The organism is Prevotella herbatica (genome assembly GCF_017347605.1).
GTDB lineage: Bacteria > Bacteroidota > Bacteroidia > Bacteroidales > Bacteroidaceae > Prevotella > Prevotella herbatica.
The window spans coordinates 461,372-519,042 of record NZ_AP024484.1; the positions used below are offsets into that span (position 1 = coordinate 461,372).

A 57,671-nucleotide genomic window follows, 5' to 3' on the forward strand; every position below is an offset into this window, starting at 1 on the left:
GGCAAGACCTGCCATAATAGCCTTGTTGTAGATGGCACGGAGCATGCGCATATAGGTAGAAATGGTGTTGAAGGAATGGGAAGTACGGATAAGGTATTTCTCATAGAGTTTCAGGGCTTGGGTAGTGATGTCCCCGAAGCGGATGGTGTCACGTCCGAGATACTCACTGAAAGAGTGAGCGGCACAACCATAAAGGTGGGCAGTGGAAAAGCTCCCGCAGCTTTTTTGTTTGTTAATACATGTCTGTGTAAAAGAAGAGAATGTTACTTTCATAAAATAATAATGATTTAAAAAGTGAATTACAAATATACAAATCAAAAACTAATAAAAAGAAAGTACAATCTTATTTTAAATTTAATAACACACGAATCATTGTTATTTAAGTACGGATTATATTATGTCGGTCAAAATAATAGACAAAGGCGTTTCCTCGCTGATTTCCTTTTCTGTATATATTTGCAGTATCTGCTAAAGCAAATGCATATTCCCGCAGAGATTATATTGTTTCCATGAATATTCTTTCTTTGCATGTGAACGGCCTATTCTCCCGCAGATTACGCAGATTCACGCAGACAAAAGACAGATTCGACATAGTGGAGACAATGCAGTCCATGCTGTTTGCTGTTTGTCTGCGTAAATCTGCGGGAGAATCGGCCGTTTACATTGAAGCAATAAATCTACGGGAGTATATGTAGTTTATGTTGATGTGTTTAGTCTGCAGAAATCTGCGAGAGACCAGACAATTATAAAAACAATACAGGCACTTGCTAATGAAGCAAGTGCCTGTATTATTATATAGATATTCCTTTACGCTATTAAGCTCCGTGGAATAGATATTCTTTCTGAATATCCTGAGCTAATAACGTGAAGAGTTTTTCAGTCAATGCATCAGCAACGTCTAACGCATGCAAAAGAATGCTATCAGAGAACTGCTGTAACATGTCTTGTGCCTTCATAGGCTCGTCCTTGTACAACTTTAAATACTCTGCTTCCATTTCCTTCTGACGCTGATCATTCTCTGCCTCAAGCTTTGAATATACCTCGTGGATGACTGGAGCGTAAGCATTATAGTTTACCATTCCTAATGTCATCACCTTGCGGAACTTCCAATAGGCTGAATGACTATCAGAATTGCTGTTGCCAAGGCTATACTGACGTGGATATGACTTCACACCCTGATACAACGGCAAGAACACACCTAAATCTGCCATTCCTAAAGCTACATAAGAAAGACAACCTATAGCTTGTGGAAGTTCATTGCGTACCTGCAAGATGTGTGTCTGGGTGGTACGAAATATAGCAACAGGGCGATAAGGCTCCTTACCGTTATTATGCAAATAAGGATCATGCTCAGTACCATTATAATGGAATCGGAACGCTGTGCGCAAATCTGATAGGCTGATTGGCTTATCAGCCACAGCATAAACAGGGAAATCATTGCGTGTTACATCATTCTTTATTGAAGGTGAGAACATCTTCTGCAATCCCCATACACGTGGATAGTTATATGTTGTGTCTAACTTCTCATCACGTGAATAAGCTTCATGGAAATCAAACTTGCCTTTAGCTGGATCATACAATCCATTTTTCTCGGCAAACTCAATCAAATCGGATGATGCCATAAAGTTATCTTTGTCGTTAGGATCGTAATCACGATAACGACTTTGATTGCCGGTAACGAAATAACGGTCTGCCGGCATGCGGCAAGCAAGCCAACGATGACCGCAGGCATTCTCAAGATACCAAGTTTCCTTGTCGTCTATGAAGCCGATAGCGAAACCTTCTGCCGAACCGTATTCCTCTATCAGTTTAGAAAGACGTTCAACGCCTTCACGAGCTGTATGGATATAAGGCAAAACAATGTTGTATGTGCAGTTTTCAGCGAGTCCGTTTTCTACATAAGGATCGAAAGACAACGCACGGTCACTACTAAAGATGGTCTCTGTGCTGCTCATTCCAACACCAGCTGTGTTGTAGCCAGCACTTCCCCACTCTCCAGGGAACTGATAATCAGGCAAGGCTGTATAGCCCAAAGCCTTAGAAGGCAACGGACAGCGGAACTTGCTATCTTTAGCAATAAATTCAGAAGGTCCAAAAAGAGTGTCTTCATGGACTTCGAAATTGATTGCCATCATAGCATCAAAATCACTAGAACGCGCTAATATGCGTGATCCATCGGCTGTCATTCTGTTTCCTACTATGATAGTAGTACATTCAGAAGGCAATTTCTTGATTTCTTTCATATCATTATAATTTTAATACTCTATCTGGTTAGCAACCATTTTCTGGGTATCCCAAGGAGCAGGTGCACCACCAAGATATTTATGGAACCACTCAAGATGAGCATTGTAATATACAGGCATTGAATAAAGATTACTTGGCCAATGTCCGTCATTCTTAAATACGATTAAGCGAGAAGGAATGCCCAACGTCTGAAGAGTGTTGAAATATTGTAGACTCTGTGTGTATGGCACACGATAGTCTTTCTCTCCAGTGATAATCAATGTAGGTGTCTTGAAATTAGAAACATACTCTGATGGAGAGAACTTCTTATATTGATCTGAGTTCCAAGGCTGCCCCTTTAAATCAAAGTTAGGGAACCAAAGTTCCTCTGTTGCACCCCACATAGAACGCAGGTCATAAAGTCCCATCATTGAAGCAAGACACTTGAAAGGATGCTTGTTTGCCTGCAACCAGTTCATGAAGTAACCACCATAAGACCATCCCATGGCGCCCATACGGGTAGAGTCAACATATTCTAATTTAGCAAGAGCGTCTGTAACCTTCATAACGTCTACATAAGGAGCGCCACCGAAGTCTCCGCTTATGGCACGGCAGAAAGCCTGTCCACGACCTGTTGATCCATGAGGATTAGGATATGCAACAACATAGCCTGAACCTGGATATACCTGCCAGTCGCCACGGAAGCTATCCATCCACTGCATCTGTGGACCACCATGAACATTGACTATCAAAGGATATTTCTTTCCAGCTTCAAAACCATGAGGCTTCACGATAAACACTTCTACATCATCACCATTGGCACCCTTTACCCACATTGTTTCAGATGGACGGATGTCAACTTCCTGCTCTAATTCTTTATTAAGGAATGTAAGCTGACGCTCCTTAGTTCCATTAGCAACAGAAGTGTACAAAGAATTTGGCTTACCAGTTCTAGAATATGTATAATAGAAATTGCCCTTTGCATCGAAATCAAAGTCGCCAATAGCACGATTGCCTATTACCTTATTGATTTTATGGCTCTTCACATTGACTTTGAACAAAGGTTCATAGCCAGTTTCCTCACCCAAGAAAAAGATATTCTTGCTGTCAGGGCTCCATTTAAAATCATCAACCCAGTTATCAAAACTCTCTGTGAGAACAGTCTTTTCACCAGTCTGACGGTTAATCAAAGCAAGCAGGAATCTATCTGATTCATATCCAGGAATGCGCTGCATGCGATAAGCAATATATTTGCCATCAGGAGAATAGACTGGAGTTCCGTCCCATGCCTCATTCTCAGCGGTAAGGCATTTAACTTCACCACCCTTTACAGGAACAGTCCAAAGATTGCAGTTGGTATTTGCTTCCTGATGCTGAGTGCGATTGCTTACAAAGCAGATTTCCTTGCTATCAGGAGAGAAATTGAAGCCAACACCTCCACCTGGCATGAAAACAGGAGATACCCATTCACCAGGAGTAACATCAGTATAAGTCTTATCTTTCAAGTCATAAACAATGATGTGCTGATATTTACCATCGGCATATTCAGTCCAATGTCTGTAAAGCAACTTATCAGCAATATGAGCCTGAACAGGTCCGTTATCAAGTTTCTTCTGTAGTTCGACATTCTTCTTGCCGTCAGCTCCAGCCTCAGGGAACACATTAGCTGTGAAAGCTACATAACGATTATCAGGAGAAAGCACAGGAGCATTGATTCCGAGTTCATAATCTGTAAGTTTTTCGGCCTTACCAGTTGCGTCACTGCAATAAAGCTGAGGAGTCCCACTTATAGACGAAATAAAATAAACAAGCTTTCCGTCTTTGCTCCACATAGCATCACCACTCTTACCGTCTGTGGTAAGGTCTCGTGTTGAGAAATCCTTTAAATTCATCAATGCGATATTCTGATATGATTTGTGATTCTTCAAATCAGAACGGCTATGGACATAAGCAAGGGTGTTACCTTGAGGGGACACAGCCACTCCATACACACTCTGCACACGATAGAGGTCTGAGATCTTAAAAGCTCTTTTTTGTGCCTGTAGATTCATCAAAGACATCATTAAAAGTAAAACTAAACTGATTTTTTTCATTTGATTATTTTATTTATGTTCTCCAATATGCTTCTCCATCCAAATAATATCATACCAACGATCAAACTTCTTGCCGCACTTATGGAAATGTGCCGCAATAGTATAGCCCAATCGCTTATGAAATTTCAAGCTAGCATGTGTAAGATATTCATCTTCTTTAGATGTATAAGTAACACATGCATTCATATTTAATATACCCTGCTTGCGCAAAGCCTCGCATAAAGCATCGTGCAATATTCTACCAAGACCATTTCCACGATAACTTCTGTCTAAATATAACGAAGTTTCAACTGCCCACTGATAAGCAGCACGTTCCTTGAATGGTCCGGCATAAGCATAACCTATCAACTTACCATTTTCTTCAGCGACCAAATATGGATATCTACTCAAAGTTTTTATAATGCGATTACGAAATTCTTCGAGGGTTGGGACATCATATTCAAATGTTATTGCCGTATCTTTTACGTACGGGCCATAGATTTTCAATAATTCTTCAGCGTCATCAACTGTTGCCAAACGTATAGTCATTTTTTCTACCCAATTTAAATATTTAATACGCAAAATTACTTATTTCTGACGAAACTAAAGACGATAAAATTGAAAAAATGCAGAATTAATTCCTCAAAATAATATTTTTATGTAACTTTGGCACTCAAACAGAAAACAACATTATGGATATTTCAATCTACACACTTACATCACAGCTTCACGACGAAAAGGCTGTAGACGCAGCTACTGCTGAATTTTTAGGCAGCCTAAACATTAAGTTTGATTTCATTGGTAGTGACTTCACTAATTATGGTGATCACGCATTAAACCTTATATATGTGCGCACTGGTGGAACAGAAGGCATTTTTAAAAAGTTGCTTCCGCAAATACAAGCTCAATCAAAACAACCTATATATCTGCTGACATCAGGAAAGAGTAATTCTCTTGCTGCCTCAATGGAGATATTGTCTTATCTAAGACTTAATAATATACAAGGTGAGATTCTGCACGGCGAAACAGAATATATAGCTGAAAGAATAAATATTCTTGAGAAAGTGGGACTGGCAAGAAAACAACTCGACGGATGCAGACTAGGAGTAGTTGGAGAACCTTCAGACTGGCTTATATCAAGTAATGCTGATTACGAGACTGTGAAGGCAAAAACTGGGATTGAAATTATAAACATTCCTATTCAGGAATTACTCGACACGATAAAGTCTATCCCAACGCCTAATACAGAAGAACTGCTTGCGATGTCTCCTAATGAAAACATAAGTAAGGCTTTGCCAATGGCAGAACAGATATACTTGGCATTGAAAACTATCATAAAAAAATATGCTCTAAGCGGATTCACACTGCGCTGTTTTGACTTGCTTACAGCAGTGAAGAACACCGGTTGTCTGGCTCTAGCCAAATTCAATAGCGAAGGCATCATCGCTACATGCGAGGGAGACGTTCCGGCAATGCTGTCAATGGCAATAACAAATTCGCTTGCGTCTGTCTCTGGTTTTCAAGCAAACCCAGCACACATAAACCCAACAAGCGGAGAAATGCTTTTCGCACACTGCACAATACCTTTTAATATGATAGAGCGTTATGAATTTGACACTCACTTTGAATCAGGAATTGGTGTAGGTATCAGAGGATATATGAAAAATGGTCCTGTGACAATATTCAAGGTTTCAGGCAATCTTAACAGACACTTCGCTGAAGAGGGAGAACTAGTATGCAGTCAGGCGAAGCCAAACCTATGCCGTACACAACAAGTGATACAACTTGACAAGGCTGATAAGGCGAACTACTTCCTGACAAACCCAATAGGTAATCATCATATAATCGTTCCTGGCAAGATGAAAAGTCTATTTGATGAATTAATGAATACTTATGAGCAATAATAGCATTTTGTAACTTTATATGATAAAATAATATATAAACTAAAAGTATTTACACGTTTTTTTAGTAAATTTGCATCGTCATCAAACTAATTAATGACAAACAATTAATTAAACAAAGGAAAGATATACTACTGATGAAGAAAGATCTGAAACTTTCAACCCTCTGCGTTAAGGCAGGATGGGAACCTAAAAACGGAGAACCAATCGCGGTCCCAGTGTACCAAAGTACAACATTTAAATATGACAACTCTGAAGAAATGGCTATGCTCTTTGACTTAAAGAAAGACGGCTATTTCTATAGTAGACTACAAAACCCAACTAATGACGCAGTAGCAAAAAAGATTGCTGCATTGGAAGGCGGAGTTGGAGCCGTGCTCACATCAAGCGGACAAGCAGCTAACTTCTATGCACTGTTTAATATCTGTGAAGCTGGCGACCATGTTGTAGCTTCAAATGAGATATACGGCGGTACGTTCAACCTGTTTGGAGTGACTCTAAAGAAATTGGGTATAGAATGTACATTCGTCAATCCTGAAGACAGCGAAGAGAACATCATGAAGGCTTTCCGTCCAAACACCAAAGCGATGTTTGGAGAAACTATATCAAACCCTGGATGCAACGTACTAGACATTGAAAAATTCGCAAAGATAGCTCACAGCAACGGTGTGCCATTGATTGTAGACAATACATTTGCGACACCTATAAATTGCCGACCTTTTGAATGGGGATGCGACATTGTAACTCATTCCACAACAAAATACATGGATGGTCATGCTGCAACAATAGGCGGAGTGGTTGTAGACAGCGGTAACTTTGACTGGGATGCAAACGCAAAGAAGTTCCCTGGACTATGCACGCCTGACGAGTCATATCACGGACTTACATATACAAAGACTTTCGGCAACATGGCATACACCACAAAACTTGTGGCACAAATCATGCGTGACCTTGGAAGTATTCAGTCACCACATAATGCTTTCCTTATAAATCTAGGATTGGAGAGTCTGCATCTACGCATGGCTCAACATTGCAAGAATGCACAGCGCATAGCTGAATTCCTGTCTAATGATTCAAGAGTTGCATGGGTGCATTACTGCGGACTTGAAAATGACCGCAACCATGAACTAGCAAAGAAATATCTGCCAAACGGTTCATGTGGTGTAATAGCTTTCGGACTGAAAGGCGACAGAGAGACTGCAATCAAATGGATGGACTCACTGGAATTGATTAACATCGTCACACACGTTGCCGACTGTCGCAGTTGCGTGCTTCATCCAGCAAGTCACACACACCGCCAGCTATCAGATGAGCAGTTGCGTGAAGCAGGTATAGCTCCAGACCTTATCCGACTTTCTGTTGGAATAGAAGACAGCGACGATATACTTGATGACATCAAACAGGCATTGGATAAAATCTAACGACAATGTTAGGGGACATCAAACATGTGAATGAAAAAAATGAATAATTTCCTATTAGATATGAAAATATTTAATATTTAATTGTTACCTTTGCAGCGTTAAATCAAACATAATAACAAATATATGGACGATTATCACGCGGAAACATTTAATTTATAGGCGTGAGGATTTAGTTGAAGCTAATCCCCATACCTAGGATTCAATTTTACGGAGATTAGCTGCAATGAGAACATATTGGAACATTAGCGAGAATTTGAGCGCCCTCAAAGAGTGGCAGCCCAATTGTTGGATACAGGTTACATGCCCAACAGACGAAGATCAGGAATATCTTGAAGATACTTTCAAAATACCAGATTACTTTCTATCAGACATTAGCGATACCGACGAGCGTGCACGTTATGAATATGATGACGGATGGATGCTTATCATCCTTCGTATACCATACGTAAAAGAAGTTCGTTCACGTACGCCTTACACTACTGTACCACTTGGTATAATACATAAGCGCGATGTCACAATAACAGTTTGCTATTACGAAACGAATATGATGATAGACTTCGTGAGCTATCAGCAGAAAAGACGCGAGGGATTCACAGACTACGTGGATCTGATATTCCGCCTATTCCTTTCTAGTGCTGTTTGGTATCTGAAACGACTTAAACAGATAAACACACTGATTGAAAAAGCAAAGCATAATCTTGATCAGGGAGTGAACAACGAAAGTCTAATTGGACTAAGCCGTCTACAAGACTCACTTACATATTTCATCACATCAATACGTGGCAACGAAAATCTTCTGCAAAAACTGAAGTTTAAACTTCAAGTGGACGAATTGGATGCTGACCTTATTGAGGACGTAAGTATTGAGATGACACAGGCTCGCGAAACAACAAACATATATTCAGATATTCTGGAATCAACGATGGAGACGTATTCAAGTATTATTAATAATAACATGAATACGGTGATGCGTACGCTTACCTCTGTGAGTATTATTATGATGTTCCCTACCCTTATAGCAAGTATATTTGGTATGAATTTGCTTAACGGAATGGAAACAAATAAGTTTGGATTCATCATAGCAATCGTTATCTCTGTATTGGTATCAGGTATGTCATGGTGGATTTTGCGTTACAAACGCCTACTATAACAACTGAAAAGTAAAAAAAATCAATTTAAATTAGGATTTTACATTTTTTTTATTTAAGTTTGCAAGCTAATAATGATTGCACAACGCAATGAAAATCAGTATCATAAACTAAACCGGTGAAATGATGAACTCTCAAGAGAATACCCCTAAAGAGGGAATGTTAGATGATGAAATGCAGAAGACTACAAGTTCTGCTGAAGTAGAGAATAAAAAAGAAACTCCTGCCGAGCCAAAAACATATAAGAGCAAGGCTGAGATTCTAGAACGTCTCAAAGAAATTGTCGGAAATGAAGAGAACCCAACAAAAGAGGAACTCGATAATCTAAAAACCACTTTCTACAAAATTCATATTACAGAGCGTGACACAAAGCAAAAAGCATATCTGGAAGCCGGTGGCGACCCAGAGAAATATGTTATGGTACCAGATGAAGATGAAGAAATATTCAAGGCTCAAATGAGCGTGATAAAAGAGCGTCGTGCAAAGTTATTCCTTGAGCAAGAATCTGAAAAACAAAATAATCTACAGAAAAAGATAGATATCATAGAGCGCATAAAGGCTATGGCAACTTCTCCTGACGAGGCTAACAAAAGCTATCAGGAATTTAAGGAGTTGCAAATGAAATGGAAAGACATTAGAATTGTTCCTGCAGACAAAGCCAACGAATTATGGAGAAACTATCAACTTTATGTAGAGCAATATTATGACCTACTGAACTTAAATCGCGAAGCACGCGAATATGACTTTAAGAAGAATCTTGAAACAAAACGTCACTTATGCGATGCTGCTGAAAAGCTTGCTGAAGAACAAGATGTTATAAGTGCGTTCCACCAACTACAAGAACTTCATCAACAATACCGCGAAACAGGTCCTGTTACGAAGGAACTGCGCGAGGAAACATGGAACAGATTCAAGACTGCATCAACCGTGATAAACAAGAAGCACCAAAAGCACTTCGAAGATTTGCGCGCAAAAGAAGATGAAAACCTTGAAAAGAAAACCAAACTATGTGAGCAACTTGAAGAAATCGTAAAAGCCGAGAACAATGGTGAAGGCGATTGGGACAAACATACTAAAGAAATCATAGGTCTTCAAGCTGAATGGAAGAAAATAGGATTTGCACCACAGAAGATGAACGTGAAGATCTTTGAGAGATTCCGTGCATCATGTGACGAATTCTTCGGTAACAAGGCTGAACACTTCAAGGAAATCAAACAGCATTTTAATGAGAATGCTGAAAAGAAGCAAAAACTGATTGAAGAGGCAGAATCACTTAATGATAGTACTGATTGGAAAGCTACTACAGACAAGTTTATCGCACTACAGAAAGATTGGAAGACCATAGGTCCTGTTCCAAAGAAGCTAGGTGATGAACTGTGGGCTAAATTCCTGTCTGCCTGCAACAAGTTCTTTGAAGCACGTAATGCAGCGAATGCTGGTACTCGCAATGAGGAACATAGCAACTTAAGCAAAAAGAAAGAGATTATATCAGAACTTAAAACTCTAGCAGAAGAAGCTTCAGATAACGTACAGGATAAAGTCCAAAAACTTGTTGAAGAATACAACAATATTGGACATGTACCATATAAAGACAAAGATAAACTTTATAAAGAATATCATGATATTCTGGATAAGTTATACAAAGACCTTCATATATCTATTGCTAAAAAGCGCATAGACAACTTCAGAAACAACTTGAAGAATGTTGCTAGAAACGGTGAAGATGCAATAGACAACGAACGTGGTAGACTTATGAGACGCTATGAAAGTCTGAAGCAAGAAATTATTACATACGAGAACAACCTCGGCTTCCTTAGTGTAAGCAGCAAGAAAGGTAATAGCCTTATTGATGAAATGAATCACAAGGTTCAGAAACTTAAGGATGATGTGGAACTTATTAAGCAGAAAATCAAGGCTATTGATGCTGAGAACTTTAATAGATAAGAACCCAAACAAAAAGTGAATAATAACCGCATGGTTAACAAAATATAAAATACGATGATTTCATGACTAATAATTTGGAGGTTTCGCAAAAAGCCTATATCTTTGCAGCATGTTTTTCATGGTATTAGATTATTAAGGTTAAGAGATTGGTTGTCGTGAGACAATCAATTTTTTTTTGTACATACCGCAACAATCAATGAAACTATATTTTCTTTAAAACACTCATTACTATGGACCGTTAGACCCTTGTATATGCAAAATACAATTAAGTACAGATTTCCATAAGATACTATCACACCAATTTATGCAGTTGCAATTATTCGGATTACAGACTTTTAGTAATTGCCTTAAAATACCATAGGAAACCATACGTTCATAAATTATATCGACGTAGAGTGCAACCCAAGATGTTTAAGAACAGTTCAGCGACATGAATAAGAAAACAGTTGAATCCTGCCTTATCTTTTATAATTAATTTTGCCATATATTTTCAGATTATTTTTTTTCATCATTACCAAACTTTAAACATCGGAATTGTTAAGTCACTCACTTTATTAACTCCCAGATCTCAAACCAGTTGAATAATAATAAAACAAAAAAAGCAACCCAAAAGAGTTGCTTTGTAGTTGGGATACTCGGACTCGAACCAAGAATGGCAGGACCAGAATCTGCAGTGTTACCATTACACCATATCCCAATATTAAATGCATTTATCAGTGTTGTTCTGAATTGCGTGTGCAAAGGTAGTGCTTTTTTATAAACTTCCAAAACTTTCCCCAATTTTTTTTCATAAAAATAAGAAAAAAAACAAAATAGAGACTTTTTTGTTAATGTTATATCTATAATTTATGTACCTTTGTGACTGATATCACACATTATATAATACACAACAAAAGAAATTCTATTAATGGAAACAACAAGTAAATTAGTTGAAACTATAACAAAAGGCATACAAGAGAAAAAAGGCGAATACATAACTATCGTAAACCTGACAAATATAGATGGAGCAATTGCAAAATACTTCGTAATATGTCAAGGTAATTCGACAACTCAGGTAGAAGCAATTGCCAGTTCTGTAAGCGACACTGTACGCACTGAAATAAAAGAAAAACCTACAAACGTAGCTGGTCTTGGTAATAAAGAATGGGTAGCTATTGACTATTCAGATGTATTGGTACATATATTTATGCCAGAGACACGCGAATTCTATAATTTGGAAACATTATGGGAAGATGCCGGCTTAACTAAAATCCCAAATCTGGATTAGTCGTTTGGCACGTTATTTGTATAATATCCGAAAACTAAAATTAGAATAAATGGACAATAAAAACAACCCTTTAAATAACAGAGACAAAAACGATCCAAAGATGCCACGTTTCAATATGAACTGGCTCTATCTGCTCGTAGCCCTTACATTGGGAATTATTATTTTCTCTGGCGGAGGTAATATGCTAGCTGGTGACGGAGCAAGTCAGGAAGCTACATATACAAAGTTTAAACAATATGTAGAGAAAGGATATGCTACCAACGTTGTAATAAACAAAGAAAAGAGTACTCTTAAAATGTTTGTTAACCCCAAACATATTCAGGATGTATTCCATAGAAATTCAAAACAAGTTGGTTCAAATCCATACTTAAACGTGAATTTCGGATCTATTGACGAACTGGAAAAATATCTAACTCAAGAGCAACAGACAAAAAAGATTGCTGATTTTAGCTACGAGAATAACGACAGTAATGGCTTCCTTAGCAATATATTATTCAGTTATGGACCATTTATACTATTGCTAGTATTCTGGTTCTGGATAATGAGACGTATGAGTGGAGGAAATGGTGCCGGTGGAGGCAGTGGTATCTTCAGCGTAGGAAAAAGTAAAGCTAAACTTTACGAAAAGGCTAACGAACTAGGAATAACGTTCAAAGATGTTGCCGGACAAGAAGGAGCAAAACAGGAAGTTCAGGAAATAGTAGAATTCCTAAAGAATCCAAAGAAATATACAGAACTTGGAGGAAAAATTCCAAAGGGAGCTTTGCTAGTTGGTCCTCCGGGAACAGGTAAGACATTGCTTGCAAAAGCTGTTGCTGGTGAAGCAGGAGTTCCATTCTTCTCAATGAGTGGTTCTGACTTCGTTGAAATGTTTGTCGGTGTAGGCGCAAGTCGTGTACGTGACGTATTTCACCAAGCAAAGGAAAAATCTCCATGTATCATTTTCATAGATGAGATTGATGCCGTTGGTAGAGCAAGAAGCAAAAATCCTTCAATGGGCGGTAACGATGAGCGTGAAAACACCCTGAACGCACTGCTTACAGAAATGGATGGTTTTGGAACAAACAGTGGTGTTATAGTACTCGCTGCAACAAACCGTGCAGACATGCTTGATAAGGCTTTGTTGCGTGCTGGACGTTTTGACAGACAGATAAATGTGGACCTGCCAGATTTGACAGAGCGTAAAGCTATTTTCCAAGTTCATCTCAGACCATTAAAAATTGATAACTCTCTAGATCTTGATTTCCTTGCTCGACAGACACCAGGATTCTCAGGTGCTGATATTGCTAACGTATGTAATGAGGCTGCACTTATTGCCGCAAGACATAACAGTAAATGCGTTGTCAAACAAGATTTTATAGATGCTGTAGACCGTATAATTGGCGGTTTGGAAAAGAAAACTAAGATAATGACTGCCAACGAGAAGCGTTCTATCGCACTTCATGAGGCAGGTCATGCTACTATAAGTTGGTTCTGTGAACATGCTAATCCTCTTGTAAAGGTAAGCATCGTACCACGTGGACAGGCTTTGGGCGCAGCATGGTATCTTCCAGAAGAACGCCAGATCACAACTAAAGAGCAGATGCTTGACGAAATATGTGCATTACTTGGTGGACGTGCTGCAGAGGAACTCTTTACAGGTCACATATCTACTGGAGCAATGAACGATCTTGAACGTGCTACTAAGAGTGCATTTGGAATGATCGCATACGCAGGTATGAGCGACAGATTACCAAATATCTGCTATTATAACAACCAGGAATACCAATTCCAGCGTCCATATTCAGAGACTACAGCAAAGATAATAGACGATGAAGTTCTAAAGATGGTAAATTCAGAATACGCCCATGCAAAGCAAATTCTTGAGGAACATAAGGAAGGACACAATAAACTTGCCGAACTCCTTATCACAAGAGAAGTTATCTATGCAGAGGATGTAGAAGAAATATTCGGCAAACGCCCTTGGGTAAGCCGTTCTCAGGAAATTATCGAAGAAAACGAAGCCAATGCTCCTAAGCTTGAAGACATGCCAGACGTTGTAAAGGAGGCAGAAGCAGAGCATCAGGCAACAAAAGACAATGAATAAAAGTCGGATATAAAAATATGACTAACAAAGTACAAAATCTAATAACACGCACTATTACAGGTGCATTATTTGTCACCATCATGGTTGTGGGATTCTTTAGTCCCAGAGCTATGGTGGCTCTTTTTGCTCTCATAACTGGTATGGCAGTATGGGAATATACAGGACTTGTAAACCAAAGAGAGAATATTAAGGTAAACAGATTCATATCAACAATAGCTGGTGTTTATTTTTTCATAGCAGTAGCAGCATTCAGAATTGGCATTGCGACAAATTTCGTAATCTTCGTTCCGTATCTTCTGACAATTGTTTATCTGTTTATCAGCGAACTATATCTTAAACAGAAAGACCCCATAAACGATTGGGCATACACTATGCTTGGACAAATGTATATTGCATTGCCTTTCTCGATGATAAACATACTTGGTTTTGAGGTTTCTGCTAACGGAAACGGTATCAGCTACAACATGTTAATACCATTATGCGTATTCATTTTTCTATGGCTCAACGATACTGGTGCATATTGCAGCGGTTCACTCTTCGGAAAACATAAACTATTTCCAAGAATTAGTCCGGCAAAAAGCTGGGAAGGCAGTATTGGAGGTGGCATACTTGTTATGATTGTTGCAGGAGTAATCGGCTATCTGACTAACGAAAACGGCGCATCAACATCACATTTATCTGTAATAGGATGGATTGGACTAGGACTCACAGTAGTCGTCTTCGGAACATTAGGTGATCTTGTAGAGAGCCTTTTCAAAAGAACTTTGAATATTAAGGACAGTGGAAATATTCTCCCCGGACACGGAGGAATGCTAGACCGCTTTGATTCATCATTGATGGCGATTCCAGCAGTTGTAATATACCTCTATACAATACAGATTTTCTAAACAAAATCAAATACCATACGATGAAAAAATACCTATTAACCTTATTAACTGTATTCTGCCTTTCCCCATCCTTTGCCACTAATCCTGTAAAAGAATGGGGACAATTGCAAGTAAAGGGTGCGCAGTTGTGTGATAACAATGGCGACCCAGTGGTATTACGAGGTGTAAGTCTTGGTTGGCACAATCTATGGCCGCGCTTCTATAACACAAAAGCCATAAAATGGTTGAAAGATGACTGGCACGCCAATATTATCCGAGCTGCTATGGGAATACAGATAGAAGATAACTATCTGGACAATCCAGAATTCGCAATGAAATGCATGTCTCCGGTAATAGAATCAGCAATCAAGAACGGTGTATATGTAATCATTGACTGGCATGCACACACGATGCATACAAAAGAGGCTACAACGTTTTTCACCAATATGGCAAAGAAATACGGAAAGTATCCTAACGTTATCTACGAGCTATATAACGAACCCGTTGGAGACAATTGGGACAGCTTAAAGGTGTATGGCAAAACAATAATTACAGCAATCAGACAATATGATCCCGATAATATCATCCTAATGGGTTGTCCACACTGGGATCAGGACATAGACATTGTTGCAGCAAGTCCAATAGAGGGAGTTAGCAACGTTATGTACACAGTACATTTTTATGCAGCTACTCACAAAGACTTTCTGCGTAACAAAATGAAAGCAGCTGTTGAGGGTGGATTACCTGTTTTCGTCAGTGAATGTGCTGGTATGGAAGCTTCAGGAGACGGTCCTCTGAATACGGAAGAATGGCAGAAATGGATTGATCTTATGGAAAATCTAAAAATCAGTTGGATAAACTGGTCTATTTCTGATAAGAACGAAACATGTTCTATGTTGCTACCAAGGGCTAAATCAGAAGGAAATTGGACTAATGATATTATAAAGCCTTATGGTAAAAAGGTAAGGGATTATCTACGTGAATATAATAAATAAAGGCTTGCTTAATCTTTATGATTAAGCAAATCAACCATAATACGGGCGGCATTATCTGGAGCGATAGTGTCGCCTAGTTTTTTATACACCTCTTCATAATCATCGAGCATCTTCTGTCGTCCCTCTCCACCAGGAAGAATATGACCAAGCTCTTCTGATATATTTGATACAGAGAAACGATCAGCAAATAGTTCCTTCACAATTTCCTTATCAGCGATAAGATTTACAAGAGAGATATATTTGCACTTTATTATATGATTAAATCCAAAACGTATCAAATGCGGAACAGGAGTTTCATAACATACAACTTGTGGAACACCAAACATCGCTGTTTCAAGAGTCGCAGTACCACTTGTAACTAGAGCTGCTACAGAATGTTTCAACAATGGATAAGTTTCATTATCAACTATTTTGATTTTAAAATCGCCACAGTCTTTTATCCCATCAAGTACCATGTCATAATATTCCCTATCAATTGAAGGAGCACCCGCAAGTACCATCTGATACTTATCAGCATAGTTTACTGCCGACTGAATCATAGCTGGAAGGTTATCCTTTATTTCCTGTTTCCTACTACCCGCAAGCAATGCAATAATAGGTTTATCGGCAACTAGAGAATTCCTGTTATAAAAATCTTCCCTACTCTCTTTGTACTCATTTTTAAACCTATTTACCTCGTCTGCAGTAGGATTACCAACATAATGTATTTTGTAATTATGTTTTTGTTCAAAAAATGGTATTTCAAAAGGCAATATAGAGAATAGTTCTGTGATATCTCTTCGTATAGATTTTATTCGCCATTCCTTCCAAGCCCATATCTTAGGTGATATATAATAGTAAGCAGGTATTTTAGTGTTTGCCTTAAGATATTTTGCTATATCAAGATTAAATCCAGCATAGTCTACAAGTATTACAACATCAGGATTCCAAGCTACTATATCCTTTTTGCACAATGCCATATTGCGGAATATTGTGCGCAGATGCAAAAGTACAGGAATGAATCCCATATAAGCAAGTTCCTTATAATGCTTTACACGAGTGCCTCCAACAGCAGACATCATATCTCCACCGAAAAATCTAAACTCGGCATTGCTGTCATGTTTTTTCAACGACATCATCAAATGTGATGCATGAAGGTCTCCACTAGCTTCACCAACAATAATGTAATACTTCATAACAAAACTTTTATTTAAAGTCCCCAGCTATTAAGTTTATCAATAATCTCGTAATCAGTTACATCAATTTTCGTAGGAGTTATAGCAACATATCCATTATTGACAGCCCACTGATCCCCATCCTCTGCATCAGGTTCATCGTTACGATACTCTCCTACTACCCAATAATAATCATATCCACGTGGATGACGTTCCTTTACGATTTCGTTAACCCATTGTCCCATGGTCATTCGACATATCTTAGTACCCTTGAAAGGAGGCATTTCTGGGAAATTAACGTTAAGGCATATTCCCTTTGGCAATCCCTCTGCAAGTACCTTGTCAACAATCTTACAAACATCATCTTTCAGATATCCCAATTCAGCCTCTGTATCATAGTTACATGAAGAGAAAGCTATAGACGGAATATATTTCATACATCCCTCAAGAGCCACTCCCATCGTTCCTGAATAATGATTGTTAACTGTAGAATTATCACCATGATTGATACCACCTATAACAAGATCAGGAATTCTGCCACCACATAATTCTGAGATAGCAATTTTTACACAGTCTACTGGCGTTCCGTTGCAAGACCAAATCTCAACATCTCCCATATTATGGCGACGTTTGAGCCTCAATGGTGTTGTTGCAGAGAAAGCACAAGAAAATCCAGAGCGTGCTGATTCAGGTGCGCAAACTATCAAATCAGCCTTATCTTTAAGAAAAGAAACTAGAGTTTTGATACCATTTGCATGATATCCATCATCATTTGAAATAAGTATTAATGGACGGCAATTATTCATATTTAACTTTTAAGTTTGGCACAAAAGTACTAAAAAAAGGTTTAATTCTAGTATTTCTCGCATAAAATATGTAACTTTGCGGTCAAATCAACTTTTTTCGAAATGGGAAAAATAATCGCTTTAGCTAACCAAAAGGGCGGCGTGGGCAAGACCACTACGACCATAAACCTTGCAGCATCACTTGCTACATTAGAGAAAACAGTTCTCGTAGTAGACGCAGACCCACAGGCAAATGCATCCAGTGGCTTAGGAGTGGACATTAAAGAAGTTGACTGCTCCCTATATGAATGTATTATTGACCACGCTGATGTGCGTGATGCCATCTATACCACAGACATCAACGGTTTGGATATAATACCAAGCCATATTGATTTGGTAGGTGCTGAAATTGAGATGCTCAATCTAGAAAACAGAGAAAAGGTTTTGAAAAACTTACTTGACCCTATTAGTAAGGAATATGACTACATTCTTATTGACTGTAGCCCTTCATTAGGTCTAATTACTGTAAACGCACTCACTGCAGCTAATTCAGTTGTTATTCCCGTTCAGTGTGAATATTTTGCACTTGAAGGTATCAGCAAGCTCCTTAATACGATTAAGATTATTAAGAGCAAACTGAATCAGGACTTAGAGATTGAAGGATTTGTACTCACCATGTATGACAGTCGTCTACGCCTTGCAAACCAGATATATGATGAGGTGAAACGCCACTTCCAGGAATTAGTATTTAAAACTGTTATTCAGCGTAACGTGAAACTCAGTGAAAGCCCTAGTCACGGACTTCCTGTAATTCTATACGATGCTGAATCTACAGGAGCTAAGAATCATCTGGCACTTGCAAAAGAAATAATAAACAAGAACTCATAAATTCTTTAATGATGATTGAATGAACATCGTCATCAATTAATAACACATCATAAGAAGAAATGGCTGTACATAAAAAATTCAACGCACTCGGAAGAGGACTTGACGCACTGATATCAACAGATGCTGTGCGCACTCAGGGTTCTTCTACCATCAACGAGATTGCTATAGACCAAATAGAAGCTAATCCTAATCAGCCTCGCCGTGAATTTGACGACGAAGCACTGCATGAATTGGCAGTAAGCATAAGAGAAATTGGTATTATCCAACCTATCACACTAAGACAAATAACTGAGAACAAATTTCAGATTATTGCTGGTGAGAGAAGATGGAGAGCTTCTCAACTTGCAGGACTTAGAGCTATTCCAGCATACATCCGTACGATAAAAGACGAGAATGTTATGGAAATGGCACTCGTTGAGAATATCCAACGTGAAGACCTGAATGCTGTCGAAATTGCACTTGCATACGAGCATCTAATGGAAGGTAGCGGAATGACACAGGAAAAAGTTTCTGAACGTGTCGGAAAAAGCCGTACAGCAATAACCAACTATCTTAGATTATTAAAACTTCCTGCACAAGTACAGATGGCTTTGCAGAAGAAGGAAATTGATATGGGACATGCACGAGCATTGCTTGCTATTGATAGTCCTGCATTACAAATAAAACTTTTCAAGGAAATACAAAAAAACGGATACTCAGTAAGAAAAGTAGAAGAACTTGTTCAGGCCTTAAAGAATGGAGAAGATATTGAAAGCGGCAAGAAGAAAATCATTGCACGCAGTCAATTGCCTGAAGAGTTCAATGAACTGAAAACACGTCTTGCTTCGTTTCTCAATACAAAAGTTCAAATGACTTGTTCGCCAAAAGGAAAGGGAAAAATTAGCATTCCTTTTGCAAATGAAGAAGAACTGGAACGGATCATGAACGTTTTCGACAAACTGAAAGATTAATATGTCTGTGAAGATACCTTCATTTATAATCATATCTGCTGCGATATTCGCTATGCCGTTCTCTGCTAAAGCACAGAATGTAAAGAATCGTATCGTTGTTCCCGATACTGCGAGTATCAAAGCTACAGATGCACTTACTCACAAAGATAGCCTTACGCTAGTGTCTAGCGACACAAAAAAGGTCAAGAAACAAAAGCGTGACTGGGCTACATGGCGTCCTGAACCAAAGAGGGCATTATGGCTAGCTCTTGTATTGCCTGGAGCTGGGCAGATTTACAACCGCAAATTCTGGAAACTACCTATCATTTACGGAGGAATAGTAGGATGCGTTTACGCTATGAAATGGAACAATCAGATGTATCATGATTATTCTCAGGCATATCTGGACATAATGGATAATGACCCTAATACAGCCAGCTATAATCAGTTTATGCATCTCGGCGCAAAAATAACAAACGAAAACCTCGCTACATATCAAAATCTTTTCAAAAATCGAAAAGACCGCTTCCGTCGTTGGAGAGACATGAGTTTCTTCGTATTAGTAGGCGTTTATGCGCTTTCTGTAATTGACGCATACGTTGATGCATCATTATCAGAATTTGATATATCAAACGATCTCAGTCTCAGTGTTGAGCCTGCTATCATAAATACTGACAACAACCGAAATCCTCTCACTTCAGGTGGTATAGGCGTGCACTGCAGCCTAAACTTCTAAAGTAAGTTGAGAAGAGAAAACATCATATATGACAAAAAATAAGTAATGAAGAAAATCTATTTATTCACCATCACCCTACTCTTTGCCGGAAACTGTGCAATGCAGGCGCAAGTTGAAAAGGATGATAATAAAAAAGAAACGGAGATTACCGTTAAAGATGCACAAGGAAAGCAAGTAACCATAGACCTTCCAGAGGCCATGACACAAGAACTTGACAGTTTGATGCATCTCTACAACACAAAGAATTATCTCAAACCTGATACAAACTGTAACATGCCGGATGTTAATCCTGTATATGATAAAGCCATTTACATGAAACGACTTAGCATGTTACCTACTGTAATAGAAATGCCGTACAATGATGTTGTGCAAACATTCATTGATAGATACAGCGGTCATCTACGTAATTCAGTTAGTTATATGTTGGGAGCTCAGAATTTCTACATGCCTATCTTTGAAGAGGCACTAGATACTTATGGTCTTCCGCTCGAACTAAAATATCTTCCTGTAATAGAATCTGCACTTAATCCATGTGCTGTTTCTAGAGTTGGAGCAACAGGTCTGTGGCAGTTTATGCTAAAGACAGCAAAGCGTTACGGACTAACAGTTAACTCTCTTGTTGACGAGCGACGCGACCCTATAAAATCTTCTTATGCAGCAGCTCACTATCTCAGCGACCTATATAAACTATATGGCGACTGGAATCTTGTAATAGCAGCATATAATTGTGGTCCTGACAAAATAAATAAAGCCATACACCGTTCAAAACAAAACGACTATTGGCAGATTTATCCTTATCTTCCAGACGAAACTAAGGGATATGTTCCTGCTTTCATCGCAGCGAACTACATCATGAACTACTATTGTGATCACAATATATGTCCAATGACTTCAGAACTTCCAGAGAAGACCGATACCATATTAGTAAATAAAGATATAAACTTTGAACAGATTTCGCATGTTCTAGGTATAAACATTGACCAGATAAGGGCTTTGAATCCACAATATCGTCATGATTTGGTTAACGGAAGCTGGCGTCCATCTGCGTTAAGATTGCCAACATTGATGATTACAAAATTCATTGATAACGAAGATTCTATTTACGCATACAAGCCAGAAGAAATGGCTAGCAAGCGTACAGAGGTAGAGGTTAACAATGAAGAACCTGTCGTTACAAAAAGCCGTTCATACAGTCGACACAAAAGCTATTCCAGATCAAGCAAATATACAAGAAAGAAGAAAAACAAGCGTAAACATGCAAGCAAAAGCGTTACCATTGGTGACGGCGATACGCTTTCTGAAATCGCAGAAAAACATAATACAACTGTTTCTAAGCTAAAGAAACTGAATGGTATTAATGGCAGTAGTATACGTGCTGGAAAGAAAATCAAAGTTAAGTAAATAAACGATACGAATATGGATGAGCATGATATGAAAGAGGCTGCACGTGAAGCTGCCGAAGATAAAATGATAACAGATGCTTTCCAGCATTTGCTTGACACCTATCTTGCGTCTCGACACAGGAAGAAAGTCGACATAATCACAAAAGCCTTTAATTTCGCCAGACAAGCTCACAAAGGTGTGAGAAGATTATCTGGTGAGCCATATATCATGCACCCTATTGCCGTTGCTCTTATTGCATGCGAAGAAATGGGACTCGGTTCAACAAGTATATGTTCAGCACTTCTGCACGATGTCGTAGAAGACACAGACTATACCGTTGAGGACATTGAAAATATATTTGGAACCAAAATAGCACAGATTGTAGACGGTCTGACTAAAATCAGTGGTGGTATTTTCGGTGATAAGGCTTCTGCACAAGCTGAAAACTTTAAGAAACTATTGCTCACGATGAGCGATGATATTCGCGTGATTCTCATCAAAATTTGTGACCGTCTTCACAATATGAGAACTCTTGTTTCGCAACCAGCCAACAAACAATATAAGATTGCAGGCGAGACCTTATATATATATGCACCGCTGGCTAATCGTTTGGGACTTAATAAGATAAAGACGGAACTTGAGGATTTAAGTTTTAAATACGAGCATCCTCAAGAATACAAAACTATACAAGATAAACTGGCTTCTACACGCGAACAGCGTGATATACTTTTTGCACAATTCACAGATCCAATACGTGAGGCTCTTGACAAGATTGGAGTACAATATCAAATCAAGGCTCGTGTAAAAAGTCCTTATTCTATTTGGAATAAGATGCAGAATAAGCATGTAACATTTGAAGAAATCTATGATATCCTTGCTGTAAGAATAATTTTTGAACCTAAAATTCGTAAGGAAGAAATCAACGAATGTTTTAACATCTACGTTGCTATAAGCCGCATATACAAGAGTCATCCAGACAGATTGCGTGACTGGTTGAATCATCCTAAGGCTAACGGATATCAAGCACTCCATGTAACTCTTATGAGTAAACAGGGCAGATGGATTGAGGTGCAAATCCGTTCAGATCACATGGACGAAGTTGCAGAACAAGGCTTTGCCGCTCATTGGAAATATAAGGACGGTGCTGAATATACTGAGGACGAAGGAGAACTAAACAATTGGTTGGGAACAATCAAGGAGATTCTTGATGATCCACAGCCAGATGCAATGGACTTCCTTGACAGTATAAAGTTAAACCTATACGCTTCTGAGATATTTGTATTTACACCTAAAGGCGAGATTAAAACAATGCCAGCAGGATGTACTGCACTTGACTTTGCATTCCAGATACACACATTCCTTGGAAGTCATTGTATCGGAGCAAAGGTTAATCATAAACTTGTACCTTTAAGTCACAAATTAAATAGTGGCGACCAAGTAGAAATACTCACAAGTAAGTCACAGCATGTGCAGCCTTCATGGATCAATTTCGTTTCTACCGCTAAAGCAAGAGCGAAGATACAGGCTATTCTGCGTCGTGACGACCGTGAAGTTCAGAAGAATGGAGAGAGCGTGCTAAATGCATGGCTCACAAACAACAGCTTAGAACTCACATCTTCTGTATTGGATAAGCTATGCGATTTCCATGATGTGCAGAAACCAGAAGACTTATTCCTTGCTCTTGGCGAAAAGAAAATTATATTAGGAGAAAGAGATCTTGACGAGTTGCTTGGTAAGGTTAAGAAAGAAATAACTAATTCTGGATGGCGCAAATATGTACCATTCCTCCACGGCAAGAAGGACGATAAGGATAAAGATGAAGAAGATGAAATAAATAATCTGTTTATCGTTAACAAAGACTTCAAGAAAAAGAAGCCTGTAATCATTAGCGAAGAAACAATTAATATGTTTATATTCCCAGCCTGTTGCCACCCTATACCTGGTGATGACATACTAGGATATATTGATAATAAGAACCATATCGAAATTCACAAGCGTGCATGTCCTGTAGCAAGCCGACTAAAATCTAGCTACGGCAATCGTATTCTTGATGCAAAATGGGATATGCATAAACAGATGTATTTTGATGCTACTATCGAGATAAGAGGTATTGACCGCAAAGGTATGCTTCAAGATGTAGCAGAAGTGATTTCTTCACGTATGAACCTTAACATTCATAAGGTTACTATCAATAGTGACGAAGGCATCTTTGATGGTAGTATTGAGGTTAAAGTACATGACAGAGACGAAGTAAGAGACATTATGGAAAACTTAAAAGATATAGATGATTTGCAGGAAGTAATGCAAATTATGTAAAACGCAAACAACGACCTTGTACCTTAAATAATAAGAGCTGATATATAATACTAAACAAACAAAACTATGAAAAAAATAATAATAATGTTTGCAGCTATCTTTATGGCTGCAAACATCAATGCCGCAAACAAGTATGACAATCCCGACACGCTTTTCGTTGCACGTGACGGGACTGCTGAATTTCGTAACGTATCAGAAGCCATTGAAGTATGTCGTGCATTCATGGACTACCACAAGGTTATCTTCGTTAAGAAAGGCATTTACAAAGAAAAGTTAGTCATTCCTTCATGGCTCAACAACATAGAGATTTGCGGAGAAGACCGTGACAATACCATTATCACGTATGATGATCACGCAAATATAAAGATTCCTGAGACTGGCAAACCAATGGGAACATTTCGCACATATACGTTGAAGATTGAAGGAAACGATATCAAACTAAAGAATATTACAATTGAAAACAATTCAGCAAGACTTGGACAAGCTGTATCACTCCACACGGAAGGTGATCGACTGACATTTGTGAATTGCAACTTCCTAGGACACCAAGATACGATATTCACAGGCATAGCTGGCACTCGCCTTTACTTCGCTGATTGCTATATTGAGGGAACAACAGACTTTATCTTTGGTCCTGCCATAGCTTGGTTTGAATACTGCACAATAAAGAGTAAGGCTGATAGTTATGTCACTGCTGCATCTACACCAGTTGATCAACCTTATGGTTATATATTCAATCACTGCAAACTGATAGCACAAGACGGTGTAAGCAAAGTTTATCTGGGTCGTCCTTGGCGTCCATACGCCTGCACAGTGTTTATGAACAGTGAACTGGGCAAACATATAAGACCAGAAGGATGGGAAAACTGGAAAAATCCTGAGAATGAAAAGACTGCCCGTTATTCAGAATACAACAACAATGGTGCTGGAGCTAACAATTCAGGCAGAGTGAAATGGGCACACCAACTTTCAAAGAAGGAAGCAGCTAATATTACAGTAGAAAATGTATTCAAGCAATGCACAAACTGGATTCCTTCAATGAATAAATAATTCTCTTATCATACGCCAAAAACGCAAACAATACTGATATATTGTATTATATATAATGTACGCATACATTATCGTTATGATCGCTTGATATACAGGAGAATATGAAAGCATATTTAGCAAAAGTCTCCCTAAAACTCTTTTAGGAGGACTTTTCGTCAAATAATTCACGATTACAAGCTATATATCAGTAATTTTATATATCTTTGTAAATATAATTAGTACTAACCTAAATAATTAATCACATGAAAAGAATTTTATTATTCCTATTTGTCGTGTTTTCACTTTCAACAGTTGCAAAACAAAAGATTAAGAATCCTGAAGTAGAATATACTCCTGCATGGATTGAAATTCAAGCTATTGAACAAACAACAAATGCAACGATACTGCATTGCACCTTACACTGTTTACCAAATTCTTGGGTTCGCATTGACGACAAAACGGTATTACAAGATGCACAATCAAATAAAAGTTTCAAATTATTACGCACTGATAGTGTAAAAACGAATGAACAGATATGGATGCCTCAGTCTGGTAGCAAATCTTGTGTTCTATATTTTGAACCATTAAGCAAGAATGTTAAACTATTCAATATGATAGAGCCTGGTTCACCGGCAAATCAGCAGACTTATGGTATTCAGCTGAAATCAGCAACTAAGAAGAAGTCAAATAGGACATTAATTGGCAATCAAGCTAAGACTGCAGATGATTATCTTAAATTGCCATCAAAGAACTCTGATTGGACATTTGATCCATCACGCTACAAGGATTTAGATTTCTGTAAATCGCAGTCTGCAACGTTGAGAATACACATCGCCCATTTGCCAAACGAACTGAAAAAAGACTTCGGTGTTATGAGTGCAAAATTCCAGAATCAATTCAATACAAAAGAAAATGTAATACCAGGCGAACTTAATAAAGATAATTGTGTAGAATTTCAGATACCTCTTAATGCTCCTCAGTTTGTATTCATTATGCCTAGTATGGGAAATGTATATGTACAAGGAGGAGATACACTTGACTTATACACTACGGCAGAACTTACCTCATATAGGGAGTTTCGCTATAAGTCTTTCTGTGGCAATAGTGAGTCGGCAATGATTAATACACTGATTCCTGTATTGATGAAAAAATTGATGAATAAGGAATATGATTTTCAATTTATCCAAAGCACTATCAAACAGGGGAATGAAAGTGTAGAAAAGGCGCTTAAAGATTTAGCTGATAAGACTATTGAACTGATTGAAAGTGATAAGATGCACCAAATAATACGTAACACGCCACTCTCCATATATGGCAAGGACCTTCTTATGACATGTACCTTGTGCCAATATCTCACAACGATGGGAGATATGATGATGTACTATAATGATCATAAATATATCACAAAAGCAGACGGTACTATGGAGTGGAAACTGGATAGCACATTTATTCCACTCAACTATGAATCTATTTATCGTCCACTCTTAAAATATAAGTCTTTGCTCTATGATAACCCATTGGTAATCAGTGAGAGTCAACAATTTATATTTCTAAACAGGACGTTGTATGGATCTCCCTTCTCTGATATACGTATGAGATTACACCCTGAGCTATATGGTCTTTCAAAGGAGATAAAGAAACCTTCAGAGGAGTTTAATATGGATGGTACTTTTGTGAATGACCTTTATATATCTCAGACTGCAGCAAATAGATATCACTATTTGCTCAATGATTATAAATTGGGTAAATGCGATAGTACAAGCTTATTATCTGAAGAAAAGAAAACCACTAATGATTTAATGAAGATGCACTATCCTAAAGTTGCCTATTCTGTGATGGATGGTTATAGAAATGTAGTTAAAACTACAGAAGGAAACAACACAAAAGACATAACAGAAACATGGACACCAGCACAAAAAGCTTTATGGGATAAACTAACATCTCAATATCATGGAAATTTAATGCTAATAGACTTCTGGGGAATGTCATGCGGACCATGTCGTCAAGGAATGTTGAATATGCGTAAAAATGTAGAGGAGATGAAAAATGAAAAGTTTAAGTTCCTTTATATCTGCAATGAGATTGCTTCTCCACGCAACAAAGCAGAGAAATGGATGTCTGAGTATAAGATCAATGGCGAACACATATATGTAACATCATCAGAATGGACACAGCTACAAGCTATGTTTAATTTCTCAGCCATACCACGCACTGCTCTTATTGGTAGGGATGGGAAAATAATACAGTATACATTTGATGTTTATTTAAATATCGATAATTTGAAAGAATTATTGAATAAGTTCTAATTTACAAGTCATTAGATGCAAAAACAATCATAGCTTGAAGATGGTTGTTGAAATCAGCCTTTACTCTCTTTGAAACTTTAGATTCATAGAAACTGAACTTTCATAAAGAGTAGAGGCTATGATTAGCCATTATTTTTTGACTAGCTCAATAATATAAATCAGCCTATATTATATTTTGGCAGAAATGCACAATATCTTCATGATCGTTTGATTTAAAAGCAAATGCAAAAGCACTATTTATCAAATTATCTCCAGAAAGATCCCTTTGTCGGTTTTTTCGACAAATTATTTCATATCATAAGCTATATTTCAATGATTTCATCTATCTTTGCAAATATAATAAATACTAACCAAAATAATTAATCACATGAAAAGAATTTTATTATTCCTATTTGTCGTGTTTTCACTTTCAACAGTTGCAAAACAAAAGATTAAGAATCCTGAAGTAGAATATACTCCTGCATGGATTGAAATTCAAACTATTGAACAGACAACAAATGCAACGATACTGCATTGCACCTTACACAATTTACCTAATAATTGGGTTCGCATTAACGACAAAATCGTATTGCAAGATGCACAATCAAGCAAAAGTTTCAAACTATTACGCACTGATAGTGTAAAAACGAATGAACAGATATGGATGCCTCAGTCTGGTAGCAAATCTTGTGTTCTATATTTTGAACCATTAAGCAAGAATGTTAAACTATTCAATATGATAGAACCTGGTACACCGCCATATGAGCAGACTTATGGCATTCAGCTGAAATCAACAACTAAGAAGTAGTCAAATAAGACATTAATTGGCAATCAAGCTAAGACTGCAGATGATTATCTTAAATTGCCATCAAAGAACTCTGATTGGACATTTGATCCATCACGCTACAAGGATTTAGATTTCTGTAAATCGCAGTCTGCAACGTTGAGAATACACATCGCCCATTTGCCAAACGAACTGAAAAAAGACTTCGGTGTTATGAGTGCAAAATTCGAGAATCAATTCAATAGAAAAGAAAATATAATACCAGGCGAACTTAATAAAGATAATTGTGTAGAATTTCAGATACCTCTTAATGCTCCTCAGTTTGTATCCATTATGCCTATTATGGAAAATGTATATGTGCAAGGAGGAGATACACTTGACTTATACACTACAGCAGAACGTAACTCGAATCGACAGGTGCGCTATAAGTCTTTCGGTGGCAATAGTGAGTCAGCAATGATCAATTCATTGATTCCAGTATTGATGAAAAAATTGATGAATAAGGAATATGATTATCAATTTATCGAAGGCGCTCTCAAACAAGGCAATGAAGGTGTAAAAAATGCGCTTAAAGAATTATCTGATAAGACTATTGAACTGATTGAAAGTGATAAGATGCACCAAATAATACGTGACACACCACTTTCTATATATGGCAAGGACCTTCTTATGACATGCACCTTGTGCCAATATCTCACAACGATGGAAGATATGATGAGGTACTATGATGGAAATAGATACATCGTGAAGACAAAAGCAGACGGTTCAACGGAGGGGAAACAGGATAGCACATTTATTCCACTCGACTATGAATCTATTTATCGTCCACTCTTAAAATATAAGTCTTTGCTCTATGATAACCCATTGGTAATCAGCGAGAGTCAACAATGGATATTTCTAAACAAAACATTGTATGGACCTCTCTTCATTAATATAGGTATGAGATTCCACCCTGAGCAATATGGTCTTTCAAAGGAGATAAAGAAACCTTCTGAGGAGTTTAATATGGAAGGTACTTTTATGAATGACCTCTTTATATCGCAGCTTGCAGCAAGTAGATATAACGATTTGATCAATAATTATCAATTGGAGAAATGCGATACTACACGCTTATTAGCTGAAGAAATGAATAGTGTACGCTTATCAACTGAAGAAATGAATACTACTAATGGTTTAATAGAGATGCACTATCCTAAAGTTGCCTATTCTGTGATGGATGGTTATAGAAATATGGTTAAAACTACTGAAGGAAACAACACAACCAAAGACATAACAGAAACATGGACACCAGCACAAAAAGCTTTATGGGATAAACAAACATCTCAATATCATGGAAATTTAATGCTAATAGACTTCTGGGCACTATATTGTGGACAATGTCGTCTGGGTATGTTGAATATGCGTAAAAATGTAGAGGAGCTGAAAAATGAAAAGTTTAAGTTCCTTTATATCTGCGACGAGGGTGATACTCCACGCGACAAAGCAGAGAAATGGATGTCTGAGTCTAAGATCAATGGTGAACACATATATGTTACACCATCAGAATGGGAACTGCTACGAGCAATGTTCAACTTCACAGGCATACCACGCGCTGCTATTATTGGTAGGGATGGGAAAATAATTCAGTATACATTTGATGCTTATTTTAATGCCGATAAGTTAAAAAATCTATTGAATAAGTTCTAATTTACAAGTCATTAGATATTAAATCAACCATCTCTTGAAGATGATTTAAGAAATCAGCCTTCACTCTCTCTGAAACGTTAGCTCCTACAGAATAGTATGGAACAGAACATTCATAAAGAGTGAAGGCTTTGATTTGCCATTACTTTTCATTTAAAGTAAGATGTGATTGACTATGATTTATTTCTATTTTGCTGAAATAGAATTTCTGAAGCACAAATATGCGATGATTCTAATTCCGCTAAAACATAATATAGAATCGTCCTTCAGGGTATAAATAGAAAAAAGGTGAATATATTTATGATTACTCTCAACCATAAAAAGTAACTTTTTGGGGTTGATGAGTATCAATAAATTTCATTATTATTGCAATCCGTCAAGTTGCTGTTTTAGTTCCTTAAGCTGACTTTTTACAGACAATAGCGTATCGAGCACATCAGTCGTCTTGTCTACTCCATCTCTATTGGCACTCAACATCTTACGTGCAGCAGCAAGTTTAAAGCCACGCACTTTCACAAGATTATAGATAACCTTAAGCTGCTCTATATCCTTCTCGGTATATTGACGAATCTTTGTACCAGTCTGAGTCTTAGGACGTAACTGTGGAAACTCACTTTCCCAATATCGCAAAGTACTCTCATTGATATCAAACATTTCTGCTACCTCTTTGATTGAGTAATACAACTTAATGTTTTTATTTGGATTCAAAGCCATATTTGCATACTTTTTTATTAAACAATGATTAATTTATTTGCAAAGTTAGCAAATTTATGCCAACTCCTCTCAACATCTCTAAACTTTTTTGTACCTTTGCGGATGATTTTTTATAAAGAATTAATTAAAATAACATATTTAAGATGATGACAGCAAACGAAGTCCGTGAGTCATATAAGAAATTCTTTGAGGCTAAGGGACATAAAATCGTAGCATCAGCCCCTATGGTCATTAAGGATGACCCAACACTGATGTTCACCAATGCCGGCATGAACCAGTGGAAAGACATTATTCTCGGAACAAAAGATCCAGGAATGGATGTACGTCGTGTTGATTCTCAGAAATGCCTGCGTGTAAGCGGAAAACATAATGACCTAGAAGAAGTCGGCCATGACACATACCATCACACTATGTTTGAGATGCTTGGCAACTGGAGTTTCGGAGATTACTTCAAAGAAGGTGCCATTGACTATGCATGGGAATATCTCGTTGACGTTCTACATCTTAATCCTGAAGACCTTTATGTAACAGTTTTTGAAGGTTCAAAAGAAGAAGGACTTAGTCGTGACGACGAAGCTGCAAGCTATTGGGCAAAGCATGTTCCTGCTGATCATATCATCAACGGAAACAAACACGATAACTTCTGGGAAATGGGTGATACAGGTCCTTGTGGTCCTTGCTCGGAGATTCACGTGGATTCACGTACTCCAGAAGAGAAAGCAAAGATATCTGGTCGTGACCTTGTTAACCATGACGATCCACAAGTTATTGAAATTTGGAACATCGTGTTCATGCAATATAACAGAAAGTCAGACGGAAGTCTTGAGTCATTGCCAATGCATGTTATCGATACCGGTATGGGATTTGAACGCCTTGTACGTATGCTTCAGGGCAAGCACAGTAACTATGATACTGATATATTCCAGCCTATCATCAAAGAAATACAAAATCTTAGCGGAAAGAAATACGGATTTACCACACCTACTGGTGAGAATGGAGAAGGAAAAGACGAGCAAGAGAAGATTGATATCGCAATGCGTGTCGTTGCAGACCACCTTCGTGCTGTTGCTTTCTCTATTGCTGATGGTCAGTTGCCTAGCAACGCCAAAGCTGGTTACGTAATACGTCGAATATTGCGCCGTGCAGTACGCTACTCATATACATTCCTAGACCAGAAGAGTGCATTCCTTTACAAACTCCTTGCCGTATTGGTACAGGAAATGGGACATGCCTTCCCAGAGATTGCTGCTCAACAGGAACTTATCACACGCGTTATTAAGGAAGAAGAAGATTCATTCCTTAGAACTCTTGAGAAGGGTATCAACCTTCTTAACGGTGATATGGACGAACTTAAAGCACATGGACAGAAAGAACTTGATGGTACAAGTGCTTTCCGCCTATTCGATACTTATGGTTTCCCTCTTGACCTAACTGAACTTATCTGCCGTGAAAACGGATATACAGTTGACGAGAAAGGCTTCAACGAGGAAATGGCAAAGCAGAAAGCACGTGCACGCAATGCAGCAGTTGTTGAAAGCGGTGACTGGGAAATCATCAAGGATGGTGAACAGAATTTCGTTGGATATGACTACACAGAATATGAATGTAGCATATTGCGCTACCGCAAAGTAACTCAAAAGAAGAATACATTCTATGAACTTGTACTTGACAATACTCCTTTCTATGGTGAAATGGGTGGTCAAGTTGGTGATCAGGGTTCTTTGGTCAGTGAGAACGAAACTATCGAAATCATTGATACTAAACGCGAGAACAATCAGAGCATTCATATCGTTAAGCAACTGCCTAAGGATATCAACGCAGACTTCATGGCTTGTGTAGACATTGACAAGCGTGACGGAAGCGCTGCTAACCACACAGCAACTCACTTGCTTGACTATGCTTTGAAGCAGGTTCTTGGAGACCACATAGAACAGAAGGGTTCTTATGTTGATGCAACAACATTGCGTTTTGACTTCTCTCATTTCCAGAAAGTCACAGACGAGGAATTGCGTAAGGTAGAAATGCTAGTAAACAGCATGATACGTCAGGACTTGCCTCTTGACGAGCATCGTGAAACTCCAATAGAGGAAGCTAAAGAACTTGGTGCAATAGCATTGTTCGGCGAGAAATACGGAGACAAAGTACGTGTAGTACGTTTTGGTCCTAGCTGCGAATTCTGTGGTGGTATCCACGCACAGAGTACAGGTCGTATTGGTTTCTTCAAGATTATAAGCGAAAGCAGTGTAGCAGCAGGCATACGCCGTATTGAGGCTCTTACAGGCAAGGCCTGCGAAGATTCAATATATGCTATCCAAGATACGATTACATCTCTCAAGTCTATGCTTAACAACTCAAAAGACCTCACAGCAACGCTGAAGAAGTTTATTGACGAGCATGATGAGATGAGAAAGGAAATAGAGAAGTTCCAAGCTCAGGCTGTTGAACGCATAAAGGGTGAACTAATCAACAAAGCAAAAGAGGTTAATGGTGTAAAGGTTATCAATGCCGTTTTACCACTGGAGCCTTCTGCAGCAAAAGATCTTGTGTTCAAACTTCGTGAAGCAATTCCTGAGAATCTTGTTGCCGTTATCGGTAGCACATCAAATGATAAGCCATTGCTTACCGTTATGTTTAGTGATGATATGGTTAACGACCATGCACTCAACGCCGGTAAGATTATCCGCGAAGCAGCAAAGCTGATTCAAGGTGGTGGTGGTGGTCAGCCTCACTATGCTCAGGCTGGCGGAAAGAACCTTGACGGCATTAATGCTGCCGTAGACAAGGTTATTGAATTAGCAAATCTGTAGATCAGATTTATATAAATCTCACAAAATCAACAAAACCCCACGTCGCGAGATGTGGGGTTTTTATTTATCTATGGTTACATGTAAACTTATCAAGATAAGGCAATCAGATAATCTTAGCTTGTTTTTGTTTATCTATAGCTACATGCAAACTATCTATATTGAATATTTCAATATTAAAATTCATGTTAGCTAAAATGGCATTATTGAGAATGTCTTTAGCGTTTCCCTACATAGGGTTTTCGAAAAAATAAGCGTCTAAGTGACTAGACACTGATTATCAGTATAGTATGGTACAAATCTGCATTCATCAAATGTCGCAGCAATGTCACTTGTCTTAATACTAAATTCATAGATTACTGATATATATATAAATACTGCATTATCTATGAAAAAATCATTTCTTAGTAAAGCCTTTTCTGTTTCTAGAAACATGATTTGCGTTTCTATATAGAAACGTTTCCATTTCTACGATCAAACGTTTGCGTTTCTACGACATAAAGTTTGCGTTTCATCGATCAAACGTTTCCGTTTCTACGTAGAAAAGTCCTTGATATTTGACATATCTACGTCAGTAAGTTTTTAAAAAAGAGTATCTAATACGTTGATTATCAAGCACTAGATATTTCAACGCTTATTAATTTGCAAAACCTATGTAGAGTTTTAAATATTAACTAAGTATGCGCCTAATACATATAGGAACAATTAAGTAATTGTATTTATATATATAATGTACGCATACATTATCGTTATGATCGCTTGATATACAGAAGAATATGAAAGCATATTTAGCAAAAAGTCGCCCTAATAACTCTTTTTGGAGGACTTTTCGTCAAATAATTCACGATTAAAAGCTATATATCAATAATTTTATATATCTTTGTAAACATAATTAGTACTAACCTAAATAATTAATCACATGAAAAGAATTTTATTATTCCTATTTGTCGTGTTTTCACTTTCAACAGTTGCAAAACAAAAGATTAAGAATCCTGAAGTAGAATATACTCCTACATGGATTGAAATTCAAGCTATTGAACAAACAAATGATGCAACGATACTGCATTGCACCTTACACAATTTGCCTAATTATGGGGTTCGCATTGACGACAAAACGGTATTGCAAGATGCACAATCAAGCAAAAGTTTCAAATTATTACGCACTGATAGTGTAAAGACGAATGAAGTGATATTGATGCCTCAGTCAGGTAGCAAATCTTGTGTTCTATATTTTGAACCATTAAGCAAGAATGTTAAACTATTCAATATGATAGAACCTGGTACACCGCCATATGAGCAGACTTATGGCATTCAGCTGAAATCAACAAATAAGAAGCAGTCAAATAAGACATTAATTGACAATCAAGCTAAGGCTGCAGATGATTATCTTAAATTACCATCAAAGAACTCTGATTGGACATTTGATCCATCACGCTACAAGGATTTAGATTTTTGTAAATCGCAGCCTGCAACATTGAGAATACACGTCGCCCATTTGCCAAACGTACTGAGAAAAGACTTCGGTGTTATGAGTGCAAAATTCGAGAATCAGTTCAATAGAAAAGAAAATATAATACCATGCGAACTTAATAAAGATAATTGTGTAGAATTTCAGATACCTCTTAATGCCCCTCAGTTTGTATCCATTATGCCTATTATGGAAAATGTATATGTGCAAGGAGGAGATACACTTGACTTATACACTACAGCAGAATGTAACTCGTATCGACGAGTGCGCTATAAATCTTTCTGTGGCAATAGTGAGTCGGCAATGATTAATACATTGATTCCTGTATTGATGAAAAAATTGATTAATAAGGAATATGATTATCATTTTATCGAAGGCGCTCTCAAACAGGGAAATGAAGGTGTAAAAAAGGCGCTTAAAGAATTATCTGATAAGACTATTGAACTGATTGAAAGTGATAAGATGCATCAAATAATACGTGACACACCACTTTCTATATATGGCAAGGACCTTCTTATGACATGCACCTTGTGCCAATATCTCACAACGATGGAAGATATGATGATGTACTATAATGGAAATAGATACATCAAAATTACAAAAGCAGACGGTTCAATAGAGCAGAAACTGGATAGCACATTTATTCCACTCGACTATGAATCTATTTATCGTCCACTCTTAAAATATAAGTCTTTGCTCTATGATAACCCATTGGTAATCAGCGAGAGTCAACAATGGACATTTCTAAACAGAACATTGTATGGACCTCTCTTCCTTAAAATAGGTATAAGATTCCACCCTGAGCAATATTATCTTTCAAAGGATATAAAGAAACCTTCTGAGGAGTTTAATATGGAAGGTACTTTTATGAATGACCTCTATATATCTCAGAAAGCAGCAAATAGATATAACTATTTGCTCAATGATTATAAATTGGGTAAATGCGATAGTACACGCTTATTAGCTGAAGAAATGCAAACCACTAATGATTTAATGAAAATGCACTATCCTAAAGTTGCCTATTCTGTGATGGATGGTTATAGAAATGTAGTTAAAACTACAGAAGGAAACAACACAACCAAAGACATAACAGAAACATGGACACCAGCACAAAAAGCTTTATGGGATAAACTGACATCTCAATATCATGGAAATTTAATACTAATAGACTTCTGGGGAATACATTGTGGACCATGCCGTCAGGGGATGTTGAATATGCGACAAAATGTAGAGGAAATGAAAAATGAAAAAATCAAGTTCCTATATGTATGCGACGAAACAGATTCTCCACGCGACAAAGCAGAGAAATGGATGTCTGAGTCTAAGATCAATGGTGAACACATATATGTAACATCATCAGAATGGACACAGCTACAAGCTATGTTTAGTTTCACAGCCATACCGCGCGCTGCTCTTATTGGTAGGGATGGGAAAATAATACAGTATACATTTGATGTTTATTTAAATATCGGTAATTTGAAAGAATTATTGAATAAGTTCTAATTTACAATTCATTAGACACGAAATCAATGATTAATTTATATTGCTGTCCGCTAAAGATTTATGCTTATCGAAAGTTTAGCAGACAGCAATATTCTACAATATAAAGTTTCTATCGCTACGACATAACGTTTCCATTCCTACGTAGAAACGTTTCCTTTTCATCATAGAAACGGAAATGATAATTGACATTAGCCTGTCACTATGCTTTCAAGAAAAAGCAATCTAACATGCTGAATATCAAATGATAGACATTTAGACGCTTATTAATTTGCAAAACCTATGTAGAGTTTTAAACATTAATAAGTATGCCCCTAATACATATAGGAATAATTAGTAATTGTATTTTTATTGATTAGAATACTTGCCAAAATACAAGATACACAATATTAAACTAAAACCTCTTGCATTTCAGAAGTCTTTTCTTCATATACATCCAATGTCACACGGCGTCCTCGCAACGCTCGTACAAGCGGATAATGAATAAAATACTTATCTGTGCTAGTATACCAAGCAAACCTTGAAATACGCTTCACATTTCTTGCCATACTATCCACCTTCTTTGCATATTTGGGATTAACAACGGTAAGTAAACGTTCGCCTGTCTGCAACTCCAAAGCCATCACAAGAAACGGCTTTACAATCTTGTCATCAGCAACTTTTACATTACGTATGGAAATCATTACGTTGATATCCCAACCATACTTTCTGTTCATTGCATCTGCCATACCTCTGAACACGACTCCATGTGGAGAAGTATCTTTCGTTCCTGTATAAGTAATGCTATAGTGTATCATTTCGTGCAAAAGCACATTCTGAAACTGGCGTTCCGTCATGTCATAATAATTACTTATGCGTATAGCGAAATCATACACTTTAGTACGTCCAAATCTGGTAACATGTTTACAAGACATGCTACCAAGACGAGTTTTTGATTTTGATAAAGCTAAATCGGGAAGAGGCAGTTTACCGCCAAAATAATCATTATTGAAAACGGTAAACCACTTCTCTATCCATTCTATGCTTACTTGCATAATTCTTTAATAAGGAAATTAGAAACCATAGCATCTGCACGATATATATTCTGTGAGAATCCATGATCAAAACCATCAAGAATCTGCAATTCACTATTTTTCCATATCTGATGATAACGCTCTCCATAAGTATATGGTACTACCCTATCACCTGTTCCGTGTAGAATCAGAGCTGGTCCATCATACTTTGCAGCTGTTTCATATATAGGTAAAGAGAAAGCTGTACGGATATAATCGCCACCCAACTTCTTACCAGCAAACATCTCTACACCTTCTGGAGGATCAAGTGGATCAAAAGACTTTCCGAAAACACTTCCTCTTATCGCATCTTCACGCAATACAGCAGCTGGAGCCATCAACACAACAGCCTTCAGTTTGGCACTGCCAAGCTCTCCTGCAAGCATACTTGCCACTACTCCACCCTGTGAGTGTCCTGTAACAGCAATGCTATTTACATAAGGTAAAGCTGCTACATAGTCATAAACCTTCTTAGCATCTTCAATTTCATTCAGAACAGTCATCTTTTGGAAATCGCCTTCACTCTCTCCATGTCCGTTAAAGTCAAATCTGATAGAAGCAACGCCATGTTTTTGCAATGAGTCTGCAATAAGTTCATTAAGTTGTCCACCCTTGTTACCCATGAATCCATGAAGAATCATTACCATTGGGCAACGCTGACCTGCAGCAAGTACTGGCTTCTGAATTATCGCAGCAAGCTTTCCCATTGATCCGTTTATAGTCAGCTTCTCTGTTGTTCCAGGAATAACTTTCTTAACGGCAGTAAGCTCTGTAAGAGTCTTCTCAACCTTATCAGATAATACAGAACCAAGAATCACGTTTCCATCCTTACCAATGATATACATTGAAGGAATCCAGTTAACTCCATAAGCCTTTGAGACCTCTGTATCGTGCCATTTCTTCAATTCACTTACATTGGTATATGTCATACCATATTTTGTCATGAGCTTTGTCCATGCATCCTTGTCGGTATCAAAAGAAACACCTACAAACGCTACGCCCTTGTTTTTGAACTCATCATTCATTCTGATTACATTAGGCAGATCCTTTCTGCAATCAGGACACCAACTAGCCCAGAAATCAACAACTACATACTTACCTTTCAAACTACTTAATTTGAAAGTTTTTCCTTCAGCTGTTTTCAACTTAAAGTCGGGAGCTTTTGTTCCTGGCTTCAACAAAGCTGTTGCATACTTAGTGTCTGCATCAGGCATGCCAAATTGTGCTTTGACAGATGTTGCGCATAGCACCAAGAGGAAAGCAATGCTTAATTTTTTAAATGTCATTTTCATATATAAATAAATTATTATAGCCTCTGTAATAATAGTTCTACAAAGATACTAATAAAATCTTTAGTATATTAAAAAAGTGCAACACCTTTAGACTTTATTAAAAATAAAAGTATACCTTTGTTGATAAAGTAGTGAGATTATAAGCAATATGATATCTTAATAATGAAAATTATAGTAATCACGACTCCCAATTTCATAAAAGATGAAGTATCTGTTATTCCTCATCTATTGCAATTGGGTGTAGACATAGTACACATTCGCAAACCTAGTGCAACGCGTGAACAACTTGCGCTACTATTGGATAGTTTACCTAAATGGTGCTACGACAGATTAGTTGTACACGATTGTCTTGAACTAGCAAATGAATATCATTTACGTGGCATTCATCTCAATAGACGAAACCATGCCATACCAGACAATTTCACTGGTAGCTTATCTATGTCTTGCCACAGTCTTGAAGAAGTTGAAATAAAGAAGGATATGGCAGACTATGTATTCCTAAGTCCGATATTCAACAGTATCTCAAAAAGCGGTTACAACTCTGCTTTCAGCAAAGAAGAATTGCACAATGCCATGAAACAAGGAACGATAGATCATAAGGTCATTGCATTAGGAGGTGTATCAGCTGTAAATATAGATACTGTGAAAGACTTAGGATTTGGAGGAGCTGCACTACTAGGTGATATCTGGGACAAGACTGAATTACCAGATTTCGACGACTATATTAAATCATTGATTGAAAGATAAAGAAGAAATTCGAAAACAGAAGAACAAAAGACAACTTTATGTAAGGTTATGGATAAACGACCTTTGCTGATAAAAAGATATAAGGACTACCATCCAGAATTACTTTACATAAAACAGAATTGAAGTACAAGCAACTGCTCGTTTTGTAAATAAAGAAAACAAAACAGCAAAAGCCTGCACTCCAATTAAAATATTAATAATATATCACGTATTCTTTTGAAGATCTATTTATTCTTCAATAAACTATCTACCTGTGCTTTAAGATCCGTCTCATTCAGCGCTACAGCCCTAACAACACCACTAGGATCAATTAGGAATGTAGTAGGTATCCATCTAATACCAAAAGGAGATGCATGCAAGTTCCATCCTTTCGCATCGCTCACGTTAATCCAAGAGAACTCATACTTGCGCAAAGCATTTTTCCATGCTTCTGCTGTACGGTCTAGTGAATATCCATAGACAACGAGTTCTGGATGCTCTTTAGCAATAGCCTTTACTGTTGGTATCTCTCTGCGGCAATCACCACACCAAGAAGCCCAAAAGTCTAGCAATACCCAATGACCACGATAATCAGAAAGTTTATATTCAACCCCTAGTGTGTCCTTAGAAATCACTTCAGGAGCAACATCACCTACAACAATACTATCAGTAAACTGCTTGGTTTGCGCACTCATAGCAAAAGAAAATGCTATTGTCCAAGCAAAAATTATTAATCTTTTCATACGCTATTATGTATTTTATCTGTTTTTATTTTCCACATCAAACCACAAACGGGTTGTTAATTCATCTGGTCCTTGATGAGCCACAGCAGCCTGATAATTGCTACCATTGAGACTTTGCTCTGTTACAGGATAAAAGAAACGACGTGGAAGCTGTCCATTATCAAGAACCGAAGAAGGACCTGCCTTAAGTTTAGGATAACCCAAACGACGCCAATCTGTAAATGCATCAGAAGCTTGTCCATAATAACCAATCCATTTCTGCCATCCTATCAGTTCAGCCCAATGACTAGCATCATAGGCTACAGAAGGCTGTGCAATATATGCATCTACATTTGTTCCTACACCAAACTGATTGAGAGACGCTGTGATACCTTTATCATAGAAGTCTTTCGCATCAGCATTAATGATACCTCTGGCAGCAGCCTCAGCAAAGATAAAGTTAATCTCTGAATAGGTAAAGAACACTGCTGGAGCATTATCTTTAAGGAAATAAGTACCTGGACGAGAAAGTTTATTGAAACCCTGACTATTAGCCTTATCAGCAGAAAGTCCGTTTGCTGCTCCTTCATAAGTAGTAACACTAGCATCAGAAGGAAGTTGAGCATATACTGATAGACGAGGATCTTTAATCTCTTTCAGTTTATCGATGAGCGTCTTAGATACGCGCTGATCATCACGTGTGCTGAATGCACTTGCCCAAGGATTCCATTGAGGAGAAGACGTGAACACAAAGTTTGCATTATCACTATTTGATGATATTAATTCAGAACGATTTGCATAAAGTTGTGCAATAATGCCTGAAGCAAGTTCTTGATCACGATCGGCAATCTCAAGAGCAATTCGTAGGCGAAGTGACTGTGCAAAGCGTTTCCACAAAGTAATGTCACCTTTATAGATTAGATCACCACTAATAGTGCCGTTTGTAGATTTCAAACTTTCAGCCGCTGTTTCTAGTTCACCAAGCAATCCCTTCAACACATCCTCCTGATGATCGTAACTAGGAGTAACACTTTTAGCATATTGCGTATAAGGAATATCACCAAACAGATTAGTAAGCTGTAAATAAGTCCATGATCTCCATATCTTTGCCACAGCACGATAGTTCTCATTTCCTAAATCACTATTTTCTACAGCGTTAAGGTCTGCAATGATAGTAGCATATCCATCATCCCACACACTCGTAAAAGAACTAGTAGAGACATTATAGCAATCAGGTTCAGTATATTGAATCTTTGCCCAATGCTGATCCCAAAGCAAAGCAGCATTATAGTTAAGATCATTGCCCATAAACCATTGAGCAGCATGATACTGAGCAGCAGAAAGCAGATAAGATGGCTGAGGATTCTCAGTTGCATTAGGATTCTTATTGATTTCTGCAAGTTGGTTATCGCAAGAGGTGAAAGCAAAAGCTATCACCGGAAGCAATAAATATCTATATATAGTCTTGATCTTCATATTCTTATCTTTTAAAATAATTATAAAATATCCTAGAATTTAATCTTAAGGTTTAATCCTATCTGACGCGTTGTAGGTAGTGATAGACTCTCATATCCTTGTGCATTACCTGTACCACGAGCGAGTTCTGGGTCTACATTAGGAACATCCTTATATATATTCCATAGGTTGCGTGCTGTTAAAGAGAGTGCTAAGTCTTGAAGCTTAAGGCGACGTACGAAAGCTTTCGGGAATGAATAAGAGAGTACTACTTCACGGAGCTTCACATAATCTGCATTCCAAACATTAGCCTCATCAATACTATAGATACGATGATAATACTCTTCTGCTGATGCAAGTGTAGTATTTTTTTCTCCATTTGCCTTTACGCCATCAAAGAGGATTCCATCCTGATAAACACGAGTTTTGCTTCCACTGACATTGGTATAGTATAAACCTGCAGAGCTCGTTGTATAATCGGGTGTAGATATTTGAACGTTGTTACCAGAAGCATCCCTGTAATACCAAAGTCCTCCATGCTCGGCATCACGACCAGGAAGCGTACTAGCGAGTACTCCTGTGTAACGACCCGTACTGTTTGTGTTAGAATAGATTTGTCCACCAATACTTGCATCTATGAGAACACTTAAACTCCAATTTTTATAAGTGAAAGTATTGTTGATACCACCTTCCCAGTCGGGCTGAAACTTACCAAGATTGGCAGATGTTGATGATACCTTTGGCAATCCATTGTCGTCTACAACAATCTTTCCAGCAGCATCACGAACATAGGTCGTACCGAATAGTGTACCATAGTCTCCACCAACAGGTGCGATAACCTGAATACCAGGATTACCAATCTGATAACTTGAGATGAGACCTTCTGGATCTAATTTGATAACCTTACTTTTATTTGTTCCGTAGTTAACATCAACATCCCAACGAAATTTTCCTGCGATAACAGGAGTTCCACCAACGAAAAGTTCAAAACCTCTGTTGCGAATGTGTCCAGCATTTCTAACCTGAGATGTATAACCACTAGCTCCTGTTGTAGCAAGGCGGAGTATCTGGTCACGAGAATCAGTCTGATACAATGCAGCATCAAAATGTAGTCTATTGCTAAAGAAAGCTCCTTCGATACCTACTTCATAAGAACTGGTACGTTCTGGCTTCAGATTAGGGTTTAATCCTTGTTTACTTGATGTCTGCAAAGGATTTCCACTAAATGCTGCCTCTGAAGTATAGACTGTTGCTAACTGATAAGGATCAGCATCACTACCAACCTGAGACCAACCACCACGCAGTTTAAGATAGTTCACATTGTTGCTATTAAAGCCTAGGGCTTGATCAAGCACAACACTCGCTGTAACTGATGGATAGAAATAGGAATTATTAGCTGTAGGAAGTGTTGACGACCAATCATTACGTCCTGTAACGGTTAGGAAAGCCCAACTACGATAGTTGGCAGACGCAGAACCGTAAATACTATACTGACGCAGTTTGTAGAAGTAATTTGAACTGACAAGTGGGTCACGTGAATTACTGAGCGTGTATAGGTCGGCAACAGCTAAACGAGGAGCCTGCTGATAGTTGTTTTCATATTGCTTGTTACGCACATTGAATCCAGCTAAGAAATCAAGTGAAAAATCATCATTCAATTTCTTTGTATAGGTTGCGATAGCCTCACTGTTTTGCTCCTTCACCGTATAGGCATCCTCCGAGTAACTGCCAAAAGGAGTTCCATTTGTTCCCCAACGTATCTGAGACTTTCTGCGATCCTGATACCAGTCTGTACTCGTCTTGAGACGGAGGTCTAGTCCATTCGCAATATGGAATGCTACATGGAGATCACCAATAAGACGATGACGTTCTTGCTGTTGAGTATTATAAGTAGTTGTCCAATAAGGATTGCTATAATAACTTGAATTCCAGTTGCGAGAATAATCATCTTTCAAAGAGTTCATATCTACCTGACGACCACTCCAAAGAAACTGAAGCATGGTCATGTTGTTACGACCAGACTGTCCAGGAATACTTGGAGCTGTATATACAATATAATTAGCTGTGGCTCCTACCGTTATAGACTTAGTTAGTTTATAATCTGTGTTGAGGGTTATGTTAGACTTGTGAGTCTCTGAACCAGGTACAATACTCAGTTCTTTCTCGAAGTCATAGCCCACACGGAACAGATAGTTGTCATCTGATTTTTGTATAGATATGCCATTGTTGGTACTAAAACCAGTTCTGAAGAAATCTTTCACATTGTTAGGATGTGACACCCATGGTGTAGCAATACGATTGCCTGATGCATCAACAGGACTATCAAACTGTGGAATGAGAAGACCTGTATTCATCTTCGGTCCCCAACTCTCGTCAACACCATCATTCACACCGCCTCCTTTACCATCAACATAACTGAACTGTCCGTCAGCACCCTGTCCGAAGACATTCTGATAGGTAGGAAGAGTTGCAGCAAAAGACAATTTGCTTGAACTAGTAAAGGTGACACCCAATCCCTTCTGCGATTTTCCTGTTTTAGTGGTAATGATAATAGCACCATGAGCTGCACGAGAACCATAAAGAGCCGATGCATTAGGACCTTTAAGTACGGTTAAATTATCAATATCCTCAGGATTAAGATCGGCTATAGCATTTTTAAAGTCACGACCCACATTCTGAGAATTAAGCTGAGAATTATCTACTGGGATTCCATCAACAACGAATAGAGGTTGATTCTCTCCTGCTATTGAAGTCTCACCACGTATTACAATACGGCTAGATCCAAGGTCACCTTGAGAGCCTGTGATACGAAGACCAGCTACCTTTCCACTAAGATTGTTAAGGAAATTATTATCCTGTGCTCTAGTAAGGTCGGCTGCAGAAATATTCTGTGCACTGTAACCAATAGCTTTCTTGGCTTTTGATATACCAAGAGCAGTTACAACAACCTCATCAAGACCACGGAAGTCTTCTGTTAGATGAATATCAAGATTACTATTGGTAACCTTGGAAACATTAATTTCTTCTTTTTTATAGCCTAGATAACTTATAACAAGCGTTGAAGGGAAGTTCTTTACATTGATAGAGAACTTACCATCTATATCACTTACAGCGACAGCTTTGCCGTCAGAAGTTGTTCTAAGACTAATAGATGCTCCAATAATCGGCTCACCTGTATTCTTATCCGTTACCGTGCCATGTAGTGTCTGAGCTATAGCATGACTAGCTAACACAAAGAGTATAAGTAGGGTTAGAGCGTATCTTCGTGATACACATAAATTTATATTTATCTTCATAATTTCTATACAATTAAAATTACATCGGGAGCCAACATGATAACCTGTAAATGGTTCCCTACTATATTTGGAATTTTGTTAATTCAATAAGTAAATGATGCTCCATCAACATTGACTCTTACAATCTGAGCTGTTATTGATGATATAATAGCTAATAATCTGAAAACCTCTTTTTACAACATTACCTATTATTCTCATTTTGTCCCTAATATATAGTATACAATATTTAAAAACTTTCAAACGTGTAGACGGACAAAATCTTTTTTGTGTCTGTCTCTTATTAAATAGAAATCGTGCAACATCGCTTGCACATTCGAATCATGTTATTTGTATTCATAATTTTAATTTTCAATTACAATAAATTTATTAATTTTCACAGTTGCAAAGTTATGGCGTTTTTCCTTCGTAAACAATACCGTCCGTATGGTATATTAATAACACAAATACGTTATACCTATCTACCATATAAATGGTATACAGAGAAATTACAACAAAGGAATTGGATTTAAAGCAAAATATTGTAACTTTGCCATCAGTAACTCAAATAAGATATTTGAATGATGGAGTTACGCTATTTCGACGAATATATAAAATCATTGATAGAAAGATGAAGAAAGAACTTGAAGACAGAGTACAAAAGGCAATAGATAACTTTATGCAAGGTTATGGATGCTGCCAAAGTGTTGTAACAGCATTTGCTGATTTATATGGTATGGATGATAACACTGCAAAGAAAGTTGCTGCTGGATTTGGAGGAGGTGTTGCAAGAATGAGAATGATGTGCGGTGCCGTTTCAGGAATGGTTATCCTTGCAGGACTTGACTGCGGACAGACTGAAGGCTCTGACAGAGAAGGTAAGTCTGCTTGCTACAAAGTTATTCAAGACCTGTTAGCGAAATTCAAAGAGCGTAATAGTTCTATAATATGTGCAGACCTGTTGAAACTCAATAAAGAGGATGTAGCCCATTCAAGCTACGAAGCTTCAGAACGTACAGCAGAATACTATCAACGCCGTCCTTGCGTAAAGAAAGTTGAAAGTGCTGCCATTATTTTCGCTGAATATCTTGAAGCAAAAGAAACTAACGTATAATATACATATCATCAACATGAATAAAGTTCTTATTACAGGTGCTAATAAAGGCATTGGATTTGGAATTAGTAAGCATCTAGCTTTAAAGGGATGGCATGTTCTAGTGGGTGCTAGAAACAAGGAGAGAGCAGAGAAAGCTATTCAGCAATTAAAGGCTCTTGGAGCAAAAGATGCAGAATGGGTGAATATCAATCTATCTGATTTGAAATCTCTTGATAAGTCTATCTCATTGATACAGCGCAATCATCCCGACTTGTCTATGTTGATAAACAATGCAGGCATACCTGGAGATATGGCATGCGCAAGCTATGACTCTGACATAAAGGATATTATTGAGACTGTTCAGGTGAATTATATCGGAACATATTATCTCACAAAGGGACTTGTGCCTACTATCGCAGCCAACAAAGGTAGAATCGTGAATATCACAGTTCCTGCAAGCGTGAATCCTTATTGGAATCCTTTAGCTTATAAGGCTAGTAAAGCTGCACAAAATGTGATGACAGAGACGTTTGCATTCGACTTTGATAAAAACAATGTTCCAGTAGAAATCTATTGTGTTCATCCTGGACCTACAACAACTGATCTTAACGGGAACATGCGTTTACCGGGATTCCATGAGCCAGACCTTGTTGGCGAGAAGATTGTCGACATTATTTATGACGGAAAGCGTCATCAGGGAGAGTTCATCGAGATATACCCTATTGTTGAGGAATAGACGCTGTTTGTGTCTTTGGCCAGTTCATGAGAAACAGTTTATCTGTTGCTCGTGTAAACGCAGTATATAACCAATGGATATAGTCTGGTGTCAACATTTCATCAGTCATATATCCTTGGTCTAGATATACATGTGCCCATTGCCCACCCTGTGCCTTATGACATGTTATTGCATAAGCATATTTTATCTGCAACGCATTGAAATAATCATCCTGTTTCAGCTTCATCATTCTGTCACGCTTCAGCGGAACATCTGCATAGTCTTCCATTACTTGCTCATAGAGTTTTTCGCTTTGTTCATGAGTCAGTGCAGGAGCTTCAGACATCAACGTATCCAGAATTACGATCTGTTCCATTTCATAATTGTCATAATCAGGAAAAGACAGCATCACGTTAGCAAAGTTAAAACCATACAACTCGCGTATATTCCTTACTCTGATCACTTTCACCCTATCGCCATTTGCGATGAATGATAATTGACGTTCGTTTGTTTCCAGATACTTATTCTTTACCACCATAAGCATATCTCCGGAGCAAAGCATTTCCTCTCTGTCCAGTATTGTGTTTCTGATACCTTGGTTATAAATATTAGCGCGCTTATTGCTTCGTGTCACCACCATTGTTTCATCAATGCCAACATCAGAATAACTTGAACTTATGCTTTCAACAAGTTCATTTCCTGGCATCATCACAATATCGGCAAAACCCGTAAAACTTATTTTTGGCAATTCCGTTGCTTCGTCATGCGTTATCATCTGCCTGATCATGGTGGCATTATATAATATACCGCTGTCCTTGCTCTGTCTCAGCACTTCATTTAAGTCACATTCATATACTGTTATCCCATAGCCTTCAAGCAGAAGTCGATTAAGAGCTGGTGCTTCATCCTCGCCAACAGGGGGCAACTGAGCTTTATCGCCTACAAGCATCATACGGCAGTTATCGCCCTGATATACATATTGTATAAGGTCAGACAACAAGTCTCCCGAACCGAAATCACCATTCAAAGAACCGTTTCCGCTACCTATCATTGATGCCTCGTCAATCATGAACAACGTATTCTTGTGCATATTGTCATTCAGATTAAACTTACCGTCAATACCTGAATAACTTTTCTCACGATAAATCTTCCTATGAATCGTAAAGGCTGGCATACCGCTGTTCAAAGAGAACACTTTTGCTGCCCTACCCGTTGGAGCCATTAGCAACAGCTTCTGTCCCAATCTAGTAAAGGTGCGAACCATTGCCCCTGCAAGCGAAGTCTTACCAGTTCCAGCCGAACCGCGCATTATCATAACGCAATGCTGACTGCGATCTGAAAGAAAGCGGGCAAACGTATCAAGAGCGTTCATCTGGTCAGCTGTAGGCTTGAATCCGAACTCTATAACTATTTGATTTATAAATTCCTGTGTACTCAATGCTATGTAGTAAAAACTTTTTTGTAACTTTGCAGCACAAAGATAGATATAATAATCGGAATGAAATTAAAAATCACTAATAATTTAATTCTATCCTTATGTATACTTTCCCTCGTTGTGATATGTTTCTTCTGTATTAACACTACAGTGAATTTTTGAAGAAGCAGCACGAATGAGATCAGACATTGAACAAATAAAACAGATATAAATTATGACAGACGAAACAGGCAACAAACCTCTAACTCTACCAAGAGTTACGCTACGAATAGCGCGCAATTCTATGTCGTTTGCAATCGTAGACAGCACAGCCATCAATGGACTGGCTTATGATCCGTATGTTGTAAGAAGTGGAATGTCTATGGCAGCCAACCTCAGAGAGGCTTTCACCAATAGTCCTATTCTGAGTCAGGGATTCCAACGTGCGCAAGTACTTATAGATACTCCCGTGATGCTCATTCCACTTGAGGAATTTGATGATGAAGATTCCGAATTGCTGTTTCGCCACACTTTCACTGGTCATGAATCAGACGAAATTCTTAATACCGTTTTGCCGATGCAGAATGCAGTAGCTGTATATCCTATAAACAAGGATATCAAACTAGTGCTTACTGATCATTTCAGCGATATAAAGATTCTGCCACTGATGCAACCTGTATGGAACTATATGCACAAGCGTAGCTATACCGGAGTGAGAAAGAAACTTTATGCTTATTTCAGAGGTAAGCAACTGGATTTGTTCAGCTTCACGCAAAACAGATTTACTTTCTGCAACAGCTATGATGTCATGAGCCACAAAGACGCATCCTATTTCATACTTTATGTGTGGAAACAGTTGGGACTAGACAATCGTGAAGACGAATTATATTTTAGTGGAACCATTCCGGAAAGAGAGGATCTTACCACAGAACTGAAACAATACGTACAAAAAATATATGCTGTAAACCCTACGGCAGAATTCAATCGCGCCCCTATTACACAGATAAAGGGACTGCCATTTGATTTAATGACTTTATTTTTAAAAGGAAGATGAGAATAATTACAGGTAAATATAAAGGACGCCGTTTCGACATCCCACGCACATTCAAGGCTCGCCCTACAACTGACTTCGCAAAAGAAAACATATTCAATGTACTGCAGGGATATCTTGACTTTGAAGATGCAAGCGCACTCGACCTTTTCGCTGGTACGGGAAGTATTTCTCTCGAACTTGCAAGCAGAGGATGCAAACAGGTAATCAGCGTTGAAGCCGATCGTGAACATTCAAGTTTTATACGTCAATGCTTCACCAAACTCAATGAGGATAAGGATATTCTTGTTCGTGGGGATGTGTTTAGATTTCTAAGATGTTGCCACCAGCAGTTCGACTTTATATTCGCCGATCCACCCTACGCACTCAAAGAATTACCAACAATACCAGAATTGATATTGAAAGGCAATCTGCTGAAAGAAGATGGAATACTAGTCTTTGAACACGGAAAGCAATATGATTTCTCTGAGAATCCAAACTTTGTTGAGCATAGAAGTTACGGAAGCGTTAACTTCAGTATATTTCAAAGTAGCGGACTCAAAAGTCTTACAAGCGATTCCCAAAGTCTCTGAATAAATGAGCGATGAGTGAAATCGCGAACTTCTTCTATGTCAATGCAATGTTCTTCGTCTTCAAGATAAATATTCTTTATTCTTAAAGCCATTTCTGTGTCATAGAAGAATATGTTTGATTCAAAATTATTCTCAAAACTTCTGAAGTCTATATTCGTACTTCCGCAGGTAGAGATATAGTCATCGCTCACCATAATCTTGGAATGATTGAATCCAGGTTTGTATAGGTAGACTTTCACGCCAGCCTCTACAACCTCTCCAAGATATGACTTACATGCCCACTCCAAAATCTTTGAGTCGCCATGCATCGGCACCATCAACCTCACGTCTACACCAGACAAAGCTGCCGTGCGCATAGCAAATAATATTGGTTCTGTCGGCAAGAAATAAGGAGTCTCCATATAAACATACTTCTTTGCCTCAAGCAATATCTTCACATATCCCTGCATAATGTCTGGCCAAGGCTGAATAGGACTGCTTGTCACCAATTGCGCCAAACAATTGTTTTCATCAATATGGGTGTTATCCGGATAATATCTGTGGTCGGTTATCAATGTTCGGTCAACGAAATACCAGTCAATAAGAAAAGCACGCTGTAATGCATAAACACCTCCACCCACAATGCGCAGATGAGTATCACGCCAAGGACGATCGCCATCACCTTTTATATATCTCATGGCAATGTTCATACCACCGATAAAGCCTACTTTACCGTCAATAATACATATTTTGCGGTGATTACGATAGTTCACTTTTCCAGTGAGTGCAGGGAATCTTACTGGCATAAACGGCTGCACCTTCACGCCTTCCTTCCTCATTCTGTCAAAGAATCTATCTTTAACTCTCCAGCAGCCCACGTCATCATATATCAAACGCACCTCTATACCCTGTCTTGCCTTATCAATAAGTGCATCGCTAATAAGCCTTCCTAATGGGTCATCGTCTATGATGTATGTATCAATATGAATATGATCCTGAGCTCGCCCTATAGCCCTTAACAAAGCAAGAAATAAATTATATCCGTCTGTATATATGTCTACTGAATTATCCTTGAAAGGAAAAGACATACTCTGATTAGCAAACAGCTTTAGCAGTGGTCTTGAATTCTCTGGCAAATGCAGATTGCGCTGTTCGGCAAATTCAAGCATACTGCGCTTAGTCAGTTCGTCAAGACTTCGCTGACTTATTATTCTTTCTTTTCTGAAATTCTGTCCGAAAAAGAAATAGATAATGATTCCCACAACAGGAATAAACGACAGCACCATCACCCACGCAACGGTCTTTGCAGGCTGGCGATTATCCATCAATACCGCTATCATCGTGAGAATGACAACAATAAGATACACCGTTATTATTATCCAATGGAAATATATCATTATTTATTCTATTCTTCAGGTAATATTATTATATCAGGTAAATATCAGATTACTTAAATCCAATCAGCTTATGAGTCTGAAGGCTCAACCTCCATTTTGGATGCAGCTTTATATACTCTATGCAAATCGTCATGATTTCAGAATTGCGCATCAGATTGCCCGTATCACAAGGTTGCAGATAGTAGTAATCAGCTTCTATATCAAATGTATCTGTAAGCATTCTCTCATCAAAAATACATTTCAGCTCATTGCATTTCTTAACCTTGACATTTGTCTTTGGCGAAACAGTAAACCAATCAAGATTTGCTGGCGGTTCCTTTGTCCCGTTTGATTCCATTGCCACTTTATAGCCTAGATCATGGAAAGCTGAAATAAATTCCTCGTCAACCTGTAATGTTGGTTCGCCACCTGTCAATACGATAAGTGGGTGTTCACTGCCAGTACATTCTTGCGTTAATTGCTTTACGCTATTCAGAATATCGTCCAGAATCATTTCTTTATACGCTGAAAAGTCGGTATCGCAGAATGAACACTTCAGGTTGCATCCGCTGAATCTTATGAACACGGCTGCCATTCCAGAGTTTCTGCCCTCACCCTGAAGCGAATAAAATATATCGTTAACTCTATACATCCTCTTCATAAATAGCTATGTTTCCATCACTTTCCTGAACAGAGGCTTTATAGCATGTAGGTATCTGTTCTGTAATCCATCGTGCTATATTCTCAGCTGTAGGATTAAACGACAGCACTTTGTTCAAGTCTGCATGATCCAGTCTGCCATGAATAAGATGCTTTATCTCACTGAAGTCAGCAACCATACCGTCACAGTTAAGAGTTTTCGACTTGCAATATACCGTCACGTGCCAGTTGTGTCCATGCACATTCGTGCACTTACTCTCATAAGAAAGAGTAAGATGATGTGAGGCTGATATTTCAAAACTTTTCTGTATGTAATACATAAAATTGATTTTATTTACTTGTTGTTATACAATTATGTTATTTCCCAGTTGGCGTGCCAGAGCATTTCTCATTTCTGTCATGTCCTTATATTCAGCCATAAGCTTGAAAAGGGTTTCCGAGTCAGACGAAGACTTTGATATCTCCTTTTTCAGGTCCCTTAAATGCTGCTCCACATAGTCCATACGGAAATCAAGCAGCAAGTGTTCAATCCTGGTACGCAGACTTTCGTCATCATCCTTTGTTTGTTGACTTTCAGACAATTTGAATCGTTCCTCAGTCATGTTTATTGCGATCTGACTTATCTTGATGTCATGATGATGCACAAAGTATGGTTCTGTCTTGAACGTTCTATCTTCACAATGTTCCACCGCCTCGTTTAGTATATCGTTATACGTTGGGTCATTGAAAGAAAGTTCATCTGCAGAAAGACTCAAGTTGATGTATTCAGCCACCGATAAGTCGAAAACATTTCCGTTTTCATCCTCTACATCATTAAAGACCACTCTGTCGCCATACTTTATCACAAGTTGTATCATGAGTTGTTCCACCTGTGTTGAAGCGACAGCCAACTGTGATGTCCCTGCCACATTCTGTGCATTTGCAGCATATCCAGGCTGTGCAGTATTTACGTCCTGTTGTGGCATATTAGAGTTTCTCATGACTCCGCTCTCCTTTCGTTCACGGATCATGTTGTTCATCTGATTAATCAGTGTAGCCTCGTTTATACCTATTTGCTGCGAACAGTCGTGCAGATAAGTATCTCTCAATATAGGGTTCTGCACCATTGAGATACTTGCCACGATTGAGTTTATAGCCTCCGAGCGTTTCAACGGATCACTTTGTCCGTCAAGCAGCAATGAAGTTTTAAATCTTATGAAGTCGGTAGAGTTGTCTTCAATATATTTCTTTAATTCGTCTGCCGTATGCTTTCTTGCGAAACTATCAGGGTCATCATTATCCGGCAACAACAGCACCATCAGATTCATTCCTTCGAGCAGCAGCATATCAGTACCTCTCAGGGCAGCATGAATACCGGCAGCATCTCCGTCATATAGCAATGTGATGTTGCTAGTGAAACGATGTAACGTATGAATCTGCTGAATGCTTAGAGCCGTACCAGAGTTTGCCACAACGTTTTCAATACCACTCTGATGCATTGAAATCACGTCAGCCTGTCCTTCCACGAGATACACTCTGTCTTCTTTAGCTATAGCCTTCTTTGCCTGATATATACCATAAAGTTCGTTACTCTTATGATATATTTCAGAGTCTGGCGAATTCACGTATTTCTGGTTCACGCCCTTAGTTCTGCTGTCAAGCACACGAGCTGTGAATCCCACAACTCTTCCACTTGAGCTTATCCAAGGGAACACCACTCTTCCCGAATATCTGTCTATAAGTTCTCCACGTTCGTTTTTATAGCATATAGCTGTTTTCAGCAGATAATCCTCTTTATATCCCTTAGCAAGGGCTGCTCGTGCCAGAGCATATCTATCTGTAAGGTCGAAGCCCAACTGAAACTTCTTTATGATGTCATCACGAAATCCACGACTTCTGAAATACTGCATACCCACAGCCACACCGTCAACATTATTGTGCAGCAAGTTCTGAAAGTATTCGTTAGCCCATTCATTCATGATAAACATACTCTCGCGTGCGCTCTGTTCTTCCTTTTCCTGGTCGGATAGTTCGCGTTCGTGTATTTCTATGTTATACTTATTAGCCAACCATCTCAACGCCTCAGGGTAAGTCATCTGCTCATGCTCCATGATGAAACTGATAGGGTTTCCCCCCTTACCGCATCCGAAACAATGGCAAGTACCTCTTGCAGGCGAAACGTAGAAAGAAGGAGTCTTCTCGTTATGAAAAGGGCACAACCCCTTATAGTTACTACCGCTTTTGCGCAATGTAACAAATTCCGAGACCACATCCACAATATTGGATGCATCCTTAATCTTCTCAACTGTTAGTTTGTCTATCATAGATAACGCAAAGGTAGCATTTTTTTTGAATACAAAATAATATTTTAAAGGCAAAGTTAATTATCAAACTAGTTCTTAGCCTATTTTATTTATATTATAAAGTTTGAGAACAGAAACACTCTTGGTTAAGATGTACAGATATAACAAATAAAATTTATATTAAAATTCATATTTTTATTCATAATTACTTTGTTTTTACGAAAAAGCGTTATACATTTGCATACAGATGTATAACACATGTATAACACATATATAACATATAGATAACATTAAATATGGAAGCAGAAATTTCAACTAACAAAAGACAGACTGCATTCAGACTTAATGAAGGCTTGATAGAAGCTTTGAAAATTAAGGCAAGACATGCAAACAGAAGTCTCAACAACTACGTAGAGAGCATTCTGCTTGATGCTGTATATAATACGCCAAATGAGGATACACGTAAGGCTATTGAAGAGGCTCGTTCTGGTAAATCAGCAGGCAAACTTGACATGTCAAATTACGATGCTTTTCTAAAATCTCTCAATGCTATTAAGTAATGAAGGATATTCATTATTCATCAAAAGCAAAAAAAGACTTAAAGCGTTATCGACACAAAGAATCTCTGATGAAGGCTCTATACGAGGTCTTACAATACCTAACTAATGAAGAGGATGTGCCTATGGGGTATTATCCACATCAATTGCACGGCGATTATAAAGATTGTATGGAGTGTCATGTTGACGATGACTTCTTGTTAATTTGGACTGATGGTCATGTAATTGAGGTTGTCCGTATAGGTACACATTCTGAATTGTATGGCAAAGGAAGAAGTCGATAAAGGCTATAATAAACCATAGTTCTTCGTCATTTTCTATATTACAAAGTTTTAGAATCCAAACGCATGTATGTCTTTACATGAATACGTATTGTGGTAAAAGTATGAGATAAAATGAATATCATAGAAAAAGATAAAAATAAAATCCGTACCTTTGCGTGCAATATAAACAAATGTATTGATGGAAAGTAAATCTCCGCGACTAGGACATATCATAGCCATAACAACCGTATTGTGTTGGGGTGGCACATTCATAAACACGAAGTTTCTGCTGCTTGGCGGACTTCAGCCACAGGAAATTTTTGTAATTCGCTTTTTACTTGCCTATATAAGTATCTGGTTTATATCACCACATCGACTTATGTGCGACAACTGGAAAGACGAGGCTTTGATGCTGCTGCTTGGTATATCAGGAGGTTCTATGTATTTCCTCTCTGAAAATATGGCTGTAGGCATTACCTATGTCAACAACGTGGCTTTCATCGTCTGCACCGCACCACTTATCACTACGTGCATTGCCATAGCAATGGTAAAGAGCGTAAAGGCTTCCCCTAAACTCATCATCGGTTCGCTGATTGCATTAATGGGTGTTGGCGTGGTCATTTTCAATGGTCATTTCGTACTGCATCTTAATCCGCTTGGCGACATTCTCGCGCTCACGGCAGCATTCTGTTGGGCGATATACAGTATTCTGATGAAAAGGGCATCATCAAGATATGGCTCCATTTTTATCACAAGAAAGGTGTTTTTCTATGGTCTGCTAACAATTATGCCGGTATTTATCTTCAAGCCATGGCAGTTTCCATTATCAGGTTTTGCAAGACCAGAGATATGGATAAATCTATTGTTTTTAGGTTTCGTCGCTTCCTTTGTCTGTTTCATGCTATGGAGTTGGGCTATCGGACAGATAGGCGCAATGAAGACATCCAACTACGTGTATCTAAATCCAATCACAACCGTTGTTGTCAGTGCCTTGTTCCTTAACGAACCAATGACAACTATTGCATATCTAGGCAGCGCCCTGATTCTCACAGGCGTATATATAGCCAACAAAGCCAAAGGCATATAAACATTACTGGGGATTATTCTCCCGCAGATTCACGCAGATAGTTTTCTTTGTATGTAGCTGATTTGCTAAAGCAGACTTATTCTTACGCAGATTCTCTGCAGAGAAAGACAAATTGCGGGAAACCATATTATATTTCTGCGCTCAAGTTTACGATATGACCATCACGTTTATCAATTGCTATATTGTAACATTTCGTAAACATAGCCCTACTACATGCAGCATCAACACTCCAGACATCACCATCTTGTAATTGTATAGTACAAGGTATGGAATAATCTATATTATCTTCTCTACCATATGTAGCACGCAATATAGCTTTAGCTATAATATAAGCAGTAGCGGCATCTGGTACCACACCAAATTTATTCACATCTTTGATGCTAGTAAAATGATGATATTGTAGTTTCTCAGGAGGGAATCCAGTTTTTATCTTTCCCACATAGTCATATTTTTTAATCTTGGGTGCTTCAGGCTTAGTTGAGGGAAGAAACTTCCCTATGACGATTCCACATACCAATATCATCAAAAATATAGGAACTTTCACAAATAAAGATTTAGTTTTCATCATAAGTTATTTTTTATTTTTCCACGAACAAACTATCTATACTACCATTACGTTTATCAATTCTAATATTGTAAAAAAGCAAAAGAGGTGTATTTAGTGATTGTGCCTCTATACTCCAGATATAACCATCTTGCAGTTCTATTTTAAAAGGTATAGAATAATTTATCTTATCTTTACCAAATGTACGAATAAATATTGCATTGCTTATTTCATAGGCAGTAGAGACATTTGGCACCCCACCAATTTTATTAAAAACGTCATAACGACTAATACGATGAACTAGTGGTGGTATAGGGGTTTTGCATCCCGTATTAATCTCTCCTGAATATACATATTTTGTAATCTTGGGCGTTTGGGGTTTAGTTGAGGGAAGAAACTTTCCTATAACTATTCCACATACTAATACTACCAAAGATATGACACCATTCACAAATAAAGATTTAGTTTTCATCATAAGCTATTTTGTTTGAATTTTTTAAACTGTTTAGTATTTATATTGATTCTATTTGATGAGTAACATTATTACTTAATCTTGTCGGGTTATTAAGGTCACATGGCATATCCATGGATATCACAGTCTTTCTTGCAAGAGCATAACAGAAGCGTTACAATATAAACATACGAATGTACATTTTCATTCATTTGATTTACCACACGAAAGACTTTACTTTTATTTTCTCTTTAAAATCTTCATTGTATCAAAAATCCTATCATATTGTTTTTTATGATTACTAGGAACATTATAATAATAGAATCTTAAGCCTTTGCAAACATCTTTCCTCCAACATCTATCATTTTCTTTCCCAATATAAATCGTATGTTCTTTTTTGTGTACTACTACAGAAGGCTTATAAGAATCTACTTCGAATTGCATTAATGCACCTTCATGAAGGATAATCCCTCCTCCATCATTGAATGTATATATATAAACAACGCCCTCTTCATAATTTTCTTTATTAGAATGAATAGGATTTGGGATGTTCATTAAGACTCTTACAGAGAGCAAATCAATACTAATCCTCTTAGAAGGAAGTGCCATCTGATTAAGAGAAGAACATGATATACAGAAAAATAATATAGTACTAAGTATTATTAATTGTCTGGTGTGTAAGTTGAACTGTTTCATGGTCATTTTAATTTCAGGTATTATCTCA

General features: G+C 38.0%; 48 protein-coding genes and 1 tRNA gene (1 of these 49 cut by a window edge). 27 read left to right on the forward strand and 22 right to left on the reverse strand.

Going from position 1 to position 57,671, the window contains the following annotated elements:
- The 4 genes from prwr041_RS01850 to prwr041_RS01865 form a co-directional block, all read right to left on the reverse strand.
- Positions 1 to 273, reverse strand: partial view of a tyrosine-type recombinase/integrase gene (locus prwr041_RS01850; protein ID WP_207154631.1) — the start only. The gene continues 606 nt to the left of window position 1, outside the view; only the first 273 of its 879 coding nucleotides appear in the window; the start codon lies at positions 271 to 273; the stop codon falls past the left edge of the window.
- A gap of 542 nt (positions 274 to 815) precedes the next feature.
- Positions 816 to 2,243, reverse strand: a complete 1,428-nt coding sequence (locus prwr041_RS01855) for a C69 family dipeptidase (RefSeq protein ID WP_207154632.1) — start codon at positions 2,241 to 2,243, stop codon at positions 816 to 818.
- 12 nt (positions 2,244 to 2,255) lie between these two features.
- Positions 2,256 to 4,316 (reverse strand): S9 family peptidase, encoded by a 2,061-nt coding sequence (locus tag prwr041_RS01860; protein WP_237072282.1) that lies wholly within the window; start codon positions 4,314 to 4,316, stop codon positions 2,256 to 2,258.
- Between the two features lie 9 nt (positions 4,317 to 4,325).
- Entirely contained in the window at positions 4,326 to 4,844 is a 519-nt protein-coding gene (locus tag prwr041_RS01865; protein ID WP_207154633.1) for a GNAT family N-acetyltransferase, read from the reverse strand.
- A gap of 143 nt (positions 4,845 to 4,987) precedes the next feature.
- Between prwr041_RS01865 and prwr041_RS01870 the strand changes: the two genes are divergently transcribed.
- The 4 genes from prwr041_RS01870 to prwr041_RS01885 all read left to right on the forward strand — a co-directional run bounded on the left by prwr041_RS01870 (position 4,988) and on the right by prwr041_RS01885 (position 10,709).
- Entirely contained in the window at positions 4,988 to 6,199 is a 1,212-nt protein-coding gene (locus prwr041_RS01870) for a hypothetical protein (RefSeq protein ID WP_207154634.1), read from the forward strand.
- A 134-nt stretch (positions 6,200 to 6,333) separates the two neighbouring features.
- Entirely contained in the window at positions 6,334 to 7,617 is a 1,284-nt protein-coding gene (locus prwr041_RS01875; protein ID WP_207154635.1) for an O-acetylhomoserine aminocarboxypropyltransferase/cysteine synthase family protein, read from the forward strand.
- A gap of 223 nt (positions 7,618 to 7,840) precedes the next feature.
- Entirely contained in the window at positions 7,841 to 8,767 is a 927-nt protein-coding gene (locus prwr041_RS01880) for a magnesium transporter CorA family protein (protein ID WP_207154636.1), read from the forward strand.
- Between the two features lie 121 nt (positions 8,768 to 8,888).
- Positions 8,889 to 10,709 carry a DUF349 domain-containing protein gene (locus prwr041_RS01885; RefSeq protein ID WP_207154637.1) on the forward strand — a complete coding sequence of 607 codons (1,821 nt, stop codon included), beginning with the start codon at positions 8,889 to 8,891 and terminating at the stop codon, positions 10,707 to 10,709.
- Between the two features lie 626 nt (positions 10,710 to 11,335).
- On the opposite strand, the gene prwr041_RS01890 is transcribed toward prwr041_RS01885, so the two are convergent.
- Positions 11,336 to 11,406: transfer RNA gene (locus tag prwr041_RS01890), tRNA-Gln, on the reverse strand.
- Positions 11,407 to 11,616: 210 nt separating this feature from the next.
- On the opposite strand from prwr041_RS01890, the gene rsfS reads away from it, so the two are divergent.
- From rsfS to prwr041_RS01910, 4 genes are read left to right on the forward strand one after another with little or no spacing between them, the layout of a single operon-like run.
- Positions 11,617 to 11,976: a ribosome silencing factor gene (gene rsfS, locus prwr041_RS01895; protein ID WP_207154638.1), complete on the forward strand. Its 360-nt coding sequence runs from the start codon at positions 11,617 to 11,619 to the stop codon at positions 11,974 to 11,976.
- A 49-nt stretch (positions 11,977 to 12,025) separates the two neighbouring features.
- A complete protein-coding gene (gene ftsH, locus prwr041_RS01900) occupies positions 12,026 to 14,062 on the forward strand; it encodes an ATP-dependent zinc metalloprotease FtsH (protein ID WP_207154639.1) in 2,037 nt (678 codons plus the stop codon).
- 17 nt (positions 14,063 to 14,079) lie between these two features.
- Positions 14,080 to 14,949 carry a phosphatidate cytidylyltransferase gene (locus prwr041_RS01905; protein WP_207154640.1) on the forward strand — a complete coding sequence of 290 codons (870 nt, stop codon included), beginning with the start codon at positions 14,080 to 14,082 and terminating at the stop codon, positions 14,947 to 14,949.
- A gap of 20 nt (positions 14,950 to 14,969) precedes the next feature.
- Entirely contained in the window at positions 14,970 to 15,923 is a 954-nt protein-coding gene (locus prwr041_RS01910; RefSeq protein ID WP_207154641.1) for a glycoside hydrolase family 5 protein, read from the forward strand.
- Between the two features lie 8 nt (positions 15,924 to 15,931).
- Here the strand turns inward: prwr041_RS01910 and lpxB are convergent, their stop codons facing one another.
- Positions 15,932 to 17,098 (reverse strand): lipid-A-disaccharide synthase, encoded by a 1,167-nt coding sequence (gene lpxB, locus prwr041_RS01915; protein ID WP_207154642.1) that lies wholly within the window; start codon positions 17,096 to 17,098, stop codon positions 15,932 to 15,934.
- 14 nt (positions 17,099 to 17,112) lie between these two features.
- The gene (surE, locus tag prwr041_RS01920) at positions 17,113 to 17,883 is read right to left on the reverse strand and encodes a 5'/3'-nucleotidase SurE (RefSeq protein ID WP_207154643.1); all 771 of its coding nucleotides are present in this window, start codon (positions 17,881 to 17,883) and stop codon (positions 17,113 to 17,115) included.
- 102 nt (positions 17,884 to 17,985) lie between these two features.
- Here surE and prwr041_RS01925 point away from each other — a divergent pair, with 102 nt between their 5' ends.
- The 9 genes from prwr041_RS01925 to prwr041_RS01960 all read left to right on the forward strand — a co-directional run bounded on the left by prwr041_RS01925 (position 17,986) and on the right by prwr041_RS01960 (position 29,898).
- Positions 17,986 to 18,750 (forward strand): ParA family protein, encoded by a 765-nt coding sequence (locus prwr041_RS01925; RefSeq protein WP_207154644.1) that lies wholly within the window; start codon positions 17,986 to 17,988, stop codon positions 18,748 to 18,750.
- A gap of 59 nt (positions 18,751 to 18,809) precedes the next feature.
- A complete protein-coding gene (locus prwr041_RS01930; protein WP_207154645.1) occupies positions 18,810 to 19,700 on the forward strand; it encodes a ParB/RepB/Spo0J family partition protein in 891 nt (296 codons plus the stop codon).
- Between the two features lies 1 nt (position 19,701).
- A complete protein-coding gene (locus prwr041_RS01935; protein ID WP_207154646.1) occupies positions 19,702 to 20,415 on the forward strand; it encodes a DUF5683 domain-containing protein in 714 nt (237 codons plus the stop codon).
- 45 nt (positions 20,416 to 20,460) lie between these two features.
- Positions 20,461 to 21,816 (forward strand): lytic transglycosylase domain-containing protein, encoded by a 1,356-nt coding sequence (locus tag prwr041_RS01940; RefSeq protein WP_207154647.1) that lies wholly within the window; start codon positions 20,461 to 20,463, stop codon positions 21,814 to 21,816.
- Positions 21,817 to 21,831: 15 nt separating this feature from the next.
- Entirely contained in the window at positions 21,832 to 24,114 is a 2,283-nt protein-coding gene (locus tag prwr041_RS01945) for a RelA/SpoT family protein (RefSeq protein ID WP_207154648.1), read from the forward strand.
- 66 nt (positions 24,115 to 24,180) lie between these two features.
- On the forward strand, positions 24,181 to 25,164 hold the full coding sequence (locus tag prwr041_RS01950) for a pectinesterase family protein (RefSeq protein WP_207154649.1): 984 nt from the start codon (positions 24,181 to 24,183) through the stop codon (positions 25,162 to 25,164).
- Positions 25,165 to 25,406: 242 nt separating this feature from the next.
- Complete coding sequence (locus prwr041_RS01955; RefSeq protein ID WP_207154650.1) at positions 25,407 to 27,449, forward strand: TlpA family protein disulfide reductase; 2,043 nt, start codon at positions 25,407 to 25,409, stop codon at positions 27,447 to 27,449.
- A gap of 367 nt (positions 27,450 to 27,816) precedes the next feature.
- Positions 27,817 to 28,236 (forward strand): hypothetical protein, encoded by a 420-nt coding sequence (locus prwr041_RS13610; RefSeq protein WP_237072283.1) that lies wholly within the window; start codon positions 27,817 to 27,819, stop codon positions 28,234 to 28,236.
- Between the two features lie 54 nt (positions 28,237 to 28,290).
- The gene (locus tag prwr041_RS01960) at positions 28,291 to 29,898 is read left to right on the forward strand and encodes a TlpA family protein disulfide reductase (protein WP_237072284.1); all 1,608 of its coding nucleotides are present in this window, start codon (positions 28,291 to 28,293) and stop codon (positions 29,896 to 29,898) included.
- Between the two features lie 360 nt (positions 29,899 to 30,258).
- Here prwr041_RS01960 and prwr041_RS01965 read toward each other — a convergent pair whose 3' ends face one another.
- Positions 30,259 to 30,609, reverse strand: a complete 351-nt coding sequence (locus prwr041_RS01965; protein ID WP_207154651.1) for a MerR family transcriptional regulator — start codon at positions 30,607 to 30,609, stop codon at positions 30,259 to 30,261.
- Between the two features lie 143 nt (positions 30,610 to 30,752).
- Here prwr041_RS01965 and alaS point away from each other — a divergent pair, with 143 nt between their 5' ends.
- On the forward strand, positions 30,753 to 33,416 hold the full coding sequence (gene alaS, locus prwr041_RS01970; RefSeq protein WP_207154652.1) for an alanine--tRNA ligase: 2,664 nt from the start codon (positions 30,753 to 30,755) through the stop codon (positions 33,414 to 33,416).
- Between the two features lie 255 nt (positions 33,417 to 33,671).
- Here the strand turns inward: alaS and prwr041_RS01975 are convergent, their stop codons facing one another.
- Positions 33,672 to 33,848: a hypothetical protein gene (locus prwr041_RS01975; RefSeq protein WP_207154653.1), complete on the reverse strand. Its 177-nt coding sequence runs from the start codon at positions 33,846 to 33,848 to the stop codon at positions 33,672 to 33,674.
- 484 nt (positions 33,849 to 34,332) lie between these two features.
- On the opposite strand from prwr041_RS01975, the gene prwr041_RS01980 reads away from it, so the two are divergent.
- Complete coding sequence (locus prwr041_RS01980) at positions 34,333 to 36,384, forward strand: TlpA family protein disulfide reductase (protein ID WP_207154654.1); 2,052 nt, start codon at positions 34,333 to 34,335, stop codon at positions 36,382 to 36,384.
- Positions 36,385 to 36,770: 386 nt separating this feature from the next.
- Here prwr041_RS01980 and prwr041_RS01985 read toward each other — a convergent pair whose 3' ends face one another.
- Positions 36,771 to 37,415 (reverse strand): SprT-like domain-containing protein, encoded by a 645-nt coding sequence (locus prwr041_RS01985; protein WP_207154655.1) that lies wholly within the window; start codon positions 37,413 to 37,415, stop codon positions 36,771 to 36,773.
- Positions 37,406 to 38,719: an alpha/beta fold hydrolase gene (locus prwr041_RS01990; protein WP_237072285.1), complete on the reverse strand. Its 1,314-nt coding sequence runs from the start codon at positions 38,717 to 38,719 to the stop codon at positions 37,406 to 37,408. The genes prwr041_RS01985 and prwr041_RS01990 overlap by 10 nt, the downstream gene beginning before the upstream one ends.
- A 168-nt stretch (positions 38,720 to 38,887) precedes the next feature.
- Between prwr041_RS01990 and prwr041_RS01995 the strand changes: the two genes are divergently transcribed.
- On the forward strand, positions 38,888 to 39,472 hold the full coding sequence (locus tag prwr041_RS01995; protein WP_207154657.1) for a thiamine phosphate synthase: 585 nt from the start codon (positions 38,888 to 38,890) through the stop codon (positions 39,470 to 39,472).
- A gap of 224 nt (positions 39,473 to 39,696) precedes the next feature.
- Here prwr041_RS01995 and prwr041_RS02000 read toward each other — a convergent pair whose 3' ends face one another.
- Genes prwr041_RS02000 through prwr041_RS02010 form a run of 3 tightly spaced genes read right to left on the reverse strand, consistent with a single transcriptional unit; the run spans position 39,697 to position 44,924 of the window.
- A complete protein-coding gene (locus prwr041_RS02000; protein WP_207154658.1) occupies positions 39,697 to 40,194 on the reverse strand; it encodes a TlpA family protein disulfide reductase in 498 nt (165 codons plus the stop codon).
- 15 nt (positions 40,195 to 40,209) lie between these two features.
- Entirely contained in the window at positions 40,210 to 41,649 is a 1,440-nt protein-coding gene (locus prwr041_RS02005; RefSeq protein ID WP_207154659.1) for a SusD/RagB family nutrient-binding outer membrane lipoprotein, read from the reverse strand.
- 32 nt (positions 41,650 to 41,681) lie between these two features.
- Complete coding sequence (locus tag prwr041_RS02010; protein WP_207154660.1) at positions 41,682 to 44,924, reverse strand: SusC/RagA family TonB-linked outer membrane protein; 3,243 nt, start codon at positions 44,922 to 44,924, stop codon at positions 41,682 to 41,684.
- A gap of 607 nt (positions 44,925 to 45,531) precedes the next feature.
- Here prwr041_RS02010 and prwr041_RS02015 point away from each other — a divergent pair.
- Both prwr041_RS02015 and prwr041_RS02020 read left to right on the forward strand, forming a co-directional pair.
- The gene (locus prwr041_RS02015; protein ID WP_237072286.1) at positions 45,532 to 46,014 is read left to right on the forward strand and encodes a C-GCAxxG-C-C family protein; all 483 of its coding nucleotides are present in this window, start codon (positions 45,532 to 45,534) and stop codon (positions 46,012 to 46,014) included.
- 16 nt (positions 46,015 to 46,030) lie between these two features.
- Positions 46,031 to 46,732, forward strand: coding sequence for an SDR family NAD(P)-dependent oxidoreductase (locus prwr041_RS02020; RefSeq protein WP_207154662.1), 702 nt, complete (start codon positions 46,031 to 46,033; stop codon positions 46,730 to 46,732).
- On the opposite strand, the gene prwr041_RS02025 is transcribed toward prwr041_RS02020, so the two are convergent.
- Positions 46,716 to 48,149: an ATP-dependent DNA helicase gene (locus prwr041_RS02025; RefSeq protein ID WP_207154663.1), complete on the reverse strand. Its 1,434-nt coding sequence runs from the start codon at positions 48,147 to 48,149 to the stop codon at positions 46,716 to 46,718. The genes prwr041_RS02020 and prwr041_RS02025 overlap by 17 nt on opposite strands.
- Positions 48,150 to 48,360: 211 nt before the next feature.
- Here prwr041_RS02025 and prwr041_RS02030 point away from each other — a divergent pair, with 211 nt between their 5' ends.
- Both prwr041_RS02030 and rsmD read left to right on the forward strand, forming a co-directional pair.
- Entirely contained in the window at positions 48,361 to 49,179 is an 819-nt protein-coding gene (locus prwr041_RS02030; RefSeq protein WP_207154664.1) for a DUF3822 family protein, read from the forward strand.
- Entirely contained in the window at positions 49,176 to 49,748 is a 573-nt protein-coding gene (gene rsmD / locus prwr041_RS02035) for a 16S rRNA (guanine(966)-N(2))-methyltransferase RsmD (RefSeq protein ID WP_207154665.1), read from the forward strand. Before prwr041_RS02030 ends, rsmD begins: the two co-directional genes overlap by 4 nt.
- Here rsmD and cls read toward each other — a convergent pair.
- The 4 genes from cls to dnaG are packed head-to-tail and all read right to left on the reverse strand — an operon-like array spanning position 49,700 to position 54,066.
- Positions 49,700 to 51,124 (reverse strand): cardiolipin synthase, encoded by a 1,425-nt coding sequence (gene cls / locus prwr041_RS02040; RefSeq protein ID WP_207154666.1) that lies wholly within the window; start codon positions 51,122 to 51,124, stop codon positions 49,700 to 49,702. The two genes, rsmD and cls, sit on opposite strands and share 49 nt — an antisense overlap.
- A gap of 49 nt (positions 51,125 to 51,173) precedes the next feature.
- Entirely contained in the window at positions 51,174 to 51,764 is a 591-nt protein-coding gene (locus prwr041_RS02045; protein ID WP_207154667.1) for a 7-carboxy-7-deazaguanine synthase QueE, read from the reverse strand.
- Positions 51,748 to 52,083, reverse strand: a complete 336-nt coding sequence (queD, locus tag prwr041_RS02050) for a 6-carboxytetrahydropterin synthase QueD (RefSeq protein ID WP_207154668.1) — start codon at positions 52,081 to 52,083, stop codon at positions 51,748 to 51,750. Before queD ends, prwr041_RS02045 begins: the two co-directional genes overlap by 17 nt.
- A gap of 24 nt (positions 52,084 to 52,107) precedes the next feature.
- Positions 52,108 to 54,066, reverse strand: coding sequence for a DNA primase (gene dnaG / locus prwr041_RS02055; protein ID WP_207154669.1), 1,959 nt, complete (start codon positions 54,064 to 54,066; stop codon positions 52,108 to 52,110).
- Between the two features lie 275 nt (positions 54,067 to 54,341).
- On the opposite strand from dnaG, the gene prwr041_RS02060 reads away from it, so the two are divergent.
- The 3 genes from prwr041_RS02060 (at position 54,342) to prwr041_RS02070 (ending at position 55,952) form a co-directional block, all read left to right on the forward strand.
- Complete coding sequence (locus prwr041_RS02060) at positions 54,342 to 54,605, forward strand: toxin-antitoxin system protein (protein ID WP_207154670.1); 264 nt, start codon at positions 54,342 to 54,344, stop codon at positions 54,603 to 54,605.
- Positions 54,605 to 54,886 carry a type II toxin-antitoxin system YafQ family toxin gene (locus tag prwr041_RS02065; protein WP_207154671.1) on the forward strand — a complete coding sequence of 94 codons (282 nt, stop codon included), beginning with the start codon at positions 54,605 to 54,607 and terminating at the stop codon, positions 54,884 to 54,886. The genes prwr041_RS02060 and prwr041_RS02065 overlap by 1 nt, the downstream gene beginning before the upstream one ends.
- Positions 54,887 to 55,064: 178 nt before the next feature.
- Entirely contained in the window at positions 55,065 to 55,952 is an 888-nt protein-coding gene (locus tag prwr041_RS02070; protein WP_207154672.1) for a DMT family transporter, read from the forward strand.
- 127 nt (positions 55,953 to 56,079) lie between these two features.
- On the opposite strand, the gene prwr041_RS02075 is transcribed toward prwr041_RS02070, so the two are convergent.
- The 3 genes from prwr041_RS02075 to prwr041_RS02085 form a co-directional block, all read right to left on the reverse strand.
- The gene (locus prwr041_RS02075) at positions 56,080 to 56,520 is read right to left on the reverse strand and encodes an NTF2 fold immunity protein (RefSeq protein WP_207154673.1); all 441 of its coding nucleotides are present in this window, start codon (positions 56,518 to 56,520) and stop codon (positions 56,080 to 56,082) included.
- Between the two features lie 10 nt (positions 56,521 to 56,530).
- The gene (locus prwr041_RS02080; protein ID WP_207154674.1) at positions 56,531 to 56,971 is read right to left on the reverse strand and encodes a hypothetical protein; all 441 of its coding nucleotides are present in this window, start codon (positions 56,969 to 56,971) and stop codon (positions 56,531 to 56,533) included.
- Positions 56,972 to 57,187: 216 nt separating this feature from the next.
- Entirely contained in the window at positions 57,188 to 57,556 is a 369-nt protein-coding gene (locus prwr041_RS02085) for a hypothetical protein (protein WP_207154675.1), read from the reverse strand.
- Positions 57,557 to 57,671 lie beyond the last annotated feature (115 nt).

Coding starts and splice junctions, on each gene's coding strand:
- prwr041_RS01855 (WP_207154632.1), bottom strand. CDS start 2,243: ATGAAAGAAATCAAGAAATTGCCTTCTGAATGTACTACTATCATAGTA.
- prwr041_RS01860 (WP_237072282.1), bottom strand. CDS start 4,316: ATGAAAAAAATCAGTTTAGTTTTACTTTTAATGATGTCTTTGATGAAT.
- prwr041_RS01865 (WP_207154633.1), bottom strand. CDS start 4,844: ATGACTATACGTTTGGCAACAGTTGATGACGCTGAAGAATTATTGAAA.
- prwr041_RS01870 (WP_207154634.1), top strand. CDS start 4,988: ATGGATATTTCAATCTACACACTTACATCACAGCTTCACGACGAAAAG.
- prwr041_RS01875 (WP_207154635.1), top strand. CDS start 6,334: ATGAAGAAAGATCTGAAACTTTCAACCCTCTGCGTTAAGGCAGGATGG.
- prwr041_RS01880 (WP_207154636.1), top strand. CDS start 7,841: ATGAGAACATATTGGAACATTAGCGAGAATTTGAGCGCCCTCAAAGAG.
- prwr041_RS01885 (WP_207154637.1), top strand. CDS start 8,889: ATGATGAACTCTCAAGAGAATACCCCTAAAGAGGGAATGTTAGATGAT.
- rsfS (WP_207154638.1), top strand. CDS start 11,617: ATGGAAACAACAAGTAAATTAGTTGAAACTATAACAAAAGGCATACAA.
- ftsH (WP_207154639.1), top strand. CDS start 12,026: ATGGACAATAAAAACAACCCTTTAAATAACAGAGACAAAAACGATCCA.
- prwr041_RS01905 (WP_207154640.1), top strand. CDS start 14,080: ATGACTAACAAAGTACAAAATCTAATAACACGCACTATTACAGGTGCA.
- prwr041_RS01910 (WP_207154641.1), top strand. CDS start 14,970: ATGAAAAAATACCTATTAACCTTATTAACTGTATTCTGCCTTTCCCCA.
- lpxB (WP_207154642.1), bottom strand. CDS start 17,098: ATGAAGTATTACATTATTGTTGGTGAAGCTAGTGGAGACCTTCATGCA.
- surE (WP_207154643.1), bottom strand. CDS start 17,883: ATGAATAATTGCCGTCCATTAATACTTATTTCAAATGATGATGGATAT.
- prwr041_RS01925 (WP_207154644.1), top strand. CDS start 17,986: ATGGGAAAAATAATCGCTTTAGCTAACCAAAAGGGCGGCGTGGGCAAG.
- prwr041_RS01930 (WP_207154645.1), top strand. CDS start 18,810: ATGGCTGTACATAAAAAATTCAACGCACTCGGAAGAGGACTTGACGCA.
- prwr041_RS01935 (WP_207154646.1), top strand. CDS start 19,702: ATGTCTGTGAAGATACCTTCATTTATAATCATATCTGCTGCGATATTC.
- prwr041_RS01940 (WP_207154647.1), top strand. CDS start 20,461: ATGAAGAAAATCTATTTATTCACCATCACCCTACTCTTTGCCGGAAAC.
- prwr041_RS01945 (WP_207154648.1), top strand. CDS start 21,832: ATGGATGAGCATGATATGAAAGAGGCTGCACGTGAAGCTGCCGAAGAT.
- prwr041_RS01950 (WP_207154649.1), top strand. CDS start 24,181: ATGAAAAAAATAATAATAATGTTTGCAGCTATCTTTATGGCTGCAAAC.
- prwr041_RS01955 (WP_207154650.1), top strand. CDS start 25,407: ATGAAAAGAATTTTATTATTCCTATTTGTCGTGTTTTCACTTTCAACA.
- prwr041_RS13610 (WP_237072283.1), top strand. CDS start 27,817: ATGAAAAGAATTTTATTATTCCTATTTGTCGTGTTTTCACTTTCAACA.
- prwr041_RS01965 (WP_207154651.1), bottom strand. CDS start 30,609: ATGGCTTTGAATCCAAATAAAAACATTAAGTTGTATTACTCAATCAAA.
- alaS (WP_207154652.1), top strand. CDS start 30,753: ATGATGACAGCAAACGAAGTCCGTGAGTCATATAAGAAATTCTTTGAG.
- prwr041_RS01975 (WP_207154653.1), bottom strand. CDS start 33,848: ATGTTTCTAGAAACAGAAAAGGCTTTACTAAGAAATGATTTTTTCATA.
- prwr041_RS01980 (WP_207154654.1), top strand. CDS start 34,333: ATGAAAAGAATTTTATTATTCCTATTTGTCGTGTTTTCACTTTCAACA.
- prwr041_RS01985 (WP_207154655.1), bottom strand. CDS start 37,415: ATGCAAGTAAGCATAGAATGGATAGAGAAGTGGTTTACCGTTTTCAAT.
- prwr041_RS01990 (WP_237072285.1), bottom strand. CDS start 38,719: ATGACATTTAAAAAATTAAGCATTGCTTTCCTCTTGGTGCTATGCGCA.
- prwr041_RS01995 (WP_207154657.1), top strand. CDS start 38,888: ATGAAAATTATAGTAATCACGACTCCCAATTTCATAAAAGATGAAGTA.
- prwr041_RS02000 (WP_207154658.1), bottom strand. CDS start 40,194: ATGAAAAGATTAATAATTTTTGCTTGGACAATAGCATTTTCTTTTGCT.
- prwr041_RS02005 (WP_207154659.1), bottom strand. CDS start 41,649: ATGAAGATCAAGACTATATATAGATATTTATTGCTTCCGGTGATAGCT.
- prwr041_RS02010 (WP_207154660.1), bottom strand. CDS start 44,924: ATGAAGATAAATATAAATTTATGTGTATCACGAAGATACGCTCTAACC.
- prwr041_RS02015 (WP_237072286.1), top strand. CDS start 45,532: ATGAAGAAAGAACTTGAAGACAGAGTACAAAAGGCAATAGATAACTTT.
- prwr041_RS02020 (WP_207154662.1), top strand. CDS start 46,031: ATGAATAAAGTTCTTATTACAGGTGCTAATAAAGGCATTGGATTTGGA.
- prwr041_RS02030 (WP_207154664.1), top strand. CDS start 48,361: ATGACAGACGAAACAGGCAACAAACCTCTAACTCTACCAAGAGTTACG.
- rsmD (WP_207154665.1), top strand. CDS start 49,176: ATGAGAATAATTACAGGTAAATATAAAGGACGCCGTTTCGACATCCCA.
- cls (WP_207154666.1), bottom strand. CDS start 51,124: ATGATATATTTCCATTGGATAATAATAACGGTGTATCTTATTGTTGTC.
- prwr041_RS02045 (WP_207154667.1), bottom strand. CDS start 51,764: ATGAAGAGGATGTATAGAGTTAACGATATATTTTATTCGCTTCAGGGT.
- queD (WP_207154668.1), bottom strand. CDS start 52,083: ATGTATTACATACAGAAAAGTTTTGAAATATCAGCCTCACATCATCTT.
- dnaG (WP_207154669.1), bottom strand. CDS start 54,066: ATGATAGACAAACTAACAGTTGAGAAGATTAAGGATGCATCCAATATT.
- prwr041_RS02060 (WP_207154670.1), top strand. CDS start 54,342: ATGGAAGCAGAAATTTCAACTAACAAAAGACAGACTGCATTCAGACTT.
- prwr041_RS02065 (WP_207154671.1), top strand. CDS start 54,605: ATGAAGGATATTCATTATTCATCAAAAGCAAAAAAAGACTTAAAGCGT.
- prwr041_RS02070 (WP_207154672.1), top strand. CDS start 55,065: ATGGAAAGTAAATCTCCGCGACTAGGACATATCATAGCCATAACAACC.
- prwr041_RS02075 (WP_207154673.1), bottom strand. CDS start 56,520: ATGATGAAAACTAAATCTTTATTTGTGAAAGTTCCTATATTTTTGATG.
- prwr041_RS02080 (WP_207154674.1), bottom strand. CDS start 56,971: ATGATGAAAACTAAATCTTTATTTGTGAATGGTGTCATATCTTTGGTA.
- prwr041_RS02085 (WP_207154675.1), bottom strand. CDS start 57,556: ATGGCACTTCCTTCTAAGAGGATTAGTATTGATTTGCTCTCTGTAAGA.